Origin of the sequence: Microlunatus flavus (assembly GCF_900110855.1) — a bacterium.
Taxonomy (GTDB): domain Bacteria; phylum Actinomycetota; class Actinomycetes; order Propionibacteriales; family Propionibacteriaceae; genus Microlunatus; species Microlunatus flavus.
In genome coordinates this window covers 225,524-282,095 of sequence record NZ_FOFA01000007.1, presented here as the reverse complement: position 1 = coordinate 282,095, position 56,572 = coordinate 225,524, and the positions used below count along the sequence as shown (strand labels likewise).

The 56,572-nt window shown below is 73.6% G+C and carries 53 protein-coding genes and 1 pseudogene (2 of these 54 cut by a window edge); 32 read left to right on the top strand and 22 right to left on the bottom strand.

The genetic code is table 11. From position 1 onward, the window contains the following. On the bottom strand, positions 1-1,145 hold the 5' portion of the coding sequence (locus tag BMY04_RS16515; RefSeq protein ID WP_091183409.1) for a glycosyltransferase. Its footprint begins 175 nt before the window's first position; 1,145 of the gene's 1,320 nt are visible here — the first part of the coding sequence; the start codon lies at positions 1,143-1,145; the stop codon falls past the left edge of the window. A 216-nt stretch (positions 1,146-1,361) separates the two neighbouring features. On the opposite strand from BMY04_RS16515, the gene nadA reads away from it, so the two are divergent. Both nadA and BMY04_RS16505 read left to right on the top strand, forming a co-directional pair. Then, positions 1,362-2,546: a quinolinate synthase NadA gene (gene nadA, locus BMY04_RS16510; protein WP_198410210.1), complete on the top strand. Its 1,185-nt coding sequence runs from the start codon at positions 1,362-1,364 to the stop codon at positions 2,544-2,546. Positions 2,547-2,663: 117 nt separating this feature from the next. After that, the gene (locus BMY04_RS16505; protein WP_091183406.1) at positions 2,664-2,873 is read left to right on the top strand and encodes a hypothetical protein; all 210 of its coding nucleotides are present in this window, start codon (positions 2,664-2,666) and stop codon (positions 2,871-2,873) included. On the opposite strand, the gene pspAA is transcribed toward BMY04_RS16505, so the two are convergent. Together pspAA and BMY04_RS16495 are read right to left on the bottom strand one after the other, a co-directional pair. Next, positions 2,860-3,144, bottom strand: a complete 285-nt coding sequence (pspAA, locus tag BMY04_RS16500; RefSeq protein WP_091183401.1) for a PspA-associated protein PspAA — start codon at positions 3,142-3,144, stop codon at positions 2,860-2,862. The two genes, BMY04_RS16505 and pspAA, sit on opposite strands and share 14 nt — an antisense overlap. Then, entirely contained in the window at positions 3,141-4,022 is an 882-nt protein-coding gene (locus BMY04_RS16495; RefSeq protein ID WP_139209911.1) for a PspA/IM30 family protein, read from the bottom strand. The genes pspAA and BMY04_RS16495 overlap by 4 nt, the downstream gene beginning before the upstream one ends. A 250-nt stretch (positions 4,023-4,272) precedes the next feature. Between BMY04_RS16495 and BMY04_RS16490 the strand changes: the two genes are divergently transcribed. Together BMY04_RS16490 and BMY04_RS16485 are read left to right on the top strand one after the other, a co-directional pair. Further along, complete coding sequence (locus tag BMY04_RS16490; protein WP_170854183.1) at positions 4,273-4,830, top strand: DUF3043 domain-containing protein; 558 nt, start codon at positions 4,273-4,275, stop codon at positions 4,828-4,830. Between the two features lie 46 nt (positions 4,831-4,876). Beyond that, on the top strand, positions 4,877-5,098 hold the full coding sequence (locus tag BMY04_RS16485; RefSeq protein WP_091183394.1) for a hypothetical protein: 222 nt from the start codon (positions 4,877-4,879) through the stop codon (positions 5,096-5,098). 61 nt (positions 5,099-5,159) lie between these two features. Here the strand turns inward: BMY04_RS16485 and BMY04_RS16480 are convergent, their stop codons facing one another. Continuing rightward, positions 5,160-6,149 (bottom strand): NAD-dependent epimerase/dehydratase family protein, encoded by a 990-nt coding sequence (locus tag BMY04_RS16480; protein ID WP_091183389.1) that lies wholly within the window; start codon positions 6,147-6,149, stop codon positions 5,160-5,162. A gap of 126 nt (positions 6,150-6,275) precedes the next feature. Here BMY04_RS16480 and BMY04_RS16475 point away from each other — a divergent pair, with 126 nt between their 5' ends. Continuing rightward, positions 6,276-7,007: a TetR/AcrR family transcriptional regulator gene (locus BMY04_RS16475; protein WP_091183384.1), complete on the top strand. Its 732-nt coding sequence runs from the start codon at positions 6,276-6,278 to the stop codon at positions 7,005-7,007. A 10-nt stretch (positions 7,008-7,017) separates the two neighbouring features. Then, complete coding sequence (locus BMY04_RS16470) at positions 7,018-7,500, top strand: NUDIX hydrolase (RefSeq protein WP_091183381.1); 483 nt, start codon at positions 7,018-7,020, stop codon at positions 7,498-7,500. 27 nt (positions 7,501-7,527) lie between these two features. Here the strand turns inward: BMY04_RS16470 and BMY04_RS16465 are convergent, their stop codons facing one another. Beyond that, entirely contained in the window at positions 7,528-7,860 is a 333-nt protein-coding gene (locus tag BMY04_RS16465) for a hypothetical protein (protein ID WP_091183377.1), read from the bottom strand. A gap of 17 nt (positions 7,861-7,877) precedes the next feature. After that, positions 7,878-8,990, bottom strand: coding sequence for a glycine cleavage system aminomethyltransferase GcvT (gene gcvT / locus BMY04_RS16460; RefSeq protein ID WP_232506455.1), 1,113 nt, complete (start codon positions 8,988-8,990; stop codon positions 7,878-7,880). 145 nt (positions 8,991-9,135) lie between these two features. Here gcvT and BMY04_RS16455 point away from each other — a divergent pair, with 145 nt between their 5' ends. Beyond that, positions 9,136-10,692, top strand: a complete 1,557-nt coding sequence (locus BMY04_RS16455; RefSeq protein WP_091183374.1) for a leucyl aminopeptidase — start codon at positions 9,136-9,138, stop codon at positions 10,690-10,692. A gap of 431 nt (positions 10,693-11,123) precedes the next feature. Here the strand turns inward: BMY04_RS16455 and BMY04_RS16450 are convergent, their stop codons facing one another. Further along, positions 11,124-11,459, bottom strand: coding sequence for a hypothetical protein (locus BMY04_RS16450; protein WP_091183370.1), 336 nt, complete (start codon positions 11,457-11,459; stop codon positions 11,124-11,126). A gap of 180 nt (positions 11,460-11,639) precedes the next feature. Here BMY04_RS16450 and lpdA point away from each other — a divergent pair, with 180 nt between their 5' ends. The 4 genes from lpdA to BMY04_RS16430 all read left to right on the top strand — a co-directional run bounded on the left by lpdA (position 11,640) and on the right by BMY04_RS16430 (position 16,757). After that, complete coding sequence (gene lpdA, locus BMY04_RS16445) at positions 11,640-13,061, top strand: dihydrolipoyl dehydrogenase (protein ID WP_091183366.1); 1,422 nt, start codon at positions 11,640-11,642, stop codon at positions 13,059-13,061. 187 nt (positions 13,062-13,248) lie between these two features. Continuing rightward, on the top strand, positions 13,249-15,240 hold the full coding sequence (gene sucB, locus BMY04_RS16440; protein ID WP_091183362.1) for a 2-oxoglutarate dehydrogenase, E2 component, dihydrolipoamide succinyltransferase: 1,992 nt from the start codon (positions 13,249-13,251) through the stop codon (positions 15,238-15,240). Between the two features lie 37 nt (positions 15,241-15,277). After that, positions 15,278-16,192 carry a TIGR01777 family oxidoreductase gene (locus BMY04_RS16435; RefSeq protein ID WP_091183358.1) on the top strand — a complete coding sequence of 305 codons (915 nt, stop codon included), beginning with the start codon at positions 15,278-15,280 and terminating at the stop codon, positions 16,190-16,192. A gap of 4 nt (positions 16,193-16,196) precedes the next feature. Next, a complete protein-coding gene (locus BMY04_RS16430; RefSeq protein WP_091183354.1) occupies positions 16,197-16,757 on the top strand; it encodes a GNAT family N-acetyltransferase in 561 nt (186 codons plus the stop codon). 22 nt (positions 16,758-16,779) lie between these two features. Here BMY04_RS16430 and BMY04_RS16425 read toward each other — a convergent pair whose 3' ends face one another. Continuing rightward, positions 16,780-19,404, bottom strand: a complete 2,625-nt coding sequence (locus BMY04_RS16425) for a beta propeller repeat protein (protein ID WP_091183351.1) — start codon at positions 19,402-19,404, stop codon at positions 16,780-16,782. A gap of 196 nt (positions 19,405-19,600) precedes the next feature. Here BMY04_RS16425 and lipB point away from each other — a divergent pair, with 196 nt between their 5' ends. The 5 genes from lipB (at position 19,601) to BMY04_RS16400 (ending at position 24,691) form a co-directional block, all read left to right on the top strand. Next, positions 19,601-20,332: a lipoyl(octanoyl) transferase LipB gene (gene lipB / locus BMY04_RS16420; protein WP_091183345.1), complete on the top strand. Its 732-nt coding sequence runs from the start codon at positions 19,601-19,603 to the stop codon at positions 20,330-20,332. 450 nt (positions 20,333-20,782) lie between these two features. Next, a complete protein-coding gene (locus BMY04_RS16415; protein WP_091183341.1) occupies positions 20,783-21,826 on the top strand; it encodes an ABC transporter ATP-binding protein in 1,044 nt (347 codons plus the stop codon). Then, positions 21,823-22,803, top strand: coding sequence for an ABC transporter permease subunit (locus BMY04_RS16410; protein ID WP_091183337.1), 981 nt, complete (start codon positions 21,823-21,825; stop codon positions 22,801-22,803). The genes BMY04_RS16415 and BMY04_RS16410 overlap by 4 nt, the downstream gene beginning before the upstream one ends. Positions 22,804-22,937: 134 nt before the next feature. After that, on the top strand, positions 22,938-23,861 hold the full coding sequence (gene lipA / locus BMY04_RS16405; RefSeq protein WP_198410221.1) for a lipoyl synthase: 924 nt from the start codon (positions 22,938-22,940) through the stop codon (positions 23,859-23,861). Then, on the top strand, positions 23,861-24,691 hold the full coding sequence (locus tag BMY04_RS16400) for a DUF4191 domain-containing protein (protein WP_091183330.1): 831 nt from the start codon (positions 23,861-23,863) through the stop codon (positions 24,689-24,691). The genes lipA and BMY04_RS16400 overlap by 1 nt, the downstream gene beginning before the upstream one ends. A 270-nt stretch (positions 24,692-24,961) precedes the next feature. Here BMY04_RS16400 and BMY04_RS16395 read toward each other — a convergent pair whose 3' ends face one another. After that, on the bottom strand, positions 24,962-25,372 hold the full coding sequence (locus BMY04_RS16395; RefSeq protein ID WP_091183326.1) for a nitroreductase/quinone reductase family protein: 411 nt from the start codon (positions 25,370-25,372) through the stop codon (positions 24,962-24,964). Between the two features lie 77 nt (positions 25,373-25,449). Here BMY04_RS16395 and BMY04_RS16390 point away from each other — a divergent pair, with 77 nt between their 5' ends. Together BMY04_RS16390 and kynU are read left to right on the top strand one after the other, a co-directional pair. After that, positions 25,450-27,231 carry an ABC-F family ATP-binding cassette domain-containing protein gene (locus tag BMY04_RS16390; RefSeq protein WP_091183323.1) on the top strand — a complete coding sequence of 594 codons (1,782 nt, stop codon included), beginning with the start codon at positions 25,450-25,452 and terminating at the stop codon, positions 27,229-27,231. After that, positions 27,228-28,478: a kynureninase gene (gene kynU, locus BMY04_RS16385; RefSeq protein WP_091183321.1), complete on the top strand. Its 1,251-nt coding sequence runs from the start codon at positions 27,228-27,230 to the stop codon at positions 28,476-28,478. Before BMY04_RS16390 ends, kynU begins: the two co-directional genes overlap by 4 nt. Before the next feature lie 120 nt (positions 28,479-28,598). On the opposite strand, the gene BMY04_RS16380 is transcribed toward kynU, so the two are convergent. Together BMY04_RS16380 and BMY04_RS16375 are read right to left on the bottom strand one after the other, a co-directional pair. Beyond that, entirely contained in the window at positions 28,599-29,228 is a 630-nt protein-coding gene (locus tag BMY04_RS16380) for a YdeI/OmpD-associated family protein (RefSeq protein ID WP_091183318.1), read from the bottom strand. A gap of 67 nt (positions 29,229-29,295) precedes the next feature. Then, on the bottom strand, positions 29,296-29,754 hold the full coding sequence (locus BMY04_RS16375; RefSeq protein ID WP_232506454.1) for an RDD family protein: 459 nt from the start codon (positions 29,752-29,754) through the stop codon (positions 29,296-29,298). Between the two features lie 214 nt (positions 29,755-29,968). On the opposite strand from BMY04_RS16375, the gene glnA reads away from it, so the two are divergent. Beyond that, complete coding sequence (gene glnA, locus BMY04_RS16370; RefSeq protein WP_091183310.1) at positions 29,969-31,390, top strand: type I glutamate--ammonia ligase; 1,422 nt, start codon at positions 29,969-29,971, stop codon at positions 31,388-31,390. Positions 31,391-31,567: 177 nt separating this feature from the next. Here glnA and BMY04_RS16365 read toward each other — a convergent pair whose 3' ends face one another. Next, a complete protein-coding gene (locus BMY04_RS16365) occupies positions 31,568-31,855 on the bottom strand; it encodes a hypothetical protein (RefSeq protein ID WP_091183308.1) in 288 nt (95 codons plus the stop codon). Positions 31,856-32,100: 245 nt separating this feature from the next. On the opposite strand from BMY04_RS16365, the gene BMY04_RS16360 reads away from it, so the two are divergent. Next, a complete protein-coding gene (locus BMY04_RS16360; RefSeq protein ID WP_091183305.1) occupies positions 32,101-32,835 on the top strand; it encodes an HAD family hydrolase in 735 nt (244 codons plus the stop codon). Between the two features lie 248 nt (positions 32,836-33,083). On the opposite strand, the gene BMY04_RS16355 is transcribed toward BMY04_RS16360, so the two are convergent. The 4 genes from BMY04_RS16355 to BMY04_RS16340 all read right to left on the bottom strand — a co-directional run bounded on the left by BMY04_RS16355 (position 33,084) and on the right by BMY04_RS16340 (position 36,879). Beyond that, entirely contained in the window at positions 33,084-34,499 is a 1,416-nt protein-coding gene (locus tag BMY04_RS16355; RefSeq protein ID WP_091183303.1) for an ABC transporter substrate-binding protein, read from the bottom strand. After that, positions 34,496-35,392 (bottom strand): carbohydrate ABC transporter permease, encoded by an 897-nt coding sequence (locus BMY04_RS16350; RefSeq protein WP_091183300.1) that lies wholly within the window; start codon positions 35,390-35,392, stop codon positions 34,496-34,498. The genes BMY04_RS16355 and BMY04_RS16350 overlap by 4 nt, the downstream gene beginning before the upstream one ends. Beyond that, positions 35,392-36,354, bottom strand: a complete 963-nt coding sequence (locus BMY04_RS16345) for a carbohydrate ABC transporter permease (RefSeq protein ID WP_232506453.1) — start codon at positions 36,352-36,354, stop codon at positions 35,392-35,394. Before BMY04_RS16345 ends, BMY04_RS16350 begins: the two co-directional genes overlap by 1 nt. Before the next feature lie 168 nt (positions 36,355-36,522). After that, positions 36,523-36,879: a VOC family protein gene (locus BMY04_RS16340; protein ID WP_091183297.1), complete on the bottom strand. Its 357-nt coding sequence runs from the start codon at positions 36,877-36,879 to the stop codon at positions 36,523-36,525. A 125-nt stretch (positions 36,880-37,004) separates the two neighbouring features. Here BMY04_RS16340 and BMY04_RS16335 point away from each other — a divergent pair, with 125 nt between their 5' ends. Together BMY04_RS16335 and mshA are read left to right on the top strand one after the other, a co-directional pair. Beyond that, positions 37,005-37,892, top strand: coding sequence for an EamA family transporter (locus BMY04_RS16335; protein WP_091183293.1), 888 nt, complete (start codon positions 37,005-37,007; stop codon positions 37,890-37,892). A gap of 64 nt (positions 37,893-37,956) precedes the next feature. Continuing rightward, positions 37,957-39,243, top strand: coding sequence for a D-inositol-3-phosphate glycosyltransferase (gene mshA, locus BMY04_RS16330; RefSeq protein WP_232506452.1), 1,287 nt, complete (start codon positions 37,957-37,959; stop codon positions 39,241-39,243). A 6-nt stretch (positions 39,244-39,249) separates the two neighbouring features. Here mshA and BMY04_RS16325 read toward each other — a convergent pair whose 3' ends face one another. Beyond that, positions 39,250-42,237 carry a bifunctional [glutamine synthetase] adenylyltransferase/[glutamine synthetase]-adenylyl-L-tyrosine phosphorylase gene (locus BMY04_RS16325; protein ID WP_091183290.1) on the bottom strand — a complete coding sequence of 996 codons (2,988 nt, stop codon included), beginning with the start codon at positions 42,235-42,237 and terminating at the stop codon, positions 39,250-39,252. A gap of 80 nt (positions 42,238-42,317) precedes the next feature. Between BMY04_RS16325 and BMY04_RS16320 the strand changes: the two genes are divergently transcribed. Further along, positions 42,318-43,028, top strand: coding sequence for a maleylpyruvate isomerase family mycothiol-dependent enzyme (locus tag BMY04_RS16320; protein WP_091183286.1), 711 nt, complete (start codon positions 42,318-42,320; stop codon positions 43,026-43,028). Between the two features lie 273 nt (positions 43,029-43,301). On the opposite strand, the gene BMY04_RS16315 is transcribed toward BMY04_RS16320, so the two are convergent. After that, positions 43,302-44,639, bottom strand: coding sequence for a glutamine synthetase family protein (locus tag BMY04_RS16315; protein ID WP_091183282.1), 1,338 nt, complete (start codon positions 44,637-44,639; stop codon positions 43,302-43,304). Positions 44,640-44,778: 139 nt separating this feature from the next. Here BMY04_RS16315 and BMY04_RS16310 point away from each other — a divergent pair, with 139 nt between their 5' ends. Beyond that, on the top strand, positions 44,779-45,768 hold the full coding sequence (locus tag BMY04_RS16310) for an amidohydrolase family protein (RefSeq protein WP_170854182.1): 990 nt from the start codon (positions 44,779-44,781) through the stop codon (positions 45,766-45,768). 150 nt (positions 45,769-45,918) lie between these two features. Here BMY04_RS16310 and BMY04_RS16305 read toward each other — a convergent pair whose 3' ends face one another. Continuing rightward, positions 45,919-46,131 carry a DUF5302 domain-containing protein gene (locus tag BMY04_RS16305; protein WP_091183278.1) on the bottom strand — a complete coding sequence of 71 codons (213 nt, stop codon included), beginning with the start codon at positions 46,129-46,131 and terminating at the stop codon, positions 45,919-45,921. A gap of 104 nt (positions 46,132-46,235) precedes the next feature. On the opposite strand from BMY04_RS16305, the gene BMY04_RS16300 reads away from it, so the two are divergent. Together BMY04_RS16300 and BMY04_RS16295 are read left to right on the top strand one after the other, a co-directional pair. Next, positions 46,236-48,272: an NAD(+) synthase gene (locus BMY04_RS16300; protein ID WP_091183275.1), complete on the top strand. Its 2,037-nt coding sequence runs from the start codon at positions 46,236-46,238 to the stop codon at positions 48,270-48,272. 58 nt (positions 48,273-48,330) lie between these two features. Next, complete coding sequence (locus tag BMY04_RS16295; RefSeq protein ID WP_091183271.1) at positions 48,331-49,278, top strand: DUF2510 domain-containing protein; 948 nt, start codon at positions 48,331-48,333, stop codon at positions 49,276-49,278. 71 nt (positions 49,279-49,349) lie between these two features. Here BMY04_RS16295 and BMY04_RS16290 read toward each other — a convergent pair whose 3' ends face one another. Both BMY04_RS16290 and BMY04_RS23130 read right to left on the bottom strand, forming a co-directional pair. Continuing rightward, positions 49,350-50,216: a transglutaminase-like domain-containing protein gene (locus tag BMY04_RS16290; protein WP_198410208.1), complete on the bottom strand. Its 867-nt coding sequence runs from the start codon at positions 50,214-50,216 to the stop codon at positions 49,350-49,352. After that, a complete protein-coding gene (locus tag BMY04_RS23130) occupies positions 50,213-50,500 on the bottom strand; it encodes a hypothetical protein (RefSeq protein ID WP_091183267.1) in 288 nt (95 codons plus the stop codon). Before BMY04_RS23130 ends, BMY04_RS16290 begins: the two co-directional genes overlap by 4 nt. 144 nt (positions 50,501-50,644) lie before the next feature. On the opposite strand from BMY04_RS23130, the gene BMY04_RS16280 reads away from it, so the two are divergent. From BMY04_RS16280 to BMY04_RS16255, 6 genes are all read left to right on the top strand, one after another. After that, positions 50,645-51,031, top strand: coding sequence for an SRPBCC family protein (locus BMY04_RS16280; RefSeq protein ID WP_091183263.1), 387 nt, complete (start codon positions 50,645-50,647; stop codon positions 51,029-51,031). A 151-nt stretch (positions 51,032-51,182) separates the two neighbouring features. Then, the gene (locus BMY04_RS16275) at positions 51,183-52,253 is read left to right on the top strand and encodes a sulfate ABC transporter substrate-binding protein (RefSeq protein WP_091183258.1); all 1,071 of its coding nucleotides are present in this window, start codon (positions 51,183-51,185) and stop codon (positions 52,251-52,253) included. A 22-nt stretch (positions 52,254-52,275) separates the two neighbouring features. Beyond that, positions 52,276-53,166 carry a sulfate ABC transporter permease subunit CysT gene (gene cysT, locus BMY04_RS16270; RefSeq protein WP_091183254.1) on the top strand — a complete coding sequence of 297 codons (891 nt, stop codon included), beginning with the start codon at positions 52,276-52,278 and terminating at the stop codon, positions 53,164-53,166. After that, complete coding sequence (locus BMY04_RS16265) at positions 53,159-54,022, top strand: sulfate ABC transporter permease subunit (protein ID WP_091183251.1); 864 nt, start codon at positions 53,159-53,161, stop codon at positions 54,020-54,022. The genes cysT and BMY04_RS16265 overlap by 8 nt, the downstream gene beginning before the upstream one ends. 10 nt (positions 54,023-54,032) lie before the next feature. Then, positions 54,033-55,070 carry a sulfate/molybdate ABC transporter ATP-binding protein gene (locus BMY04_RS16260; RefSeq protein ID WP_091183248.1) on the top strand — a complete coding sequence of 346 codons (1,038 nt, stop codon included), beginning with the start codon at positions 54,033-54,035 and terminating at the stop codon, positions 55,068-55,070. Positions 55,071-55,122: 52 nt separating this feature from the next. Continuing rightward, the gene (locus tag BMY04_RS16255) at positions 55,123-56,118 is read left to right on the top strand and encodes a DUF2332 domain-containing protein (protein WP_232506451.1); all 996 of its coding nucleotides are present in this window, start codon (positions 55,123-55,125) and stop codon (positions 56,116-56,118) included. 222 nt (positions 56,119-56,340) lie between these two features. On the opposite strand, the pseudogene BMY04_RS16250 reads toward BMY04_RS16255, so the two are convergent. Next, a pseudogene (locus BMY04_RS16250) lies at positions 56,341-56,572 on the bottom strand (catalase) (its annotated part continues 1,220 nt past the right edge of the window); the annotation flags it as partial.

The following is a 56,572-nucleotide window of genomic DNA, read 5'->3' as shown; positions in this document are numbered from 1 at the left end:
CCGGCGCCCAGGTCGTCGACGTCGCCGGCCTCGAAGAGGTCGAGGGCGAAGCCCTCCCCCGCCAGCGACTCCGTGGTCGCGTGCCGGGAGGCCAGCACGGGGCGGCCGGCCGCGAGGTACTCCCAGACCTTGAGCGGGGAGAAGTAGGTGCCGGAGGAGACGCGGTGCCCCGCGAAGCCGACGTCGACGCTGTCGAGGAAGGCCGGCACCCCCTCGGGCGTGACGCGGCCGAGCAGCTCGACACGGTCGTGCAGGCCGAGCTCGTCGACCAGCTCCGTCAGCCGCGCGCCAGCCACGCCGCCGCCCGCGATCCGCACCCGGATCCGCCCCGTGGTGTCGCGGCGCACCGCGTGCAGCAGCAGGTCCAGCTCCTGCCACGCGTACAGCGCCCCGACGAACCCGACGACGAGGTCCGGGCCGGCGTCGCTCACCGGCGCGCACCGCTCGAAGCGCTCGGCGCTGACGCCGTTCGGCAGCACGTAGACCCGGTCGCGCGGGATCTTGTGGACGTTCACCACCATCTCGGCCAGGGGCTCGGACACGCAGACCAGGAGGTCGGCCCGGCTGAGCGCGGCCAGCTCGGCCCGGCGGGCGAGGTGCAGGCTGCTGGTCGCCCTGCGGTGCCGGCTGGCCTCGACGGACAGCAGCGCGTTCACCTCGAGCACCCACGGCACCTGCCGCTTGACCGCCTCGACGCCCAGGTCCTGGTAGAGCGAGTAGCGCTCGTAGACGAAGTCGAAGTCGGCGCGGTCGAGGATCCCGGCGACCTCGCGCCGCGTCCTCCAGCGCAGCGACTGCCGCGCGACGTCGGCGGCCAGCCGCGTGACGCGGCCGGACTGCATCCGCCGGTCGCTGCCGGGCCCGGCCACCAGCGGCGAGCTGCGGTCGCCGACGATCACGCTCCGGACCGCGACCTGCTCCTGGCGCAGGCCGTCGATCACGCCGACGATGTGGCTGCGCGGGCCGAGGCTCTCGGTGTCGGTGCGCGTGCCGACCCGTGCACCCCCGGAGAGGTAGAGGCTGCTGAGCCCGCCGCCGTCCCCGACCCCGGGCGCGGGCACGCCGACGGGGTCGTCGACGAGGACGGAGGGTGCTCGAAGGGTCGGCGCCGCCGGGATGGTGAGGGCCGTGCGGAGAACCGCCATGGTGCTGTCCCGCTCTCACCCCCGAGATCGGTGAGTTCGTGACCCCGAACGGTAGTCGACGTGAGAGACATTCAGGTTTCGTCTGCGTAAAAAAGCGCACAGGTGGGACGCGTCGGTCGTCGCAGGCCGCGTGAGCCCGGCGGGCGGCCCCGGCGGGGCGGCCTCCTGGTCTCCGCTCTGGGTTCTGCAGTTCGGCCCACAGGTAGAATTCAGGCCGTGACGACGACGCCCACCCCGACCCGTACGCCGCTGTCGCTCTTCGTGCTCGGGCAGGGTTCGGACCCGCGCTCCGAGCGTGGCGTCGAGTGCCCCGGAGACCTCCCGCCCGCCTCCGACCCGGCGCTCGTCGAGCGCGCCCGGCGCGCGAAGGCCGAGCTCGGTGACCGGGTCTTCGTGCTGGGGCACCACTACCAGCGCGACGAGGTCATCCAGTTCGCGGACGTGACCGGCGACTCCTTCAAGCTCGCCCGCGAGGCGGCGGCGCGCCCCGAGGCGGAGTTCATCGTCTTCTGCGGCGTGCACTTCATGGCCGAGTCGGCCGACATCCTCACCAGCGCGGCGCAGAAGGTCGTCCTGCCCGACCTCGCCGCCGGCTGCTCGATGGCCGACATGGCGCGCCTCGCGCAGGTCGAGGACTGCTGGGACGTGCTGGCCGACGCCGGCGTCGCCGACGTGACGGTCCCCGTGACGTACATGAACTCCTCGGCCGACATCAAGGCCTTCTGCGGCCGCGAGGGCGGCGTCGTCTGCACCTCGTCGAACGCCAAGAAGGTCCTCGAGTGGGCGTTCGCGCGGGGCGAGAAGGTGCTGTTCCTGCCCGACCAGCACCTCGGCCGCAACACCGCGGTGCTGCAGATGGGCATCGGCCTCGACGAGTGCGTGCTCTACGACCCGCACCAGGTCAACGGCGGCCTGACCGTCGAGCAGCTGCGCGCGGCGAAGATGATCCTGTGGAAGGGCCACTGCTCGGTCCACGGACGGTTCAGCCCGCAGGCCGTGACCGAGGTCCGCGAGCGCGTGCCCGGCGTCAAGGTGATCGTGCACCCCGAGTGCCAGCACGAGGTCGTCCTGATGGCCGACGAGGTCGGGTCGACGGAGTACATCATCAAGGCCGTCGAGGCTGCGCCCCCCGGCACCAGGTGGGCCGTCGGGACCGAGCTCAACCTGGTCCAGCGCCTCGCGAAGGCCCACCCCGAGCAGGAGGTCGCCTTCCTCGAGCAGCACGTCTGCTACTGCTCGACGATGAACCGCATCGACCTGCCGCACCTGGTCTGGGCGCTGGAGAACCTCGTCGCCGGCCACGTCGTCAACCAGGTCACGGTCGACGCCGACACCGAGCACCACGCCAAGCTCGCCCTCCAGCGCATGCTCGACCTCCCGGGCGAGACGACGAAGGACTGAGGTCCCGGCCCCCTGGTCCAGACGCCCCGGCTCGTCCCGCTGACCTCAGGTTTTTCACGTTCACGTGATCCGGTGCTTCACCCAGCAGATCTGCTGGGTGAAGCACCAGGAACGTGGGTGCACCGCGTCCCAGACCGCTCCGCGGCGACCTCTTCGAGGCCCTTCGACGAGCTCAGGGAGCGCTTCCCGCTCGTCCTCGCGCCCGAACACTTCGGCGCCAGTCTTCCGTACGACGCGCAGACGCCCCGCCCGGAACGTTCCGGACGGGGCGTCTGCCGCGTGCTGGTGACCGCGTACGCGGCCGGGGTGCGGCTCAGCCGGGGATGAGGCCCTCGGAGGAGTCGGCGAGCAGGGCCTCGACGTCGGCGAGGGTGGAGTCGACGTCCGGCAGGATCAGGTCGGAGTCGGCCAGCTGGTCGTCCGGCACCGCGGTCCCGGCCGTGCGCACCTCGTCCAGGAGCTCGGACAGGGCCAGCGTGAGCGCGGCCTGGTCCTGGGCCTTGACGGCCTTCTCCACCTGGTCGTCGAGGGTGTTCAGCCCGTCGACGGCGTCCTCCGGAACCTCCCACTGCCCCTCGCCGAGGATGCGGACGATCATCGGAGGTCCCCCGCGTTCGGCTGCGCCTGCTGCTGGTACGGGGCGCCCCCGCCCTGCATGTCGCGCTCGACGTCGTCCAGCGAGCGCGGCTGGGCCGGCGCCTGCTGCTGCGCCGGCTGGGAGGAGATGGCGGGCGTCTGGCCGCCGCCGATCGCCTGCGTGCCGCCGGAGGGGCCGGCGCCGAGCGACGCCTTCATGCGGCTCAGCTCGTCCTCCACCTCGGAGGTCGACGCGAGCTGCTCGAGCTCGAGGGTGATGTCGTCCTTGCTCGTGCCCGTCGGGTCGTCGAGCGCGCCGCTGGCGAGCAGCTCGTCGATCGCCCCGGCGCGGGCCTGCAGCTGCGCGGTCTTGTCCTCGGCGCGCTGGACGGCCAGGCCGACGTCGCCCATCTCCTCGCTGATGCCGGAGAACGCCTCGCCGATCCGGGTCTGCGCCTCGGCGGCGGAGTACGTCGCCTTGATCGTCTCCTTCTTGGTGCGGAAGGCGTCGACCTTGGCCTGCAGCCGCTGGCTGGCCCGGACGAGCTTCTCCTCCTCGCCCTGGAGCTGCGCGTGCTGCGCCTGCAGGTCGGTGAGCTGCTGCTGGATCCCGGAACGTCGCGTCAGCGCCTCGCGGGCCAGGTCCTCACGACCGACCTCGAGCGCCTTCTGCGCCTGCTGGGTGAGCTTGTCCGCCTGCGTGGAGAGCCCGTTGGCCTGCAGCTCGATGCGCTTGCGGCTGGTGGCGACGTCCGCCACGCCGCGGCGCACCTTTTGCAGGAGCTCGAGCTGGCGCTGGTAGGAGTAGTCCAGCGTCTGCCGCGGGTCCTCGTACTTGTCCAAGGTCTTGTCCGCCTTGGCACGGAAGATCAGGGACATGCGCTGAAAAAGGCCGGCCATGTGGTCTCGGTGGTCCTTCCTGGGCCGAGGAGCGGCGTGGGAGAGCCTCGTACGAGGTGGGTCACGCCCCGCTTGTCAGACCACCACCGTATCTCCGCCGTCGAAGCCCGTGCCGGGGTGGCAGGGTCGGATTTTCGGTTTCCAGGGTTCGGCCTGGGATGATTCAGGGGTCGAGACGCCGTGGTCCGGCGGTCGCGGCTCCTGCCCCGACCCTGGCGCAGGCACGAGGTTCGAGGAGCACGAGGCAGCAGTGGCACTCTTCCGACGCAGCACCACGGCCGAGCCGGAGCCCTCCCCGGCTCCCGAGGTGCGTGACCCCTCGGGGCGCAAGGCCGGGCCGACGCCGAGCCGCAAGGAGGCCGAGGCCGCCAGGCGCCAGCGGGTCACGCAGACCTACAGCAAGCGCGAGTCGCGCCAGCTGAACGCCCGCCAGAACCGCGCCGACCGCATGAGGGCGCTCGCTGCCCGGGACAACACCCCGGAGAAGGCGCTGATGCGCGACTACGTCGACCACCGCTTCAGCATCGGCGAGATCCTGCTGCCCGCGCTGGTGCTGATCCTGGCGACCAGCTTCCTGAACACGATCTTCCCGCGGGCCGCCGTCATCGGCACCGTGATCATGTACGTCTACGTCCTCGCCGTGCTCGTGGACCTCTACCTGATGTGGCGCGGGTTCAAGAAGGTGCTCGCCCAGCGCCTGCCGGGGACGAGCACCCGTGGCCTCGCCTTCTACGGCGCCAACCGGGCCATCCAGATCCGCCGCTTCCGGATCCCGTCGCCGCGCGTCAAGCGCGGCGACAAGTACTGACGCGTCCTACCGGGGACGCGACGACACCGACGGCGGGAGCGACGACGTGACCCACGAGTGGCACTGGCGGACGGAACGTTCCGGTGGCGGCCGCGGAGGCTCCGCCCAGCCGGTCGGCCCCGACAGCTTCCCCTCCCAGGGCGAGGCGGAGACCTGGCTGGGCGAGACCTACCCCGACCTCCTGGCCGGCGGCGTGCGCGCGGTGAGCCTCTACGAGGGCGACCGGCAGGTGTACGGGCCGATGAGCCTGGAGCCCGACCCGGGCTGACCCGGCCTGGTCGCGGGCCGACCCGGACGCCGGCACCGGCCGCGCGAGCGGAGGCCCGGCCTCAGCGGACCTCGGCCACGGCGGCGGGGAGGTTCCCCTCCCCCGTGCGGCGCAGGATGTCCTCCCACGGCGACGGAGCCAGGCCGAGCGCGGCTTGCGTACGCGCGGAGTCCATGACGTACGGCCGGCCGAAGATGTAGCCGAGCTGGCCGAGCTCGCGCATCATCGGGCTGACCAGTCCGATCGCGCGCACCACCGGCACGGGGATCCCGCGGACCGCGACGGGTGCGTGGCCGAGCGCGGCGAGCGCCCCGGTGAGCGCGGCGCGCTGCGTGCTCGGCGCCGGGCTGACCGCGTGCCAGACCTGGCCCCAGGTCGAGGCGTCGAAGGCGACGGCCACCAGCGTGCGGGCCATGTCGGTCACGTCGGTGAACGTGTGCGGCAGGTCGGGGTCGCCGATCATCCACGCGGTCCGCCCCTGCACGGCCGTGGGGATCTGGCGCGACACGTGCCCGTTCTGACCGACGCCCGCGCCGAGGTAGTCGGCGGCGCGCACCTCGACGGCGCGGATCCGGCCCGCCTCGTGGGCCGCGCGGGCCTCGGCCCACATCCGCGCCCGCAGCCGGCCCTTGTGGTCGGTGGCCCGGTCGGGCATCCCCTCGGTCATCGGGCCGTCCACGGGGCCGTACGGGTAGAGCGACGCCGCGGTCACGAGCGTGGCCCCGGTGCGCTCCGCGGTGGCGAGCAGGCTCGCCGCGAGCGGCGGCCAGACCTGCTCCCAGACCGTGTAGTCGCTCGGGTTGGCGCAGTTCAGGAGGGCGTCGGCGCCCGCGACGAGGCGGGTGAGGGCCTCCGGGTCCGCCGCGTCGGCGGCCACGCTGCGGACGCCCTCGACGCCCGACGCCCGGCCGGACCGGGTCACGACGCTGACGGTGTGCCCGGACTCGTGGAAGAGCCGGGCGGCCTCGCGGCCCACGGGGCCGGCCCCGACGACGACGGCCGTACGGCCTGTGGGGCGAGGGCTGGGGGTGGTGCCGGTGGTGTCCTGCATCTGCGTCTCCTGTTCTCGAAAGAGAGCACCGCTCTCGTACGAGAAGAGTTGCACACCAGCGACCACTTCACAAGAGCACCGCTCTCGACGTCGACGACCGCTCGCGGCTGGTGCAGGATGAGGGCCATGACCTCGCCCCCGGCCTCCGCCTCCACCTCGGCGCGCGCCCTCGCCCGGGACCACCTGACCCGCGCGATCCTGGCCAGCGCGCGGGCCCAGCTGGGCACGGTCGGGCCGGCCGCGCTCTCGGTCCGCGCGGTCGCGCGCGACGTCGGGATGGCCTCGTCGGCGGTGTACCGCTACTTCGCGAGCCGGGACGAGCTGCTGACGGCCCTCCTGGTCGAGTGCTTCGACGAGCACGGGGAGGCGGTGGAGACCGCGTCCGCCCGCGTCGACCCCGCCGACCTGGCAGGGCGTTGGTCCGCCGTCGCGCACGCCTTCCGGCGCTGGGCCGGCGAGCACCCGTGGGACTACGCGCTGCTCTACGGCTCCCCCGTCCCCGGCTACGTCGCGCCCCGGCAGACCGTGGCGCCGGCGACCCGGGTCACCCGGCTCCTGCTCACCCTGCTGGCCGACGCCGCCGCGGCCGGCGCCCCGGTGGCGGGCGCGGCCGACGAACCTGCCCCGTCCGCGGCCTTCCACGAGGCGGTCGTCGGCGTGCGCGAGCTGGCCGGCGACCTGCCCGACGACCTGCTCCGCGCCGGCCTGTGCTCGTGGGCCGGCCTCGTCGGCGCCGTCACGCTCGAGCTCTTCGGGCACCTGGAGCAGGCGGTGGGAGACCGCGAGGCCTGGTTCGACGCGGTGTCCGACCGGTTGTGCCCGGTCGCGGTGCCCAGGATGGGCGGGGCCACGGCCTAGGGTCGTCGCCGTGCCGGTGCCCGAGTTCATCGTCCAGCTGCGCGAGCACGTCGGTCACGACCGGCTCTTCCTCACCGGGGTGTGCGCGGTCGTCGTCCGCGACGACCGCGGCGGGCCGGAGATCCTCTACGGCCGCCGCTCCGACGACGGGCGCTGGGCCCTCCCGTCCGGCATCCTCGAGCCCGGCGAGCAGGCGGCCACGACCGTCGCCCGCGAGGTGTGGGAGGAGCTCCGGGTCACCGTCGAGCCCGAGCGGCTCGTCCTGCTGACCACCGACCCGGACGTGCGCTACCCCAACGGGGACGTCTGCCAGTACGTCAGCCTCACCTTCCGGTGCCGCTACGTCTCCGGCGAGGCCGAGGTCGGCGACGACGAGACGCTCGAGGTCGCCTGGCGGCCCGCGGACGACCCGCCCGAGGAGCTCGACGAACGGCAGCGGCGCCGCATCGCGGTGGCGCTGTCGGGCGCCGAGGCGTGCGTGTTCGACCTCTGAGCGCCCTGTGGCCCGACCTCGGCGCGCTCAGGAGGCGAGGCGCGTACGCCCGCGGCGCACGTCGGCGACCAGCAGCGACGTCCCGAAGCCGGCCACGAGCAGCCCGACCCCGGCCACGACCGGCCGGGCCGAGCGGCGGGTCGCCAGTCGCTGCTCGTAGGTCTGGCCCTCCGACCCGTCCGACTTCACGCACACCGACCCGGGGGTCATGACCTCGCCCCGGCAGCGGACCTCGTCGGCCCCGCCGAGACTCAGCCCGTACACCACGGCCACGAGCCCCACGAGCACGAGCACGAGGTGGGCCAGCCGCGTGCGCAGCCGGCTCCGCACGGCCGTCCCGCCCCCGTCGCGCGCGGGCACGCCTCGTCCGGGCACGCTCACCGCACGTGCGAAGCGACGAAGGGCGGCTTGACGACCCGGAACGGTTCGCGCCGCGTGCGGACGTCCACCGTCACCGTGTCGTCCTCGCCCACGGTGGGCGCCAGCAGGGCCAGCGCGATGCCGGTCCGCAGCGTCGGGGAGAAGGTTCCGGAGGTGACCGTCCCGACCTCGGCACCCTCGGCGTCGCGCACGACCATGCCCGGACGCGGGATTCCGCGGCCCTCGGCCCGGAGACCCCGCAGCAGCCGGCTCGGACCGGCCTTCTTCTCGGCGCGCAGCGCGTCGGCGCCGACGAAGTCCGGCTTCGACCACCCGACGGCCCAGCCCGAGCGCGCCTGCAGCGGCGAGATCTGCGGCGAGAGGTCCTGGCCGTGGAGCGGGTAGCCCATCTCGGTCCGCAGGGTGTCGCGCGCGCCGAGGCCGGCCGGGCGCAGGCCGTACGCCTCGCCCGCCGCCACCAGGGCGTCCCACACCGCCTCGGCGCCGGCGACCGGGACCACGAGCTCGTAGCCGCGCTCGCCGGTGTAGCCGGTGCGGCAGACGATCACGAGGGTGTCGCCCAGCCGGACGCGGGCGAAGGCCATGTAGTCGAGCTCGACGGGCACGCCGGCCGCGGCCAGCACCTCGTCGGCGCGGGGTCCCTGCAGGGCGAGCACGGCGTACGCGTCGTGCAGGTCGACGACCTCGACGCCCTCCGGGGCGCCCATGTGCAGGGCGGCGACCACCGCGGAGGCGTTCGCGGCGTTGGGAACGAGCAGCACCTCGTCGGAGCCGGTCACGTAGGCGATGAGGTCGTCGACCACGCCGCCGTCGGGGTTGCAGAGCAGCGTGTACTGCGCCTGGCCGGGACCGATGCGGTCGAGGTCGCCGGTGAGCACGCGGTTGACGTGCGCGAGGGCTCCCGCACCGACGACGCCGACCTTGCCGAGGTGGCTCACGTCGAAGAGCCCCACGGCCTCGCGCACGGCGGTGTGCTCGGCGACGACGCCGCCGCCGGCGTACTCGAGGGGCATCGACCAGCCGCCGAACGACGCGAACTTGGCGCCCGCGGCGAGGTGGCGCTCGTGCAGCGGGGACCTGCGCAACCCGGAGGTTCCCTCGACGCCCACCGCTCCTCCTCGCCGTCCCGGCGACGGGCCGCCCGGCCCGCCTGTCCGACCGCGAACCTACCGCGCCGGCGACGCCCCGCCGTCCGGGCGGCGGCCCCTGCGGCCGGGCCGGAGCGCGCCGACCCGCCGCACTAGCCTGGCGATCATGCCGACTCCTCCGCTGCCCTCGCTCGCCCTCGCCACCTCCCTCCCGCGCGGCTCCGTCGTGCTGGTCGTCGGTCTCGCGGAGGACGGCGTCCGGGGCGTGCCCGCAGCCGTCGACGCGGCGTACGCGAAGAGCTTCGGCACCGACGTGGCCACCCTCGCCGCCTCCGTCGGCGCCACGAGCAAGGCGGGCCAGACCCGCACGCTGCCGCCGGTCGGCGACGTCCGTCTCGTGGTGGTCGGCCTGGGCGACCAGGGCGAGGACGAGGCGGCCGCCGCGGTCGCCCTGCGCGAGGCCGCCGCCACGGGCGTGCGCTACGCCTCCGGCCTGGCCGACGGCGCGGACCAGAAGGGCGCCAAGGCCGCCGCCCGCGCCAGGGGCGCCCTCTCGGTCGTCGTCGCCCTGGGCACCTCGACGCCCGAGACGACCCTCGCCGTCGCCACCGGCGCGCTCGTGGGGACCTACGCGTACGCGGGCGTCGGCGCACGTTCCTCCACGCCGCCCGCGGTCGAGAAGGTGACCGTGCTGCACGAGGGGGCGGCCCGCACCGCCGCCGGCGAGGACGTGGCCGAGGTCGCGAACGTCGTCGCCGCCGCCGTGCTCACCGCGCGCGAGTGGGTGAACATCCCCGCCAACCTGCTCTACCCCGCCTCCTTCGCCGAGGAGGCTCAGGCGCTCGTCAAGGGCACCCGGATCAGCGTCGAGGTCCTCGACGAGGGCGAGCTCGAGGCCCAGGGCTACGGCGGGCTGATGGCCGTGGGCGGCGGTTCGGCGCGCCCGCCGCGCCTGGTGCGCCTGAGCTACCGGCCGCGCGGCGCCAAGACGCACCTCGCCCTGGTGGGCAAGGGCATCACGTTCGACACCGGCGGCCTCAACCTCAAGCCCGGCGACAGCATGTACACGATGAAGTGCGACATGGCCGGCGCCGCCGCCGTGCTCGCCGCCACGTGGGCGATCGCCAAGCTCGGGCTCAAGGTGCAGGTGACCGCGTACGGCGCGCTCGCCGAGAACATGCCGTCCGGGTCGGCCTACCGCCCCTCCGACGTCATCACCATCTACGGCGGCACCACGGTCGAGAACGGCAACTCCGACGCCGAGGGCCGGATCGTCATGGCCGACGCCCTCGCCCGCAGCAACGCCGACTCCCCCGACCTCGTCGTCGACGTGGCCACGCTGACCGGTGCGGCGGTCGTCGCCCTGGGCGACCGGACCGCGGGCGTGATGGCCACCGACGACGCGACCGCCCAGCGCGTGCTCGAGGCCTCGAAGGCGGCGGGCGAGCCGTTCTGGCAGCTGCCGATCCCGCCGGAGACGCGCGGCAAGCTCGACTCCTCGGTCGCCGACCTGCGCTCGACCGGCGGCAGCGACCGTTCCGGCGGCGCGCTCGTCGCGGCGGCGTTCCTGCGCGAGTTCGTCGACGCCCCCACGCCGTGGGCGCACCTCGACATCGCCGGCCCGGCCTTCCGCACGGGCTCGCCGGAGGGCTCGTTCAGCACGGGCGGCACGGGCGTGGGCGTCACCACGCTCGTGGCGCTGGCCCGCTCCATGGCGGGCTGATCCCCCAGCACGCACGACGGGGACGATCCGGCACCGCTGCGGTGCCGGATCGTCCCCGTTCCATGTGCATCCCCTGAGGGGAGAGCCGCGCCGACCCCCCTGGACCAGCGCGGCTCCCGCACAGGTGGCTGCCCCCCAGCAGGTCGTCGGGCTCGCCGACGACCGCCACCCGCACACCGGGTCGTACGCCCGGCCCCTCGCTCACGACGGGCCGGGCCCGACCACGTTCCGCCCGCACCGGCGGTGCCCCGGCACGCCACGAGGCCATCCCACCTCTGGCACGCCCCCGCCGGTGCGGGTGTCCGAGCGCGGCCTGTGGGCCGAGGACCGTCAGGGAGTCCCCCCGAGAGGGCGCCCGCACACAGGCGGTTCGGGGCGGCGGGAGCCGCGGATTGGTGCTGGATGCCCTCAGAGAGTGTGAGGCGCGTCACTCAGCGCAGGTCGGGGTGCTTCTTGTTGCGCGTGTTGTAGTCGCGCATCCGCTGCGGGTAGCCGACCACGGCCGCGTCGTACCCGGGGATCTGCAGGGACTCGGCGAAGGCGTGCGCCCACTGCGGGGACGGCACCACGCGGCGGGTCCACTCGCCGTCGTGCGCGACCAGCAGGAGGGTCGTCCGCGTCACCGACGTCTGCGGCTCGACGAAGGCCTCGACCCCGCGGCGGCTGCGCGCGAACGTCGTGAGGTGGGTCGTCGTCGCCTCGTCGGCCTTGGCCGACGGACCGCTCGCGCTGCGCACCTTGCCCCTGGTGCGGCTGAACCAACCCATGGCGCGAGTTTAATTGCCTCCGCTCCGCTCCGGCGCGGATCGTGCTCCAACCCGGCGCCTTCCTCCTCGTTCGCGAACGAAGAACGTGTTCGCTCTCTCGTCGTCCAGGCACCGGCGCACGACCCGGCGGTGGCGGTCGAGCACCGGCCAGGGTGCTGGTGGTCGCGCGATACTTCACCCGTGAGTGACGACGCGTACGACCTGGTGGTGCTCGGGGCCGGCAGCGGCGGCTACGCCTGCGCGCTGCGGGCCGCCCAGCTGGGGCTGTCGGTCGCGCTCGTCGAGCGGGACCGCCTGGGCGGGACCTGCCTGCACTACGGCTGCATCCCCACCAAGGCGATCCTGCATGCGGCCGAGGTGGCCGACGCCGCGCGCGAGGGCGCGCGGATCGGGGTGCACGCCACCGTCGACAAGATCGACCTGGCCGGCGTCCGGGCGTACGCCGAGGGCGTCGTGGGCCGGCTGCACAAGGGCCTGACCGGGCTCATCTCCTCCCGCGGCATCACGGTGGTCGAGGGTGAGGGGCGCCTGGTGACCGGCGACGGCACGGCCCCCGCGGTCGTCGTGGTCACGGCCGACGGCGAGCGCACCCTCACGGGCGGTGCGGTCGTGCTCGCCACAGGTTCGCAGAGCCGGACCATCCCGGGCGTCGTGCCCGACGGCGAGCGGCTGCTGACCAGCACCGACGCGCTCCGCCTCGAGACCCTCCCGACGTCGGCCGTCGTGCTCGGCGGCGGCGTGATCGGCGTCGAGTTCGCGTCGGCCTGGCGCTCCTTCGGCGTCGAGGTGACCGTCGTCGAGGCGCTCGACCGGCTCGTGCCGGGCGAGGACCCCGCGTCGTCCGCCGCGCTGCTGCGAGCGTTCCGCAAGCGCGGCATCACCGTCCGCACCGCCAGCCCGGTCAGCGCCGTGGAGACGCTGCCGACCGGGGTGCGGGTCAGCCTCGACGACGAGGCGGGGACCACGCTCGAGGCCGACGTGGTCCTGGTCGCCGTCGGCCGCGGCCCGCGCTCGGCCGGGATGGGCTACGAGGAGGCCGGCGTCGGTCTGGACCGCGGGTTCGTCGAGGTCGACGAGCGCCTCGAGACCGCGGTGCCGGGCGTGTTCGCCGTCGGCGACCTCGTGCTGGGCCTGCAGCTGGCGCACCGCGGCTTCGCTCACGGCATCTTCGTCGCCGAGGAGGTCGCGCACCGCACGGGCCGCCTGGACCGGGCACCGGTGCTCGTCCCCGACGAGCAGGTCCCGCGCGTCACCTACAGCGACCCCGAGGTGGCCTCGGTGGGGCTGAGCGAGGCCGTGGCCCGGGAACGTTTCGGCGAGGTCGAGACGCAGACGTACGACCTCGCCGGCAACGGTCGCGCGCAGATCCTGCAGACCTCGGGCTTCGTCAAGCTGGTGCGCCGCAAGGACGGCCCCGTCGTCGGCGTGCACCTGGTCGGCGCGCGCGTGGGCGAGCTGATGGGCGAGGCCCAGGCCATCACGTCCTGGGAGGCCTGGCCCGAGGAGGTCGCCGCGCTGCCGCACGCGCACCCGACCCTCGACGAGGCGCTCGGCGAGGCCCACCTCGCGCTGGCCGGCAAGCCGCTGCACGCGCACCGCTGAACCGCGGCGGCCGTCGGCTCGCCGGGGGCCGCACAGGAGCCGGGCACGGTCCGGGCCGGAGGTGCACGGAACGCGGGGAGGCGCGGCACTAGGCTGACCCCGTCCTCGCCCGGCCGAGCCGGGCGACCACCACGGTCGAGCACTCGGACCAGGCCCAGCGCAGCGCGAGAAGGAGCACCACACCACCATGCCGACCTCTGTCACCCTTCCGGCCCTGGGCGAGAGCGTCACCGAGGGGACCGTCTCGCGCTGGCTGAAGCAGGTCGGCGACACCGTCGCGGAGGACGAGCCGCTCCTGGAGGTGTCGACCGACAAGGTCGACACCGAGATCCCCTCCCCCACCGCCGGCGTGCTGCTCGAGATCAAGGCCGCCGAGGACGAGACCGTCGAGGTCGGCGCCGTGCTGGCCGTCATCGGCAGCGCCGACGAGGCGCCGTCGGGTGATGGTTCCGAGGGGTCCGCGCAGGGTGGTGCCTCCGAGGAGCCCGCCTCCGGCGGGAACGACGCGGACGCCGAGATCGAGGCCGAGGACCCGACGCCCGTGAGCGGCGGCACCCCCGACAGCGGCGCGGGCGCCAACGCGGCCCGCCCCGAGGAGGTCGTCGCCGAGGCGGCGCAGGAGACCGGCGCCGGTGACCAGACCGGCGGGTCGGGCGGGTCGGGCTCCGGGCCGGCCGAGGGCACCGAGGTGCACCTGCCCGCGCTGGGCGAGAGCGTCACCGAGGGCACCGTGACCCGCTGGCTCAAGCAGGTCGGCGACTCCGTCGCGGCCGACGAGCCGCTGCTCGAGGTGAGCACCGACAAGGTCGACACCGAGATCCCGTCCCCGGCCGAGGGCACGCTGCTCGAGATCCGGGTCGCCGAGGACGAGTCCGTCGAGGTGGGTGCGGTCCTCGCGATCATCGGCGACGCCTCCGCCGCACCCTCGGCCCCGGCCGCCCCGGCCGCTCCCGCGGAGCAGCCGGCTCAGCAGCAGGCGAGCCCGCAGCAGCCCGCGCAGGACCAGGGTCAGGGCGCCCCGGCCGTGGCACCCGGCCAGCAGGCCGCGCCGACGGCCACCAGCGCGCCCGAGCCGCCCTCGTACAGCGAGGCCGACCGCAGCCGCGTCGGCCAGCCGAGCACCCCGAGCCGCCAGGACGCGCAGCCGGAGCAGCACGGCGCCACCGGGGGCGGCTCGCCCGCGCCCGTGGCCGGCGACCACGAGGGCTACGTCACGCCGCTCGTGCGCAAGCTCGCCCGCGAGCACGGCGTCGACCTGGCCTCCGTGACCGGCACCGGGGTCGGCGGCCGCGTCCGCAAGCAGGACGTCCTCGCCGCCGCCGAGGAGGCCCGCAAGGCCGCCGAGGAGGTCGCCAAGCAGGCCGCCGCCCCGGCTCCCGCCGCCGCACCGGCCGCCAGCGCGGCCCCGTCCGCCCCCGCGGCTCGCCCGTCGGCGCCGGCCGCCGAGCCGAGCGCCCTGCGCGGCACCACGGAGAAGATGTCGCGGCTGCGGTCGACCATCGCGCGCCGCATGGTCGAGTCGCAGCAGATCGCGGCGAGCCTGACCGCGACCGTGGAGGTCGACCTGACCGCGATCTCGCAGATCCGGGCCCGGGCCAAGGACGACTTCAAGCGCCGCGAGGGAGCGAGCCTGTCGTACCTGCCCTTCATCACCAAGGCCACCGTCGAGGCGCTCAAGGTCTTCCCGAAGGTCAACGCCACCATCGACACCGAGGCCGGGACGATCACCTACCCCGCCGCCGAGCACATCGGCATCGCGGTCGACACCGAGAAGGGCCTGCTGGTCCCGGTGATCAAGGACGCCGGCGACCTGAACATCGCCGGTCTGGCCAAGAAGATCGCCGACCTCGCGTCGCGGACGCGGGCCAGCAAGGTCACGCCGGACGACCTGAGCGGCGGCACCTTCACCATCACCAACTACGGCTCGGCCGGGACGCTGATGGACACCCCGATCATCAACCAGCCGCAGGTCGCGATCCTCGGCACGGGCGCGCTCGTAAAGCGCCCGGTCGTGCTGAACGTCCCCGGGGTCGGGGACACCATCGCGGTGCGCGACATGATGTACCTGTCCATGACGTACGACCACCGTCTCGTCGACGGCGCCGACGCCGCACGGTTCCTGAGCATGGTCAAGGCCCGGCTCGAGGGCGGCGACTTCGGCTCCGAGTTCGGGGTCTAGGCCCGGTGCGGGCACCGGCCGGCAGACGGGTACGCGCGTGACGACCTGGCTGCTCGCCGGCGCGTCCGGGTTCCTGGGCACCGCCCTGCGGGTCCGGCTCGCGACCGAGGGCGACGAGGTCCTGCGCCTCGTGCGGCGCGAGCCGGCGGCGCTCGGCGAGCGGCGCTGGGACCCGTCCGCGGGCGAGCTCGACCCGGCGGTGCTCGACGGCGTCGACGCCGTCGTGGACCTGGGCGGGGTCAACGTCTTCACCGGCCCGTGGACGCAGAGCCGGCGCGAGGCGATCCTGTCCTCGCGCGTGCAGACGACGTCGACGGTCGCCCGGGCCCTCGCGGCCCGCGGGACCGACGCGCCGGTGCTGCTGCAGGCCGGGGGCGTCGCCTGGTACGGCGGCCGGCGCACCGAGCAGCCGCACGTCGAGGGCGACCCCGCGGCCCCCGACTTCCTGGCGCAGGTCTGCGTCCGGTGGGAGGCCGCGGCGCAGGAGGCGGTCGACGCCGGCGTCCGGGTGGTGTTCCTGCGGACCAGCCCCGTGCTCGACCGCAGCGGCGGCCCCTTCGTCCCGATGCGGCTCGCCTGGTCGCTCGGGCTCGGCACCGTGCTCGGCGACGGCACCCAGCGGATGCCCCTGATCAGCCTGGCCGACTACCTCGGCGTGGTGCGCTGGGCCGCCGCGACCCCGCACGCCCAGGGCGCGTACAACCTGACGGTCCCCGAGCCGTGCACGAACGCCGAGTTCACCGACGCGCTCGCCCGCGCGCTGCACCGGCCGCGCCTGCTCAAGGCCCCGGCCGCCGTGCTGCGGCGCGCGCTCGGCGAGCTGTCCGGCCAGCTGCTGGACGACATGTGGGTGCTGCCGAAGCGGCTGCTCGACGACGGCTACGTCTTCGAGGCCCGCGACGTCGAGCAGACGGTCGCCGCCGCCCTGCAGGGCGCCAACCCCGCCGTCTGAGGCCGTGGCCGAGCGACCGGCGGGCCTCCGCGTCGAGCTCCGGCTCGTCCGCCCCGACGACGCCGCCGCGCTCGCGGCGCTCCTGGTGCGCAACCGGGAGGCGCTCGCCCCCTGGGACCCGGTGCGGCCCGCGGCGTACTTCACCGAGGCGGGTCAGCGCCGGGGCATCACCGAGGCGCTGGGCCACCACGCCGCCGGCGCGTCGTTCCCGGGGCTCGTCCTCGTGGACGGGCGCGCGGCCGGACGCGTGAACCTCAACAACGTGGTCCACGGCGCCTTCCGCTCCACCGACCTCGGCTACTGGCTCGACGCCGCCGTCCACGGCCGTGGCGTCGCGACGACGGCGGTGCGGGCGGTCCTGCGCGTCGCGTTCGACGAGCTCGGCCTGCACCGCGTGCAGGCCGGCACCCTCGTGCACAACCACGCGTCGCGCCGCGTGCTGGCCAAGAACGGCTTCAGCGAGATCGGCCTCGCGCCGCGCTACCTCCAGATCGCCGGGCGCTGGCAGGACCACGTCCTGCACCAGCGGTTGGCCGACGACCCGGAGCCCCGCGGCGCGCGGTAGGAACGCCACGGGGCCGACCGGGTCAGCTCGCGGGCAGCTTCAGCCGCCACGTCCCCCGGCCGTGGGTGCCGGCGACGAGCTCGCCGCCCGAGGTGACCTGGAGGTCCCACACGGTGACCTCCGGCAGGCCCTTGTCGAGGGCGTACCAGCTGGTCGGGGTGGCGACGGACCGGCCGCCCGCGGTCGCCTTCGCCCCTGCGGCGGCGGCCGGAGCCGGCGTCGACGTCGACCGGTCGACACCGAACACGCCCACCTCGGTCCCCGCGACGAGCTGCGAGCCGGCGATCGCGACCGTGTAGACGGGGGCGTCGGGCAGGGTGCCGCTGACGTCGGTCCAGGAGCCACCGCCGTCGCGCGACTCGAAGACGTGCCCCTGGCCGGCGTCGGGGATCCACCGCCGGCTGTACGAGCCGACGCTGACGTAGACGTGCGCGGGGTTGGCCGGGTCGACCGCGATCGAGGTGAGGTAGCGGTTCGGGATCCCGTCGAGCGGCACGGTGTGCCACGAGCCGCCGACGTTCGTGGCCAGACCACGCTCGAACGGTGCGTCCTCCTCGGGGTTGCAGGGTCCGCACCAGGCGGCGTAGGTCGTCCCGCCGCTCACGCCGAGCGCCGTCACCTGGTGGCCCTCGCCCGTGTCGTAGACCTTCTTCCAGTCGCACCCCGCGCTGTCGCAGGTCGTCGCCCACGACTTGGTGTCGATCCAGACGTACTGCCCGCCGGCCACCCAGTGGTCGGGGTCGTGCACGTCCATCTCGATCGGGGCGATGAAGCGCGGGTTGGGGTCGCACGTCTTCGGCGGGTCCGTGGCCGTCAGGCAGGAGGGCGAGATCTCGGTCTGGGTCTGCCCGCCGTCGGTGGTCCTCCACATGTCGAGGTTCGTGTACTCCATCACCGCGCGGTCGCCGGCCCGCGGGTCGACGAGGGTGTCGCCCCCGTCTCCGGTGAAGGCCTGCTCGACCTGCTTCAGGTTGGTCCGTGCGTACGACTCGCCGTTGTCCTGCAGGCCGCCCCAGTACGCGGTCTCCTTGCCGACCGGACCCGCGGCGACGGAGAAGTTCTGCAGGGTGTGCAGGTCGGCGTTCAGGTTCGTCCAGCGACCGCGGCTGTGCTGCGACGTCGGGCGGCGCCAGACCCCGCCGTCGTTGCCCGCCCAGAACTGACCGCGGTAGATCATCCCCGCGTGCTGGTCGGGGTGAGTGGTCGGCGGGCAGTCGTAAGGGTCGCCGTCGGCCTGCTCGCAGCTGATGTCGTAGTTCCAGTACGGGCCGACCGTGGCCCAGCTGGCACCCCCGTCGGTGGACTCGAAGACCTCCTCCAGCTGCAGGTAGAGGTGGTCGGCGTCCTTCGGGTCGGCCACGATGTTCTGGTTGTACCAGGCCTGCACGCCCGGGTAGTAACCGCTGGTCAGATCGCCCAGCGCCGAGCCGGACGCCGCCAGCTTGTCCACGTCCGCGATCCGGCTCCACGGACCGGCCGGGTCGCCGCTGCGCGAGACGAAGACCCCCTGACCGCTCAGGTCGCCGGTGCTGGAGTCGGCGACCACGGCGTACAGGCGGCCCTGGGAGGACGACAGCGTGGTGCGAGCGACCGTCTTGGCGTCGATGTCGCCCGTCAGCCCGACGCGGGCGAAGCTGCCCGCACCACCGCTGCCCACGTAGAAGCCGTTGCGTCCCACGTCCGGCGGGTCGCTGAAGCCCATCCAGCCCACGACCGCCAGCACCTCGCGACCACGCGAGCCCGGCACCGCGATGACGTCGGTGACGTCGGAGGTGGGCGGGTAGAGCGCGGGACCGCCCGGCTGCAGCACCGCGGTCCACGCCGTGGTCCGCGACGCGGTGCGCGAGCGGCGGAACAGCCCGTGCGTGGTGGCGGCGTACACGTAGCTGCCGATCCAGGAGATCCGGTGGACGCCGGCTCCGTCGATCTCGTGCCCGCCCACCCGCCGCCAGGTCTTCGACCCACGCTTCTGCTGGTAGACCCCGACGCCGTACTGGCTCTCGGCGGAGTTGTTCGGCTCCCCGGTCCCCACCCACAGCGAGTCGTCCTTCGGCGAGGTCGCCAGCGCCCCCACGGCGAGGCGGGGCAGCCCCTTGTCATCGGTCGTCCAGGTCTTGCCCCGGTTGCCCGTGCGCCAGACCCCGCCGCTCGCCGACCCGGCCCAGACCGAGCCACCGCGGGCCGTGAAGGCCGTCATCCGGCCGGTGACGACACCCCACCCGACGCCGTAGTTCTGGCCGCGCCCGACCGGGTCGTTCAGGAAAGGCTTGTCGGTGACCTCGTCCCAACGCCTGCCTCGGGAGGGCAGCGCCGCGGCCGCGCGGTGCGCCTCCAGGAGCCCGGCGGCCGGAGCCACGGCGGCCGGTGCCGCGACGATGGACTGCTCGTACGCCGCCCGGGCACGCAAGGCGCCCGCTTCGTCCTCGTCCTCCTCCCCGCCCTGCTCACCTGCGTCGGCCTGCCGGTTCGCGTGGTGGTCGAGCGCGGCCGCGCGCTGCGGGACCGCCAGCTGCTTGTGCAGCATCGTCACCGCCTGACGCTTGTGCGGGTGCCCGGCCGCATCGGCCGGGGCGACGAACGCCGTGACGGTCAGCGTCGCCAGCGTGGCGACGAGGACGACCGGGACCGAGCGCAGACGAGAAGGCACGGGGCACCCCTTCTGGTCCCTGTGAAGCGGGTCGGCTGGCCCGGTGCACGCAGGACGGCGCATGCCAACCTCGTCCTCTGAGGGAGGGCTGTCAAGATGCTGAGAAGAACTAATCGAGGACGCAGCCGCCGCCCTCGGTCCGAGGCGTCCGCCGCTCGCGACGGGCGGTGCCGGCGCGCGTCCTAGACTCGCGGCCGTGAGCCTCGACGTGCGCTACCTCGGTCTCGGCGGGGACCCCGTGGACTACCGCGAGGCGTGGGACCTCCAGCACCGCCTGCACGCGGAGGTGGTCGCGGGCCAGGCACCCGACACCCTGCTCCTGCTCGAGCACGCGCCGGTCTACACCGCCGGCAAGCGGACCGAGCCGCACGAGCGGCCCCTCGACGGCACGCCCGTCATCGACGTCGACCGCGGCGGCAAGATCACCTGGCACGGACCGGGACAGCTCGTCGGCTACCCCCTCGTCCGGCTGCCCGAGGCGTTCGGCGTCGTCGACTACGTGCGCCGCCTCGAGCAGGCACTCATCGACGCCCTCGCCGAGGTCGGCCTGTCGACCGGCCGGGTCCCCGGGCGGTCCGGCGTCTGGCTCGCGGCCGACCCGTCGAACGGCCGTCCCGAGCGCAAGGTCGCCGCCATCGGCGTCCGCGTCGCCGGGGGCGTGACCATGCACGGGTTCGCGCTGAACGCCGACCCCGACATGCGGGCGTACGACCGGATCGTCCCCTGCGGGATCGCCGACGCCGGCGTCACGTCGATCACCGCCGAGCTCGGCTCCTCCCCCGCGCTCACCTCGCTGGCGTACGTCCTCGTGCCCCACCTCGAGCGCCTGCTCGCCTTCGAGCCGTACGAGCGCACGCCCGACGTCGCCGACCTCGCGCCAGCCGCGTCGTCCGGCGTGACGTACGGGCTGACGGCGTCCGTCCGCTGAGCCCTCGCGCGTTCCGCGCCCCCGTTCAGCCGACCGTGCATTTCACGTTGACGTGAGATACACGTGCTCAGCCAGCTCTGCAGGGCGGGCAGAGCACGAGGAACCTGAGCCAAGTGGCCTCGTCGGCGACACGCGAGGCTGTACGCGGCGACGCTCCCTGAGCCTGCCGAAGGGCCCGGAACGGGTCGACGTCGCCTGTGCCCGGTCGAGAACGCCAACCTCTTCGAGGCCCTTCGACAAGCTCAGGGAGCGTTCCGAGCCGTCGACGAGCTCAGGGAGCGTTCCGCCCTTCGACGAGCTGATGGAGCGTTCCGCGCGCGGCGTCGGCCTGGGACCAGGGTCTGACCCGCGGTGTCCCACGGAGGGACGACAGGTCGCGCGCGTCCCGCGAGGGTGGGACCCCCCGGCCGCTAGCGTGAGCGGCCCCGACCCCCGAGCAGAGGGTGACCCATGACGACGAGCGCTGCCCCGCGGCACGCCCGCGCCCCGGAGCTGGCCGTGTCCACGACCGGCCTGCGCAAGACCTACCGCACCCGCAAGGGCCGCCGCGTGGCCGTCGAGGGCCTCGACCTGCACGTCCCGCGCGGCGGGGTGCACGGCTTCCTCGGCCCGAACGGTTCCGGCAAGACCACCACCATCCGGATGCTGCTGGGCCTGGTCCGGCCCGACTCGGGGTCGATGACGCTCTTCGGCAAGCCCGTCCCCGCCCAGCTGCCCGCCGTCGTCGACCGGGTCGGCGCGATCGTCGAGCAGCCCAAGTTCTTCCCCGCCTTCACCGCGCGCCGCAACCTCGAGCTGCTGGCCGCCGGGATCGGTGCGCCGAAGCAGCGGGTCCCGGAGGTGCTCGCCGAGGTCGGCCTGGGCGAGCGCGGCGGGGACCGCTTCCGCTCGTACTCGCTCGGCATGAAGCAGCGGCTCGCGATCGCCGGCACCCTGCTCAAGGACCCGGAGCTGCTGATCTTCGACGAGCCGACGAACGGTCTCGACCCGGCCGGCATCCACGAGATCCGCCAGACGATGCGCGGCCTGGCCGACGCCGGACGCACCGTCCTCGTCTCCAGCCACATCCTCAACGAGGTCCAGCAGGTCGCCGACACCGTGACGATCATCGGTCGGGGCCGGCTGCTCGCCGAGGGTGACGTCGACGCGATCCTCGCCCGCGGCGGGACGGAGGCGGTCCGGGTCCGCGTCCCCGACCCGGCCGCGGCCGCGGAGGTCCTGGCGCGCGTGGGCTTCGCTCCGTCGCCGGGCGACCCCGGAACCGTGCTCGTCCGCTCGGGCGCCCCCGGGGTGCCGCTGGACTCCGCCCAGGTCAACCGCGCGCTCGCCGACCACGGCATCTACCTCGCCGAGCTCGTCTGGCAGCGCCCCGACCTGGAGGAGGTGTTCCTCAGCCTCACCGCCGAGGAGCACCTGGGGGCGGGCGCACCGAGAGCCGCTCCACCCGCACCGCTCGCGCCGACGGCCCCGCGCCGTAGCGGGGGCCGGTCGTGAACGACCTCGTCCGCCTCACCGCCGCCGAGCTGACCCGCCTCCGCTCCCGGCGCGTCAGCATCGTCGCCGCCGTCGTCGTGCTGGCCGCCGTCGCGCTGTTCCAGGTGCTCATCCACTCCGAGGTCGCCCCGACGGCCGCGGCGCAGGCCAGCGCGCGGCAGGCGTACGAGGCCGCGCAGCAGACCTGGCAGGCCCAGCACACGCAGTCGGTCGCCGAGTGCGTCCGGCAGGGCGGCGGCACCCAGGAGGAGTGCGAGTCCTACGACCCGGCCCCGACGGAGGCCGACTTCCAGGTCACACCGCCGCCCTTCGACCAGGTCGGCGTGGCCGGCGTCAGCACCGCGACGTACCTGTCGCTCTTCGCCGCGTTCCTCATCGGCGCGTCCTTCATCGGCGCCGAGTACGCCACCGGCTCGCTCGCCAACTGGCTCACGTTCGTCCCCCGGCGGCTCGAGGTGTTCGCCTCGAAGGGCGTCGCCGTGCTGCTGGCGTCCGCCCTGCTCGGGGCGGTCGCCGTGTTCGCCACGCTCGGACTCACCGCGGCGCAGGTGGCCGGGCACGGCGAGCCGCTCGTCCGGGCCGGGCACGTGGCGGCCGCCGGCGGCCGGGCCGTGGTCATGGTGGCGCTGGCCGGCGTCGCCGGCTACGTCATCGCCCTCCTGACCCGGCACACGGTCGCGGCGATCGCCGTGCCCCTCGGCTACGGACTGGTGCGGACGGTCGTCGCGGGCTTCACCTCCGACGTCGACGCTCCGCTCGCGTGGCTCCCGCCCTACCTGCCCGAGCTCAACCTGCAGGCGTTCCTCGAGCACGGCGTGACGTACACCCAGTACCGCAGCACGCTGGCGGACGGCAGCGACTACACCGAGATCGAGAAGCACGTCTCGTTCGGCCACAGCGGCCTCTACTGGCTCACGCTGGCGGTCGTGGCCGTCGTGGCCGGCGCGCTCGTCTTCCGCCGCCGCGACGTCACCTGAGGTCGAGGTCCGACCCGGGAACTTCCGCGGCCGCACGCCCGTGACAGGTGCGTACGGCGGCGGAAGTCCCGGCCTGGCGCCTGCGCGCCGGCGGGTATCGTGACGGGGTGACCGTGACGCCCGAGGGACGCAAGATGCTCCGGCTGGAGGTCCGCAACGCCGCGGTCCCGATCGAGAAGAAGCCGGCCTGGATCAAGACCACCGCGAAGATGGGCCCCGAGTACCGCGAGCTCCAGCAGCTCGTGAAGTCCGAGGGCCTGCACACCGTCTGCCAGGAGGCGGGCTGCCCCAACATCTTCGAGTGCTGGGAGGACCGCGAGGCGACCTTCCTCATCGGGGGCGACCAGTGCACCCGGCGCTGCGACTTCTGCCAGATCGACACCGGCAAGCCCGCCGACCTCGACACGGGCGAGCCGCTCCGCGTCGCCGAATCGGTGCAGAAGATGGGCCTGAACTACGCGACCATCACCGGCGTCTGCCGCGACGACCTGCCCGACGAGGGCGCCTGGCTCTACGCCGAGACGATCCGCAAGGTGAAGGAGCTCAACCCGGGCACCGGCGTCGAGATGCTGGCCCCGGACTTCTCCAGCAACACCGACTACCTGGACCAGCTGTTCGCCGCCGGCCCCGCGGTGTTCGCGCACAACGTCGAGACCGTGCCGCGGATCTTCAAGCGCATCCGTCCCGGCTTCCGCTACGAGCGGTCCCTCGGCGTGCTCCGCTACTCGCGCGCCGCCGGCATGGTGACCAAGTCCAACCTCATCCTCGGCATGGGCGAGACCCGCGAGGAGGTCTCCGAGGCGCTGCGCGACCTGCACGAGGCCGGCACCGAGATCATCACCATCACGCAGTACCTGCGGCCCTCGCCGCGCCACCACCCGGTCGACCGCTGGGTCAAGCCGGAGGAGTTCGTCGAGCTCGCGGCCGAGGCGAAGGAGATCGGCTTCGCCGGGGTCCTGAGCGGGCCGCTCGTGCGCTCGTCCTACCGCGCCGGCCGCCTCTACCGCGAGGCCCTCTCCTCGCGCGACAACCTGTCTCCCGAGGAGGCTGCCCGCTGATGGCGGACCGCAGGACGACGACCCGTACGGGGTCGACCGCTGTGACCCCGGCCAAGACCGCTCCGGCGCCCAGCGCCAAGGAGACCAAGGCCCTGGCCAAGCAGGCCAAGGTCGCGGAGAAGCAGCGCCGCAAGAGCTCGACCGACCCGGCCGACATGGGCCGTTTCAAGCAGATCGGGCAGGCCTACAAGGTCACCCGCGAGTTCGACCCGCAGCTGCCGTGGGTGCTGCTGACCGCGTTCCTGCTGCCGGTGGTCGTCGGTGTGGTCGTCGGCCTGCTGTGGGACCACCTGGTCTACCTGATCGTCATGGGCCTGCTGGTCGGCCTGCTGCTGGCGATGATGATGCTCGTGCGGCGCGCCAAGCGGGCGACGTACAAGCGCTACGCCGGCCAGACGGGTTCGGCCGAGGTCGCGCTGTCGATGCTGCCGAAGCAGTGGGTGTCGACGCCCGTCGTCGCCGCCAACCGTCAGCGCGACGTCGTGCACCGCACCATCGGTCCGGGCGGCCTGGTGCTGATCGGCGAGGGCGAGGCCGGCCGGGTCCGCCAGCTCCTGCAGGGCGAGGCCCGCAAGCACGAGCGCGTGGCGTACGGCATCGCCGTCACGACCCTGGTCATGGGCGACGCCCCCAACCAGGTCCCGCTCGACAAGCTGGCCGACCGGATCCGCAAGCTGCCGAAGGTCCTCCAGCCCAACCAGGTCACCGACCTCAAGCAGCGCCTCCGCGCCCTCGACGCCGTACGCCCCGTCGTCGGCATGCCCAAGGGCCCCATGCCCGGCGACCCGCGCCACGTCCGCGGCGCCCGCCAGGCGACGCGCGGGCGGTAGGGCGCGAGAACGGGAGAACGCTCCCTGAGCTCGTCGAAGGGCCTCGAAGAGGTCGGCGTTCCTCCACGTCGGGGAAGAACGCCAACCCGTTCCGGGCCCTTCGACAGGCTCAGGGAGCGTTCTCGTTCCGGGCCCTTCGACAGGCTCAGGGAGCGTTCTCGTTCCGAGCCCTTCGACAGGCTCAGGGAGCGTTCTCGTTCCGAGCCCTTCGACAGGCTCAGGGAGCGTTCTCGTTCCCGACCCGTCGACAGGCTCCGGGGGCGTCCTGCGTCAGCGGACCGGTGTGAGCTTCAGCACCGGGATCGTCCGCGTCGTCTTCTCCTCGTACGACCGGAACCCCTCCGACATCGCCTTGAAGCGTTCCCACGCGGCGTCACGCTCCGCGCCCTTGAGCTCGGTCACGTGCACCTGCTCGTCGCCGTCGGGCGTCTCGATGCGGACGTCGGGGTGGGCGAGCAGGTTGTAGAACCAGTCGGGGTTGTCCGGGGCGCCGCCCTTGGACGCGGCGATGAGGCGCGAACCGTCCTCGTCGCGGATGTTCGCCACCGGGCTGATGCGCTCGGTGCCGCTCCTGGCGCCGAGGTGGTGCACGAGCACCAGCCCGCGGCCGAACCCCATGGTCGTCACCGTGCCGCCGTTGGCACGGAACTCGTCGATGATCTGCTGGTTCCAGTCGCTCACGGCGCCATCATCGCGCCGTCCGCGCACGTTGTCAGCACCCCCGACCCACCTCGTGGACGTGGAAGACTGGGCCGGTCATGGTCAGCCTCGTCAACGCCGAACGTCTCACGATCACCTTCGGGACCCGTACGCTCCTCGACTCCGTCAGCCTGGGCCTGTCCCGCGGCGACGTCATCGGGGTGGTCGGGCGCAACGGTGACGGCAAGACCACCCTGCTCAAGATCCTGACCGGCGAGGCCGAGCCCGACTCGGGCCGCGTCACCCAGACCGGTCGGGTCTCGGTCGGCTACCTGCACCAGACCGACGACGTCCCCCCGGGCACCACGGTCCGCTCGATCATCGTGGACGGCGAGCCCGACCACGTCTGGGCGGCCGACGCCGGTACTCGCTCGGTCGTCGAGCACCTGCTGGCCGACGTCGACCTCGACACCGAGCTCACCACGCTCTCCGGTGGCGAGCGCCGCCGCGTCGCGCTCACCGAGCTGCTCCTGGGCGACCACGACCTGCTCGTCCTCGACGAGCCCACGAACCACCTGGACGTCGAGGCCGTCGCCTGGCTCGCCGACGCGCTGAACGCCCTCCAGCAGCGCTCCGTCGCGATGCTCGTGGTGAGCCACGACCGGTGGTTCCTCGACGCGATCTGCACCCGGATCTGGGAGGTGCACGACGCCCGCGTCGACGCGTACGACGGCGGCTACGCGGCGTACGTCCTCGCCCGCGCCGAGCGGGCCCGGCAGGCCAGCGCCAACGAGGCCCGCCGCCAGAACCTGCTGCGCAAGGAGCTCGCGTGGCTGCGGCGCGGCCCGCCCGCGCGCACGTCCAAGCCGCAGTTCCGCATCGACGCGGCCAACGCCCTCATCGCCGACGAGCCGCCAGCCCGGGACCGCTTCGAGCTGCAGCGCTTCGCGACGAGCCGGCTCGGCAAGGACGTCTTCGACCTCAAGCACGTCCACCTGGAGGTCGGGCACCCGCCGAAGGTGCTGCTGGAGGACCTCACCTGGTCCATCGGTCCGGGCGACCGGATCGGCCTCGTCGGCGTGAACGGCGCCGGCAAGACGTCGCTGCTGCGCCTGCTCACCGGCGAGGCCCAGCCCACCTCGGGCACGGTCAAGCAGGGCAAGACCCTGAACGTCGGCCACCTCGGGCAGACGCTGATGCAGCTCGGCGGCCTCACCGGCTCCGAGCGCGTGCTCGAGTCGGTGGAGGGCGTGCGGCGCCAGGTCCAGGTCGCGACCGGCAAGGAGGTGACGGCCAGCAGCCTGCTGGAGGGCTTCGGCTTCACCGGCAACAAGCTGACCACGCGGCTCGACGACCTCTCCGGCGGGGAGCGTCGCCGGCTGCAGCTGCTGCGCCTGCTGCTCGCCGAGCCGAACGTGCTGCTCCTCGACGAGCCGACGAACGACCTCGACATCGACACGCTGAACGTCGTCGAGGACTACCTCGACGGCTGGCCGGGCACGCTCGTCGTGGTCAGCCACGACCGCTACTTCCTCGAGCGGGTCTGCGACGTCACGTACGCGCTGATGGGCGACGGGACCTGCGTCCTGCTGCCGGGCGGCGTCGAGCAGTACCTCGAGGTGCGTCGTCAGCGGGCCGCCGCCGGCGACCTGCCGAGCGGACCCGCCTCGGGCGCACCGAGCGCCAGCGCCGACCTCCGCGCCGCCCGCAAGACGATGTCGCGCGTGGAGTCGCAGATCGGCAAGGTCGACCGCCGGATCGCCACGCTGCACGACCAGATGGCCAAGGCTGCGGCCGACTACGGCAAGCTCGCCGACCTGCAGCGCGAGCTCGACGCGGCCATGGCGGAGAAGGACGACCTCGAGCTCGCCTGGCTCGAGGCCGCCGAGCTCGTCGGGTGACCAGCCGCGAGGACTGCGACCGCCGCGACGCCCAGGACGCCCTGGCCGCGTTCCGCGACGAGTTCGTCCTGCCCGAGGGCGTGGTCTACCTCGACGGCAACTCGCTCGGCGCACGCCCGCGGGCGGCCGCCGCCCGCGCCGCGCAGGTCGTCGAGGAGGAGTGGGGCCAGGACCTCATCGGCAGCTGGAACACGGCGGGCTGGTGGGAGCTGCCCGGTCGCCTGGGAGACCGGCTCGCGCCGCTGATCGGGGGCGCACCGGGCACCACGCTCGTCACGGACACGACGACGGGCAACCTGTTCAAGGCGCTCGCGGCGGCCCTGTCCATCCAGGCCGAGCGGGCGCCGGGGCGCCGCGTGATCGTCAGCGAGCGCGACAACTTCCCCACCGACCTCTACGTCGCCGCCGGCCTGGCCGAGCTCCTCGGCCGCGGGCACGAGCTCCGGCTCCTCGACTCCCCGGACGCGCTCGACGCGGCCCTGGCCGACGGGCCGGCCGTCGTCACGCTCAGCCACGTGAACTACCGCACCGGCGCGTTGTGGGACCTGGCCGACGTCACCGCCCGGGTCCACGCCGCGGGTGCCCTGGTCGTCTGGGACCTCGCGCACTCCGTCGGCGCGCTGCCGATCGACCTGACCGGCGCCGACGCCGACCTCGCCGTCGGCTGCACGTACAAGTACCTCAACGGCGGGCCCGGCTCGCCGGCGTTCCTCTGGGTCCACCCGCGGCACGCGGGATCCGGCACCTCCGCCCTGCCCGGCTGGTGGGGCCACGCCCGCCCGTTCGCCATGGAGCCGACCTTCGAGCCCGCGACGGGCGTCGCCCGGTTCCTCGCCGGCACGCAGCCGGTCGTCTCGCTCGCCCTCGTCGAGTGCGGCCTCGAGATCGCCGCCCGTGCCGACCTCGCCGCGGTGCGGGCCAAGTCGCTGGCCCTGGGCGACCTCTTCCTCGACCTCGTCGAGCAGCGCTGCGGCGACCACCCGCTGAGGCTCGTCACGCCCCGCGAGCACGACCGCCGCGGCAGCCACCTCACGCTCGCGCACCCCGACGCGTACGCCGTCGTCCAGGCCCTCATCGCCCGCGGCGTCGTCGGCGACTACCGCGAGCCGGACTGCATGCGCTTCGGCCTGACGCCGCTCTACCTGCGGTTCGTCGACGTCTGGGACGCGGTGGACGTCCTGGCCGACGTGCTCGACTCCCGTGCGTACGCGGAGCCCCGGTTCCGCGAGCGTTCCACGGTCACCTGACGCTGCCCGACAACGCTCCCTGAGCTCGTCGAAGCGGTGCCCTGAGCCTGTCGAAGGGGGCCTCGAAGAGGTCAGCGTCCTCGGCCCCGACCCCGGCCCGTCCCGCGCCTTTCGACAGGCTCAGGGAGCGTCGGAGCCCTCCGACGAGCTCAGGGGCTCACGCTTGGTCGGCGGCGTCCACACGCCCGGACGCCGGTTCTCGGCGGCGAGGGCGACGGTCGTGGCGATGCGCTTCTCCCGCGTCGGCGGGCGCTTGGCGCCGTAGACCTGCTCCAGCGCGGCCCGCTTCACCGAGCGCGGAAAGGCGTCCCAGTGCTGCCGGGCGCCCGGCTCGGCGTCGAGGGCGGCGGCGAGGTCAGGCGGCTCGACCAGGTCCTCGACCAGGTCGAGCGCCGTCCAGGTGCCCGACGCCTTCGCCGCCTCGACCACCGCGCGACCCGCCGGCGCCATCCGCCCGGCGGCCTCCAGCTCGGCGACCCTGACCTTGTTCGGCCGCGACCACCCGCTGCGCGGTCGGCGCGGGGTCAGCAGCTGCTGCGACCGGAGCTCGTCGAGCGGTCGCGCCTGACCGTCGATCCAGCCGAAGCACAGCGCCTCGCGCACGAGGTCCTCGTACGCGACGTAGCGCTCCCCCGCGGCCTTCTTCCCGGTCACGAGCCAGATCCCCGGCGAGGAGGCGTGGTGCTCCTCGAGCCAGGCGCGCAGCTCGGCCGCCGAGCCCACCTCGACCTGCTCGTACGCGTCGCTCATCCGCTCTCCTGCCCGCGCCCCTCCTGCTCGCGCCCATCGTGGCGCACGCGGCGTGGCGACGAAAGGTTCAGCGGCGGTTGACGACCGCGGTGCCGGCGGCGAGGTCGTGCAGCCCGCGCCGGTCGGTGCCGATCACGACGGCGGGCAGCACGAGGCAGACCATGACGGCGCGGAGCGCGGAGCGGAGGAAGCCGACCGGCTGGTCGTCGAGCCGCACGACCGCGAGACGGCAGAGCAGCTGGCCCGCGCTCGCGCCGGCGAGAGCGACCATCACCGTCGTCTGCACGAAGAACGTGACCATGGTCATCCACGAGGTCCAGCCGTCGGCGGTCAGCACCCGGGTCCCGAAGAACAGCACGGCGATCACGGTGCAGATCACCCAGTCGAGCAGCAGCGCGACGATCCGCGCGCCCCACGTCGCCAGCGAGCCGCGACCCTCGCGGGGCAGCCCGATCCGCTCTCCGGGGTACGGCTCCGGCTGGGCCGCGCCACCCGTCCCGGCCACCGCATCGGTCCCTCGAGCCACCCCTCGACGGTACCCGCCGGCTCGTACGCGCTCCGTGTTACGCCAGCGGAACAAAGCAGAAACGCTGCGGCAACCCCACATCCCTAACTTCAGAACCCAGGGGCGCGTGAGGTTGGCGCCCGTGAGAGCCTGCCCATGATCGCTCGCGAGAGCCCCGCCGTGGGCCAGCCCGACCCGTGCACGCGCGCCCGCGCGTCGAGAACCCGGAGGACAGATGTTCCAAGGCGCCGACGACCTGTTGGCCTACATCAAGAACGAGGGCGTCGAGATCGTCGACATCCGGTTCTGCGACCTGCCCGGCCAGATGCAGCACTTCACGGTGCCGGCGGGTTCGTTCGACGAGGCCGTGTTCAGCGACGGCCTGGCCTTCGACGGCTCCTCCATCCGTGGCTTCCAGAAGATCCACGAGTCCGACATGGCGCTGCTGCCGGACCCGACGACGGCGTTCATCGACCCGTTCCGCAAGACCAAGACGCTCGCGCTGAACTTCTTCGTGCACGACCCGCTGACCAAGGAGCCGTACAGCCGCGACCCGCGCAACATCGCGCGCAAGGCGGAGAACTACCTGGCCTCCACCGGCATCGGTGACACCGCGTTCTTCGCGCCCGAGGCCGAGTTCTACGTCTTCGACGACGTGCGCTTCGAGACGAAGCAGAACACCGGCTACTACTCGATCGACTCCGTCGCCGGCGCCTGGAACACCGGGCGCATCGAGGAGGGCGGCAACCGCGGCTACAAGGTCAAGTACAAGGGCGGCTACTTCCCCGTCCCGCCGGTCGACCACTTCGCCGACCTGCGCGACGAGATGACGCTCAACCTCGAGAGCTCGGGCCTGACCGTGGAGCGCGCGCACCACGAGGTCGGCACCGCCGGCCAGGCGGAGATCAACTACCGCTTCAACACGATGCTCGCCGCGGGCGACGACGTGCAGAAGTTCAAGTACATCATCAAGAACACGGCGTGGGCCGCGGGCAAGACCGCGACCTTCATGCCCAAGCCGATCTTCGGCGACAACGGTTCGGGCATGCACGTGCACAGCTCGATCTGGAACGAGGGCACGCCGCTGTTCTACGACGAGGCCGGCTACGGCGGCCTGTCGGACCTGGCCCGCTGGTACATCGGCGGCGTCCTGGCCCACGCGCCCTCGATCCTCGCGTTCACCAACCCGAGCGTGAACTCGTTCCACCGGCTCGTGCCCGGCTTCGAGGCCCCGGTGAACCTGGTCTACAGCTCGCGCAACCGCTCGGCCGCCATGCGGATACCGATCACGGGCTCCAACCCGAAGGCCAAGCGCGTCGAGTTCCGCTGCCCCGACCCGTCGTCGAACCCGTACCTCGCGTTCGCGGCGATCCTCATGGCCGGCATCGACGGCATCCAGAACAAGACCGAGCCGCTGGCCCCGGTCGACAAGGACCTCTACGAGCTGCCGCCCGAGGAGCACGCGAACGTGCCCACGGTCCCCGACAGCCTGGGCGGCGTCCTCGACACCCTCGAGGCCGACCACGAGTTCCTGCTGGGCGGCGACGTCTTCACCCCCGACCTGATCGAGACCTGGGTCGAGCTGAAGCGCGCCGAGATCGACGCCATCCGCCTGCGCCCGACGCCGCACGAGTTCGAGCTCTACTACGACGTCTGATCGACACCCTGCTCGTAGGCCGAGGCCCGTCGCACCGTCCCGGTGCGGCGGGCCTCCGTCTGTCTCGGGGCGTCCTGCTGAAAATCGACCACTCGATGAGGGCCGGAGGTGTTGTCCACGCTCAGCCCGAGGGCGTCGTCCTCATCGAATGGTCGATCTTCAGCGAACCGCCACGGCTCAGGCCGCGGCGGCCGGGTCGTGGCAGGTGTCGCGGCTGCTGCCGTGCCGCGGGTGGCGGTGGCGGCGCCGGGAGTAGACGAGCGCGCCGCAGGTGCAGCTGACCCAGCCGCAGCGGTTGTCGCGGCAGTGCCGGCTGAGCGTGTCGGTGTTGGTGCAGTGCGGGCAGGCGACGCGGAGGCCCACGACTGCGCGGGGAGCCGGGGCGGGTTCCCACGCCTCGGGGACGACCACGATGGGCAGTCCGAGGCGGAGCCACCGTGCCCCGAGCGCGTTGATGCCGGTCATCGGAGGTCCGCCCGAGCGTGTGCCGGGGCAGGGACGAGCAGGTGCACGAAGTGGCTTCCTTCGACGGTGTCTGTGCACCGCCGCGCTGCCGTGCCGTTCGGATCCCCCTGTACCCCGCGGCTGCACCCCGCACACCGCGCGAGGCTGTGACGCGGAACGCTCCGCAGGGTTCTGCCCCGACAGCCCGGGGGGGCAGCGCCGCGGCGACGCCGAGCGGCGTCCGGGTCGACCCGTAGGCTCGCCCGGTGACCGAGCCCCTGCCCCCGCTGTCCGGGACCCGGGTCGTGCTGTGCGACGCCGACGGCAACCTCTTCCCCTCCGAGGAGCCGGCCTTCGAGGCCTCGGTGGAGGTGACGAACCGCTTCCTCGCCGACCACGGGGTGGCCCACCGGTACGGGTCGGAGGAGCTCCGCCTCGCGGCGACGGGTCGCAGCTACCGCACCATCCTCGCCGCGCTGGCCCGCGAGCACGGCGTCGCCGAGCCCACGCCCGCGGAGCTCGAGGAGCTGGTCCACGCCGAGCGGGAGGCGGTGACCGCGCACCTCCGCACCGCCCTGCACCCCGACCCGGCGGTCCTGGAACCGCTGACCCGGCTCGCCGAGCGGTACGGCGTCGCGGCCGTCAGCTCCAGCGCCGACGGCCGCATCGAGGCGTGCTTCGAGGTGACCGGGATGGCCCACTTCTTCCCGCCCGAGCGCCGCTTCAGCGCGGAGGACTCGCTGCCGGTGCCGACGAGCAAGCCCGACCCCGCGATCTACACGTACGCGCTCCACGCGCTCCACCTGCGCCCGGAGCAGGCGGTCGCGGTCGAGGACTCCCCGACGGGCGCCACCGCGGCGGTCGCGGCGGGCATCCCGACGGTCGGCAACCTGCAGTTCGTGCAGGCCGCCGAGCGCGACGAGCGCCGCGAGCAGCTCACCGCGGTCGGCGTCGTGGCCCTCGTCGGGAGCTGGGGCGAGCTGCTCGCGCTGCTCGGCTGAGCCCTCGGTGAGCTCTTCCCCAACCGACCACCCCTACGGGGGTGAAATGGCGAAAAGCTCGCCGGGCCCCGGGGAATAGCGCCGACCTCGGCTACGGTTGTGTCTCGTGCCGCCCGGTGCATGACCCCCGGGCTTCACCCATAGCCGCCACGAGCGGCCACTCGCCGAGAGGCGTCTGCCGGGCGGCACTTCTCTTCCGCGGCAGCGCGGGCCCCACGGGCCCGCGCTGTCGTGCTGATCCGGGCCCGTCAGTCCCCGCCGACCGACTCGTTGTAGCTCTCGACGGACTCCGCGACGTTCTCCTGGACCTTGCGCAGCGAGGTCGCGACGTCCTTGCCGATCAGCGCCCGCTCGAGGCCGTCCTCGAGGGCCTTGCGCATCTGCGGCATCGGGCCAGCCGCGCAGCCGGTGGTCGCGGGCGAGACCTTCGTGCGGTTCAGGGAGTCGATCGCCACGGTGAACAGCGGGTTCTTCGCCACGAACGCCTTGTCCTCCGGTTCGTCGAGCGCCGCCTGGTTCACCGGGAAGTAGCCGGTCTGGGTGTGCCAGAACGCCTGCGAGTCGGGCTGCGCCAGGAACTGCGCCAGCTCCCAGGACGCCTCCTTCTCGGCCTCGCTGTGCCCGGGCCCGGAGATCCACAGGCTCCCGCCGCCGACCGACGGCCCGTTGCCGGGCGCCTCCGACCCGCTCAGCACCGGGAACGGTGCGGCGCCGAGCTCGAACTTGCCCTGCGACGCCGCGGTGAAGCCCTTGACCTGGCCGGTGGACTCGAAGGTCATCGCGGTCTGCCCGGCCTTGAACGCGTCCTGCGCGTCCTTGCTGACCCGGCCGGTGTTCACGGCCAGCCCGTCGGCGACCATCTGCTGCCACCACCGGACGGCGGCCACGATCGTCGGCGAGGAGAAGTCGGCGGCGGTCACGCGCTGCCCCGTACGCCCGTTCTCGTGGTCGCAGAACTCCTCGCCCGCCGTCGCCGCCAGCTGCTCGAGGTACCAGCCGTAGATCGCCGCGCCGAAGCCGTACGCCACCGGCCCGCCGTCGACCTTGCTCAGCTTCTCGGCCGCGGCGCGGATCTCGTCCAGGTTCTGCGGGGGCTTGTCGGGGTCGAGCCCGGCCGCCTTGAACGCGGTCTTGTTGTAGTAGAGCAGCGGGACGGAGCTGTTCAGCGGCATCGACCACTGGGTGCCATCGACGGTGTAGGTGCCCGCGATGTTCTTCTGGATGACGCCGAGGTCGTAGCCGTCGCGCTTCGCGAACCCGGCGACCGGCACGACCTCGTGGGAGTCGACCATGAACTGCGTGCCGATGTCGTAGATCTGGATGATCGAGGGCGTCGTGCTCGACTGCACGGACGCCTTGTACTTCGTGATCGCCGTGTCGTAGTCGCCCTGGAAGACGGCGCTGACCTCGATCTTGCCCTTGTGCGCGTCGTTGAAGCGGCTGACGAGCGTGTTCAGCGCGACCCCGTTGCTGGCGTCCATCGAGTGCCAGAAGGTGACCTTCGTGACGCCGGTGGCGCGCTCCAGCGCGTCCTTGGCCGGCACGTCGAGGTTGCCCTCCGGCCGCCCGCCGCCGCAGGCCGCCACGAGCAGGAGCACGAGGACGCCCAGCAGCGCGAGGCCCCGGCGACCCGTCGACCGGACCGGGGAGCGGCGGGCGCTCATCGGCCCGACCCCGCCGTGAGGCCGCGCACGATGAACCGTTGCCCGAAGAGCACCAGCGCCAGCGTCGGGAGCAGGGCCAGCACCACGCCGGCCAGGACCATCCCCGGGTCGTTCGCGTCGACCGACTGCAGCTGGGCGATGCCGATCTGGATCGTCTGGTTCTCGGGCGCCTGGGTGGTCAGCAGCGGCCAGAAGTACATGTTCCAGGCCGACAGGAACGACCACACCCCCAGCGCCGCCAGCGTCGGGCGGGTCAGCGGCACGAGGATCCGCCACAGGAAGCCGAGGTTGCCGACCCCGTCCACGCGGGCCGCGTCGCGCAGCTCCATGGGGAAGGTCAGGAACGCCTGGCGCACGAGGAACACCCCGAAGCCGGCGGCGAGGTACGGCAGGGCGAGGGCGGCGATGGTGTTGATCAGCCCGAGCTGGGCCATGGCCAGGTAGTTCGGGATGATGATCGCCTCCCAGGGGATCATCATCGTGCTCAGCAGCAGGGCGAACCAGAAGCGCCGCCCCCGCAGCCGCAGGAACACCAGCGCGTACGCCGCGAGCACGCTGGTCAGGAGCTGGCCGAGGACGACGAGCACGGCGACGGCCAGCGAGTTCAGGTACTGCCGCAGCAGCGGGATCGTGTCGAGCGCGTTCGCGTAGTTCTCGGCGACGAAGCCGCCGACCGGCCAGAGCTTGGCGGGGAACGTGTTGATGTCGGCCGGGCTCATGAAGCTGCCGATCACGCCGTAGTAGACGGGGAAGAGCAGCACGACGAACAGCAGCGCGAGGAGCACGTAGGTGAGGACCGGCGTACGGCCCTCCCGCGCGCGACGGTGCCGGCGACCGGGGCTCGCGGGTGCGGCGGCGCGCAGCCCGGGGGCGGTGGGGGTGACGGTGGCCATCAGGCGTAGAAGACCTTCCGCTGGAGGAAGCCGAACTGGAAGGCCGTGATGGCCAGCACGACGACGAGCAGCACGATCGCCTGCGCAGACCCGGCGCCGAAGTTGGAGTTGTTGTTGGCGAAGGCGACGTCGTAGATCGAGTAGACGAGCGTCTGGGTCGAGCGGTCCGGGCCGCCGCGGGTGAGGATGTGGATCTGGCCGAAGCTCTGCAGCGCCTGCACCGTCCCCGTCACCGCGAGGAAGAACAGCTGCGGGCTGATCAGCGGCAGGACGACGCCGGTCTGCAGCCGAAGGCCGGAGGCGCCGTCGAGCCGGGCCGCCTCGAGCACGTCGTCGGGCACCGCGCCGAGCCCGGCCGACAGCACCAGCAGGTTGTAGCCGACCTGCATCCACACCGAGGTGATGGCGACCGAGAGCAGGGCGGTGGTCGGTTCGGTGAGCCAGCCGACGGGGCCGGCGCCGAGGTAGGACAGCAGGCCGTTCACCACGCCGGTCGCCGGGTTGAGCATCACGCCGAAGACGACGGCGGCGGTCGCGACCGAGAAGGCGAACGGCAGCGCGAAGGCGGTGCGGAAGAAGCGCACGCCGCGGATGCGGTTCGACAGCAGCAGCGCCAGCACGAGCCCGACGAGCATGCTCGGCACCACGGTGAGCACGACGAAGCCGAAGGTCACGAGCAGCGTCTTGCCGAAGCCGGGGTCGGTGAAGAGGTCGGCGTAGTGCTCGAACCCCACGAAGCCGCTCGGGCGCCCGAAGAGGTCGCTGCGCTGGAAGGACAGGTAGACCGAGCGCGCGAGCGGGAAGAAGAAGAACGCGGCGAAGACGACCAGCGCGGGCAGCAGGTAGACGAGGGCTCCCCAGCCCTCGCGGCTCCGCGCTCGGCGTCCTGCGTCGGGTCTCGTCGCGGCGGGGCCGTCGGGCCCGGGCACGACGTCCTCGGGCGTACGGAGCGCGGCGCTCACCGCCCACCACCCCTGGTGTCGATCTGCGTCACTGCAGTCACGGCGGCGACGCTACACCGGGCCGTCCGACGGGCACGGGAGCCGTAAGAACGGCCGGTCGCGGGCGTCGCGGGACCGCGGCACGGGACCAGACCGGGCGACGCTGCCCGGACCGGACCCGTCACCGTCTCAGTCCGCCGGCGGGGCGTACAGCTGCAGGTCGTTGCCCTCGGAGTCGCGGAACGGGGCGATCCGACCCCACGGGTGGTCGCTGATCCCGCCGAGGAACGTCACGCCCTCGGCCTCCAGCCGCTCGACCTCGGCCTCGAGGCCGCCCTCCGGGGTGAAGGTGATCACCGCACCGCCCTCGGCGTGGCCGGAGGTCTCCTCGCGGGCGTTGAGCCCGATGGTGAGGTTGCCGGCGTCGATCTCGCTCCAGTCCGGCGTCTCCTTCGTCACCTGCAGCTGCAGGGTGTCGGCGTAGAAGCTCTTCGCGCGGTCCATGTCGTCCACGGGCACCCACACGGTGGCGACTGACTTCGCCATGGTTCCTCCTCGTCCTCGATCGTTGTTCCTAGAGGGTTTGCCCAGCAGAGCGGGCCTCAGACACCGGGCCGGTGCGACGGGGCGCGACCGGGCGCGTGCGCGACCTGGTCCTCTAAGGTCTGCGGGTGCTGTTCGTCGTCCTCGCCGGGGTGTCGGGCCTGGTGTGGGGCGTCGGCGACTTCGCCGGCGGCAAGGCGACGCAGCGCTCGGGCGCGCTGCCGGTCGTGCTGGTCTCCAAGCTGGCGAGCCTGCCGCTGCTCGCGCTCTACCTGCTGCTGCTGCCCAGCGCGCTCGACGGCGCGAGCCTCGGCTGGGGCGCCCTCGCGGGGACCTTCGGCGCGTTCGGCGTCGTCGTCTTCTACGCCGCGCTGTCCGGCGGGGCCATGACGGTGGTCGCCCCGATCACCTCGGTGACCTCGGCCGCCATCCCGGTCGTCGTCGGGCTCGCCGGCGGCGAGCGGCCGAGCCCGGTCGCCCTCACCGGCGTGGTGTGCGCGCTCGTGGCGATCGCCCTGGTCAGCCTCGCGCCACCGCGGCCGGGCGCCGTCTCGGTCGTCACCGGGCGCCTGGTCGCCATGGCCGTCGCGGCCGGGGTCGGGTTCGCGCTCTTCTTCGTCTTCCTGGCCCGCGCCAACGAGGCCGCGCCGGGCGGCGACGCGGGGCTCTGGCCGATCGGGAGCGCGCAGCTGGCGGCGCTCGGGGTCTGCGCCGCGCTGGTCGCCGCGACGCGGGTCCTCGGCGGCCCCGTCCCCGGTGCCGGGGGCTGGCCGCGGGGACGGTCGCTGGCCTGGACCTGCGTGGCCGGCCCCTTCGACATGTCGGCGAACGCGCTGTTCCTCGTGGCCACGCGCTACGGCGACCTGAGCCTCGTCGCCCCGCTCGCGGCCCTCTACCCGGTGACGACGGTGCTCCTGGCGCTGGCCGTGGACGGCGAGCGGCTGCGCCCGCTCCAGGTCGTCGGGCTGGTGCTGGCGCTCGCGGCGCTGCTGCTGGTCAGCGGCCCGTTAGGCTGACCAGGTCAGGCGGCACGGGCCGCACGGGGCGGCCGTCGGGCCGGTGGGCAGACGGGAACGCGGCGTGGACGTGTCCGTCGACTACCCGCGCCGTGTCGCCATGGTCAGCCTGCACACCTCGCCGCTCGCGGTGCCGGGCGTCGGTGACGCCGGCGGCCTGAACGTCTACGTGTCCGAGGTCGCCCGCCGCCTCTCCGAGCGCGGCCTGCACGTCGACGTCTTCACCCGCGACGACGGCAGCGCCCCCTCCGAGGTCGTCGAGCTCGGCGACAACCTGCGGATCCTGCACGTGCCCGCCGGCCCCCGGGCACCGGTGGCCAAGGAGGACCTGCCCGACCTGGTGCCGGAGTTCTCCGACGCCCTGGAGTCGGTCGCGTCGGCGTACGACCTCGTGCACAGCCACTACTGGCTCTCCGGCATGGTCGGGCTGATGCTGCGCCGCAGCCACGGACTGCCGCTCGTCCACACCATGCACACGATGGCGAAGGTGAAGAACGGCAGCCGGCCGAAGGGGGGCGTCACCGAGCCCGACCTGCGCGCCCTCGGCGAGTCGCAGGTCGTCTCCGGCGCCGAGGTGCTGACCGCCAACACCGAGGACGAGGCCGCCGACCTCGTGCGCGCGTACGGGGCGCGGCCGGGGCAGATCGCCGTCGTCCCGCCCGGCGTGGACCTGCACACCTTCCACCCGTGCGACCAGCAGCAGTCGCGCGACCTGCTCGGGGTCGGGCAGGACGCGCAGGTGGTGCTGTTCGTCGGGCGGATCCAGCCGCTCAAGGCCCCCGACGTGCTGATCCGCGCCGTCGCCCGCCTCGTGGAGCGCGAACCTGCCCGCCGCGAGACCCTGCGGCTCATCGTCATCGGCAGCGCCAGCGGCCCGGACGCCGGCTGGTCGGACACGCTCGCTCCGCTGGCCGCCGAGCTGGGCGTGGGCGACGTCGTCGAGTTCCGTCCGCACGCCGAGCGCTCGGAGCTGTTCCGCTACTACTGCGCCTCCGACGTCGTCGGCGTCCCGTCCTACAGCGAGTCGTTCGGGCTGGTCGCGCTCGAGGCCCAGGCGTGCGGCCGGCCGGTCGTCGCCACCGACGTCGGCGGCCTGCGGCACGCGGTGCGCGACGGCCACACCGGCCGGCTCGTCGCCGGCCACGACGCCGACGACTGGGCCGACATGCTGGCCGAGGTCCTCGACCACCCCGCCGAACGGGCGCGCCTCGGCGCGAACGCGGCCGCGCACGCGTCCAGGTTCAGCTGGTCGACCACCGCCGCCGCGACCCTCGAGGCGTACGGCGACGCCCTGCGCGCGGCCCGGCGGCGCTCGTTCATCACGGGCGCCTGGTTCGAGCGCGGCCGCTGAGGCGGGCTACCCCTCGCCCCAGAAGACCCGGTTCACCACGGCGCGCGCCCGGCGGGTGACGCGGCGGTAGTCGGCCAGCAGGTGCGAGGACTCCCCCGGCCCGTAGCCGAGGAGCTCGGCGAGCGAGGCGAGGTCGCGGGTGTCGGAGGGGATCGAGTCCGACGCGCGGCCGCGCATGAGCATCACCGAGTTGCGGATCCGGCTCGCGAGGCGCCACGCCTCCTCCAGCTGGCCCGCGTCGGAGGCGTCGACGATGCCGGCGTCCCGGGCCGCCCGCAGCGCCACGATGGTCTGGGTCGAGCGCAGCTGGGGCAGCCGGTGCGCGTGCTGCAGCTGCAGCGTCTGCACCGTCCACTCCACGTCGGCCAGTCCGCCGGGCCCGAGCTTCGTGTGCCGCTCGGGGTCCGCGCCGCGCGGGAGGCGCTCGGCCTCGACCCGGGCCTTGAGCTTGCGGATCTCCACGAGCTGGGCGTGGGACAGGCCGTCCTCGGGCCACCGGCGCCGGTCGATCTCGGCCATCAGCCCGGCCCCGACCTCCTCGTCGCCGGCCAGGTCGTCGGCGCGCACCAGCGCCTGGAGCTCCCAGGTGGAGGACCAGCGCGAGTAGTAGTTCCGGTACGCCGCGAGCGAGCGGATCAGCGCACCGCCCTTGCCCTCGGGACGCAGGTCGGCGTCGACCGACAGCGCCGGGTCGGCGCCCGGCCGGCTGAGCAGCTTGCGGAGCTGGGTGATCACGGCCCCGCCCGCCTTCACCGGGTCGGCGACCGTTCCGCCGTCGGCGCCGCCGTCGCCCGGGATCGTGTCGGCCATGACGAACATCGCGTCCGCGTCGGAGGCGTACGACATCTCGCGCCCGCCCCAGCGCCCCATCGCGACGACGGCGATGCGCGGCACCGGCTGCGCCTCGGAGTCGGCGCGCAGCGTCTCCAGGGCGGCGTGGACCGTGGCCGACGTGACGTCGGTCAGCGCCTCGCCGACCTGGAGCACGTCGATCTCGCCGAGCAGGTCGGCCGCGGCGATCCGGAAGAGCTCGCGACGCCGGATGGCCCGGATCGCCTCGACGGCCGCGGCGCTGCTCGACTGCCGGCGCGCGGCGGCCAGCATCTCGCTGCGGACGTCGGCGAGCGGACGAGGGCGCAGCTGCTCCTCCCCGGCGAGCATCTGCACCGTCTGAGGTGCGCGGGCCAGCAGCGAGACGGCGTACCGGCTGCTGGCCAGGATGCGGGCGAGCCGCTCGGCCATGGCGCCCTCGTCGCGCAGCGCGCGGAGGTACCAGGGGGACGAGCCGAGGGCCTCCGACACCTGGCGGAAGGCGAAGAGCCCGGCGTCCGGGTTCGGGGCGTCGGCGAACCAGCCCAGCATGGCCGGCAGCAGCTGGCGCTGGATGCCGGACTGGCGGCTGACCCCCTGGCTCAGCGCCGCGATGTGGCGCAGCGCGGCGGCCGGGTCGTCGTAGCCGAGGGCCTGCAGCCGGTCCTCCGCCGCGCGGGTCGTCAGGCGCAGCTCGCCGGTGGGGATGCGGGCGACGGCCTCGAGCAGCGGTGAGTAGTAGAGCCGCTCGTGCAGCCGGCGCACCGCGGAGGCGACGTTCCGCCAGGTCGACAGCAGCTCGGTCACCGGGTCGGGGTAGCCCAGCGAGCGACCGATGCGCCGCAGGTCCTCCTCCGACTCGGGCAGCACGTGCGTCCGGCGCAGCCGGAACAGCTGGATCCGGTGCTCGAGGACGCGCAGGAAGCGGTACGCGAGCGCGAGGGTCTTGCCGTCCTCCCGGCCGACGTAGCCGCCGTCGACGAGCAGCTTGAGGGCCTCGAGCGTCGCCCGGACGCGCAGCGACTCGTCGACGCGGCCGTGGACGAGCTGGAGCATCTGGACCGCGAACTCGACGTCGCGCAGCCCGCCCTCTCCCAGCTTGAGCTCGCGGCCGGCGTCGCGCTTCGGGATGTGCGCCACGACCCGGCGCCGCATGGCCTGGGTGTCGTGGACGAACCCCTCGCGCTCGGCCGCGCGCCAGACGTACGGGGCGACGAGTTCGACGAACTCGCCCCCGAGCCCGAGGTCGCCCGCCGCCGGCCGGGCCTTGAGCATCGCCTGGAACTCCCAGGTCTTGGCCCACGTCGAGTAGTACTTCGCGTGGCTGGCGAGCGTGCGGACCAGCTGGCCGGCCTTGCCCTCCGGCCGCAGCGCCGCGTCGACCTCCCAGATCGTGCCGGCCGCGGTGTGGGCCGAGCAGATGCGCGTCATCTCCGCGGCCATGCGGGTGGCGAGGGTGACCGCGCGGTCGGCCGGGACGAGGGGCTCGCCGTCGGCGTCACGGGCCGGCTCGGCGACGAAGAGGACGTCGACGTCGCTGACGTAGTTCAGCTCCTGGGCGCCGGTCTTGCCGAGCGCGATCACGGCGAGCCGGGTGTGCGCGGCCTCCGGGCCGGCCTTGGCCCGCGCGATCGAGAGCGCGGCCTCGAGCGTCGCGTCGGCGAGGTCCGACAGCTCGTCGGCGACGCCGTCGACGGCCTCGATGGGTTCGGGTGCGCAGAGGTCACGGGCGGCGATCCGCAGCAGCGCGGCCCGGTACGCCAGCCGCAGCCCGTCGCCGACCAGGTCGGTGGCGACGGGGACGTCCGCGCCCGGGTCCACCCCCACCGAGCGGAGGAGCTCGGTGCGGAGATCGGCGGCCGACGTGCGGGTCAGGGGCCCGTCGAGGGCCTCGACGAGCTCGGGGTGCGAGACGAGGTGCTGGCCGAGCGCGACGCTGGCGCCGAGCACGGCGACGAGGTGGCCGGCGAGCCGGGGGCGGTCGGCGAGCCGGTCGAGCAGCCCCGGGTCGGCGTCGTCGAGGCGGTCGAGGGTGCTGAGCGTGAGGTCCGGGTCGGCCGCGCGGACGACCACGTCGAGCAGCGTGAGCTGGTGCTGCGACCACGACTCCACGCGACGGCTCGCGGTCGCCGCGTCGGTGAAGCCCCGCCGGGCGAGCGCCCCCTGCGCCGTCTCGATCCTCACGCCTCGGTCCTCACGCAGGCGATCGTACGGACCGCCGACGCGCCCGGAGCGGGTTCGCGGGAGCACGAGAGGATGGACGGGTGGTGCGCGCGCGACGGAGTCCCGGCGAGGCGCTGGTCGAGCAGGGCCGCGCGCTGCACGACTGGCTGGCCGACCTGACCCCCGAGGACGCGACCCGCCCCACCGTCCTCGAGGGCTGGGACGTGCACGCGCTGCTCGCCCACCTCGACCTCGGCCTGCAGCGGACGGCGGGCGGCCTGGGTCCCGAACCGGGCACCGCCGAGGGCAGCCGCCGTCGCGCGCTCGAGCACGCGGAGCGGTTCTCCTTCGCGGCCCTGCTCGAGCGGCTGGACGAGACGCTCGACCGCCTCGACGGCTCGCCGCTCCCGCCCGACGTGGTCGGTCCGCAAGCCGTCGAGCTCGTCGTCCACGCCGACGACCTGTCGCGCTCGCTGCCCGACCGCGCACCCGTCCCGCAGGTCCGCGGCGCGGTGGGTGTCGCCTGCCGCAGCCTGTGCGAGGTCCTGGCGACCCGCTACCCGGGACGCTCGGTGGAGGTGCGGGTCCCGCCGCACGCCGCGGTCCAGTGCTCGGTGCTCCGCGACGGCCAGCTCGACCCCGGCCCGACCCACACCCGCGGCACCCCACCGAACGTCGTCGAGACCGACGCCACGACGTTCCTGCGCATGGCCACCGGGCGTACGTCCTGGGCGAACGCCCTCGCCTCCGGCCGGGTCGCCGCGTCGGGCCTGCGCGCAGACCTGTCCGAGATGCTGCCGCTCGTCGGTTAGCGCAGAAGGAAGCGCCAGCGGCGGATTGGATCGCTTCAGTGCCCTCGAGGAGCTGACTGGCGCTTCCTTCTGCGCTAACCAGCGAGGGGCTGACGTCCGTCCGGCTCCCGTCCGGCCTCGCCCTGCCCGGCCCACCGAACCCCGGCGGCCTACGGCCCCCGGCCAGCCCCTTGTTCACGAACCGCTGACTCCCGACGGCCAGATCGGCCGGTTCGACGTCGGGAGTCAGCGGTTCGCGCTGGAGCGGCGACGGGTGGGGCGGCGCGCTCCCGTCTAGAGGACCGGGAGCAACCGCTCGAGCTCCTGCGGCGTGACCTGACGGCGGTACTCGGCGAACTCGGCCCGCTTGTTGCGCAGGAAGAAGTCGAAGACGTGGTCGCCCAGGGTCTCGGCGACCAGCTCGGAACCTTCCATCGCGCGGATGGCCTCGTCGAGGTTGCGCGGCAGCGGCTCGATGCCGAGCGCCTTGCGCTCGCGCTCGGTCAGCGACCAGACGTCGTCCTCGGCCCCGTCGGGGAGCTCGTACTCGCCCTGGATCCCGGCGAGGCCGGCGGCGAGGGTGAGGGCGAAGGCCAGGTACGGGTTGGCCGCGGAGTCGATCGAGCGCAGCTCGACGCGCGCCGACGAACCCTTGTTGGGCTTGTACATCGGCACCCGGACCAGCGCGGAGCGGTTGTTGCGGCCCCAGCAGATGTAGCTCGGGGCCTCGCCGCCGCCGGCCAGGCGCTTGTACGAGTTGACCCACTGGTTGGTGACCGCGGTGATCTCGGCCGCGTGGCGCAGCAGGCCGGCGATGAAGTGCCGCCCGACCTTGGAGAGGTGGTTCTCCGCGCCGGCGTCGTAGAAGGCGTTGTTGTCGCCCTCGAAGAGCGACATGTGCGTGTGCATCGCCGAGCCCGGCCAGTCGGTCGCGGGCTTGGGCATGAACGAGGCGTGGATGCCCTGGCTGAGCGCGACCTCCTTCACCACGACGCGGAACGTCATGATGTTGTCCGCGGTCGAGAGGGCGTCGGCGTAGCGCAGGTCGATCTCCTGCTGGCCCGGGCCGGCCTCGTGGTGGGAGAACTCGACCGAGATCCCCATCTGCTCGAGCATGGTGATCGCCTTGCGGCGGAAGTCGCTGCCGGTGCTCTGCGGCGTGTGGTCGAAGTAGCCCGAGTGGTCGACCGGCGTCGGGGTCACGCTCGCCAGCAGCGGGTCCTTGAACAGGTAGAACTCGACCTCGGGGTGGGTGTAGAAGGTGAAGCCGAGGTCGGCGGCCTTGCCCAACGCGCGCTTGAGCACGTAGCGCGGGTCGGCGTAGCTCGGCGAGCCGTCGGGCATCGAGATGTCGCAGAACATCCGCGCCGTCGCCGGGCTGCTGTCGCGCCAGGGCAGGATCTGAAACGTCGACGGGTCGGGGTGCGCGATCATGTCCGACTCGTAGACGCGCGCGAAGCCCTCGACGGCCGAGCCGTCGAAGCCCATGCCTTCGGCGAACGCCCCCTCGAGCTCGGCCGGCGCGATCGCGACCGACTTCAGGAAACCGAGCACGTCGGTGAACCACATCCGGACGAACCGGACGTCGCGCTCCTCGATGGCACGGAGCACGAACTCCGTCTGCTTGTCCACCCGCTCATCCTGCCCGGCCGGCCGTAACACCGGTGTTACGGCCCGCCGAACTCCTGGCGACCCACCCGGCCACGCCGAGCTCGACGAGGTGGGCGAGGCCGCGTACGGCGCCCGGGAGGCGGGAACGAGCATGGGTGGCGTGGCGCTGATCGCGATCGAGGAGCACTGGAGCTCACCCGAGCTCACCGCAGCCGTACGGGCCCTGCCGGCGGACCGCGGCGACCCGAGCCTCGTGCTCGACGAGATGGGCGACAACCTCGCGCTCCTCGACGACCTCGCGGACGCCCGCCTGCGGTTCATGGACGCGCAGGGCGTCGACCTCCAGGTCCTCTCCCTGGCTCCGCCGGGCACGCACCCGCTCGACCCCGCGCAGGCCGTCCCCCTCGCCCGGCGGGCCAACGACCTCGCCGTCGAGGCCGTACGCCGCCATCCGCGCCGGTTCCGGGCGCTGGCGACGCTGCCGATGGCCGACCCGGCGGCCGCTGCGGCCGAGCTGGAGCGCGCGGCCGGGCTGGGCATGGTCGGCGCGATGGTCTACGGCCGCTCGGGCGCGGTCCCGCTCGACGACCCGCGCAACGAGGACGTCTTCGCGACGGCCGCGTCGCTCGGGCTGCCGGTCTTCATCCATCCCCAGGTGCCACCGCTGGCGGTGCGGGAGGTCTCGTACAGCGGGTTCGACCCCCTGACCGACCTGGCGATGGCCACCTTCGGGTGGGGCTGGCACCTCGAGGCGGCACTGGCCGCGCTCCGCGTGGTCGTCCGCGGCACGTTCGACCGGCACCCGGACCTGCAGCTGGTGCTGGGGCACTGGGGCGAGCTGCTGCCGTTCTGGCTGGACCGCGCCGACAGCCTCGCGCGGGCGGCCGGGCTCGAGCGGCGCGTGTCGGACTACGTGCGCACCAACGTCCACCTCACGAGCTCGGGGATGCTCAACCCGGCGCTCCTGCGCCACGTCCTCGAGGTGACGACGCCCGACCGGCTGATCTTCTCGACCGACTACCCGTTCCAGCGCCCCGACGCCGACGCCATCGCGACGTTCCTCACGCACCTCGCGACCGACGCCGACCGCGAGGCGTTCACCGAGGGCAACGCGCGGCGGCTCTTCCGCATCGAGGGCGACCTCGGCTGACGCGGTCTTTCGAACCCGGCCCCGTACGCGTCTGCTCGATCTTCGCGAGTCTGCGTGCCTAGCAACGCGCGCAGACTGCAGAAGGGCGAGCAGACGCCTGTCGACAGGCTCAGGCGACGTGGCGCCGCCGGGCGGGGCCCTCGCGAACCGCTAGCCCGTCTTGCGACGGAACGTGCGCTTGCCGCTCAGCTGGCCGTGGGCGTGGCCGCCGCTCTTGCCGCCGCCGTCGAGGTGGTCCTCGCCGTGGCGACCCTGCTTGGCGGCGAGCGCCTCGCGGAACTTGCGCTTCGTCTCGTCGGCCGGGTCCTCCTGCGTGGTCGGCTGTTCGGTGGGCTCGGACGTGGCTGACTCGTCGGCGCTCATCCGGCCATTCTGGACCCCGCCCCGCGCGGGCCCAAGGGGGTTCCCCGGCGACCTGAGGTCGGACGTCCCCCAGCCGGGCGAGCGGGGGTTGAGACACTCCTCCTGTGTTCGCCTCGATCTACGACCAGGGCTTCGTACGCGTCGCGGCGTGCGTGCCCACCGTCACCCTCGCCGACCCGCGGGCCAACGCGGCTGCGGTCGCGGACCTGCTGCGCGCGTCGGCCGACGAGGGCGTGGGGGTCGCGGTCTTCCCCGAGCTCGCCCTGTCCGGCTACTCGATCGAGGACCTGCTGCTGCAGGAGACGGTGCTCGACGAGGTCGAGGTGGCCGTCGGCCTGCTGCTGGCCGCGTCGGCCGACCTGCCCACGGTCCTCGTCGTCGGGGCGCCGCTGCGCCACGGCAACCGGCTCCTGAACTGCGCCGTCGTCGTGCACCGCGGCCGGCTGCTCGGCGTCGCGCCGAAGTCCTACCTCCCGACCTACCGCGAGTTCTACGAGCGGCGTCACTTCGCGCCGGGCGACGACCGCCGCGGGGCCACCATCACCCTGGCCGGGCAGACCGTCCCGCTCGGTCCGGACCTGCTGTTCGAGGCCTCCGACGTGCCCGGCCTGACCTTCCACGTCGAGGTCTGCGAGGACATGTGGGTGCCGGTGCCGCCGAGCGCCGAGGCGGCCCTCGCCGGCGCGACGCTGCTGCTGAACCTCTCGGGCAGCCCCATCACGGTCGGCCGCGCCGAGGACCGCCGCCTGCTCGTGCGTTCGGCGTCGGACCGCTGCGTCGCCGCGTACGTCTACACCGCCGCCGGCCCGGGCGAGTCCAGCACGGACCTGTCCTGGGACGGCCAGACGATGGTCTACGAGCTGGGCCAGCTGCTGGCCGAGACCGACCGCTTCCCCGACGGCCCCCGGCGCGCGGTCGCCGACGTCGACCTGCTGCGGCTGCGCCAGGAACGGCAGCGGATGGGGACCTTCGACGACAACCGCCGGACGCACGCGGCACGCACCTCGACGTTCCGCACGGTGACCTTCGCGCTCGAGCCGCCCCGGGGCGACATCGGGCTGCGCCGGACCCTCGACCGCTTCCCGTTCGTGCCCGACGACCCCGAGCGGCTCGCGCTCGACTGCTACGAGGCGTACAACATCCAGGTCACCGCGCTGGCGCAGCGCCTGGTCGCGATCGGCAACCCGAAGATCGTCATCGGGGTGTCCGGCGGGCTCGACTCGACCCACGCGCTGATGGTGGCGGCGCGGGCGATGGACCGGCTCGGCCGCCCGCGCACGGACATCCTCACCTTCACGATGCCGGGCTTCGCCACGACGTCGGCGACCAAGGACAACGCGACCCACCTGTCGCTCGCCCTCGGGACGACCTTCGCCGAGCTCGACATCCGCCCGGCCGCGGAGAAGATGCTCCACGACATGGACCACCCGTTCGCCGACGGGCACCCGGTCTACGACGTCACCTTCGAGAACGTGCAGGCCGGCCTGCGCACCGACTACCTGTTCCGCCTGGCCAACCAGCGCGGCGGCATCGTGCTCGGCACCGGCGACCTGTCGGAGCTGGCGCTGGGCTGGTGCACGTACGGCGTCGGCGACCAGATGTCGCACTACGCGGTGAACGCGGGCATCCCCAAGACCCTGATCCAGCACCTGATCCGCTGGGCGATCACCAACGGCGAGTTCGACGACGAGACCAACCAGGTGCTGAGCACGATCCTCGCGCAGGAGATCAGCCCCGAGCTCGTGCCGGTCGCGGAGGGCGAGCGGCCGCAGAGCACGGAGGCCAAGATCGGCCCGTACGCGCTGCAGGACTTCACCCTGTTCCACGTGCTGCGCTACGGCTTCCCGCCGAGCCGGATCGCCTTCCTCGCGACCCACGCGTGGTCCGACCCGGACCTCGGGCCGTGGCCGCCCGGCTACGACGGGGTGCGCACGAGCTACGACCTGCCGACGATCCGGCACTGGCTGCAGGTGTTCTGCCACCGCTTCTTCGGCCTCAGCCAGTTCAAGCGCTCGGCGATCCCCAACGGCCCGAAGGTCGTGGCGGGCGGCGCGCTCTCCCCGCGCGGCGAGTGGCGCGCGCCCAGCGACGGCAACGCCAACGCCTGGCTCGCCGAGCTGGAGCGGAACGTCCCGGCCTGAGGCCGGTGGGGCGCGCGTCGGCCGGGGGTCGGACGGCGTGCGCCGCTAGCGTGAGCCCGTGCCCGAGCCCGGTTGGTATCCCGACCCCGGGGGCCGCTCCGGCCACTACCGCTTCTGGGACGGGCAGCACTGGGGCCTGAGCACCACCCCCGACCTGCCCGGGCAGCCGCCGTCGGACGGCGGACCGCCCTCGCCGCGCCGCTCCCGCGGCACGCGCTGGATCCTGGCCGCGACGGCGGCCGCGGTCGTCCTCGTCCTGGTCGCCGTCGGGGCCCTCGTCCTGCGCGAGCGCAGCCGGCCGACCGCCGCGCCGACCGCGCGGCCCTCCGCGAGCGCCCCGGCGGGCGGGACCACCCCGCCGGCGAGGGGCGGCCCCGTCCGGCCGAGCGCGAGCCCGAGCGCCGTCCCGAGCGGAGAGGCCGGCCCGACCGCGAGCCCGACGCCCGGCAGCAGCCCGAGCGCCGGCAGCGGGCCCTGCCTCTTCGGCAGCCCGTACAGCCGCCAGGACTACCCGCGCGACGGGCGGGTGCACGGCGGGAACCTGTCGTTCCCGCTCCCGCGGGGCTGGGTCTACCCGGGCCGCCAGACCGACTCCTTCACCTGGGCCTACGACGTCGGGGAGGCCGACGTCCAGGTGCAGCAGCAGTGGTACTCCGCGTACGCGGTCGGGGCCGTCTCGGTCGCGGACGGATTCGAGGACCCCGAGACCGCGGCCGAGCTGATGATGACCTGCACGCTCGCCTCGCCGCTCTACCGCCACGTGACGAGCCGGACCGACCTGACGAGCTCGGAGACGACGGTCGACGGCTACCGCGCCTGGACGCTGCGCTCCGAGGTCCGCGCCGACGACGACCGCACCACCTTCGAGGGCGACACGGTGCAGGTCACCGTCGTCGACCTCGACTCCCCGGAGGCCCTCGCGTTCTTCTGGGGCTGCGCCCCGATCGGGGACGCAGGCCTGACCGAGCAGCTCGACGAGGTCGCCGACCGGCTCCGCGTGGGCTGAGGCCGCCCCCGTCCCCCGAGCCCTTCGACAAGGTCAGGGGACGGCGACAGGCTCAGAGGCCGTCGACCGGCTCAGACGCCCGGCTGACCCACCAGGCCGGTGGGCACGGAGGTGACGGCTTCCTCGGCCACCACGGTCATCCGCTGCAGCCAGGGCGCGCCGTACGTCGTCGCCATCGCCACGTCGCCGGCGTCGCGTCCGCGCCCGATGAGGACGCGGCCCTTGCGGTGCTCGTTGTTGCGCGGGTCGAAGGTGAACCAGCGCCCGCCGAGGTAGACCTCCATCCACGCCGCGAAGTCCATCGGTCCCTGCTTGTGCTCGACCTCGATCTCGGGCAGGTAGCCGAACACGTAGCGGGCCGGGATGTTCAGCGCGCGGCAGAGCGAGACCGCCAGGTGGGTGAAGTCGCGGCACACCCCGTAACCGGCGGCGTGCACGTCCGCGGCGGTGCTGCGGGCGTTGCTGCTGCCGTACTGGAAGGTCAGGTGGCCGTTGACGTAGTCGCAGATCGCCTGCACCCGCGAGTAGCCCTTGGGCAGCTGGCCGAAGCGGTTCCACGCCTCGGCCCCGAGCACGTCGGGCAGGCAGTAGCGGCTCGGCAGGGTGAAGATCAGCACGTCGTCCGGCAGGTCCTCCGGCGCGAGCTCCTCGGCGCTCTCGTCGACCTCCTCGGTGGCGTCCGGGACCGTCACCAGCGCGGAGTAGGTGATGGTCGACTGGCCCGCGGGGATCGTGAGCCGGCGGCACACGTTGTCGTAGAGGTCGGCGTAGGTGCGCGTCGCCTGCTCCGGCTGCGAGGTCCAGGACTCGTCGTGCACCACGACGCCCTGGTCGCGGAACGGCTCGACCTGGAAGACGGCCGGCACGTCGTAGGCGGACGAGTGGACGAACTCGCAGCCGATCCGGACCTCGCGGGTGCCCGGGTCGCCCGGCCTCACGCGGAGGCGGAGGGGGTCGAGCCGGTCGCGGTGTCGGGCTTCGGCGCCTCGGCGACCGCGTCGGCGGCCGTGTTGATCACGCTGGCGACGGGGTCGGGCAACGTGGCCGCCCGCTCCTTGACCTCGGCGGCGACGCGCGCCGCGGCGTCCTGCGCCTGCTGGCTGTGCGCGAGGTCGTTCGCGCGGGCCTTGAGCTCCTCGTACTTCTCACGACCGGCGCGCGTCCCGAGGACGTAGCCGACACCGCCCGCGAGCGCGGCCACCAGCACTGTCTTCGCCTTCATCTCAAGCCTCGTTCCCTCGGTGTCGCACCGTCCGGCGCGTAGGCGGAAGCCTACGGTGAGGCCTCCGCGCAGGTCCGGGCAGCCCGGGGCCGTCACACGGTCGTCACGTGGGCCAGGGGCGCGGCCTGGCGGGAGGAGCGGGCCATGGCCGTGCGACGCGTGGAGGTGACCGGCCCCGCCCGGCCCGTGGTGGCCTGGGAGCGCTACGCCGACCTCGACGCCTGGTCGACCTGGGCTCCCCAGATCCGTGGCGTCGACGCCGACGGGACACGGCTCGCCGTCGGCCGGACCGGGGTCGTGCGCGCGCTCGGCGGCCTGCGCGTGCCGTTCGTCGTGACCGCCGTCGACGAGCCGACGATGCGCTGGAGCTGGGTGGCCCGGGTCGGTCCCGTCGTGCTGTCGCTGCACCACGAGGTCGCGCCGGCCGACGGCGGCACCCGGGCGGGCCTCGTGCTCGAGGGGCCCACGGCCGTCGTCGCCGCGTACGCGCCCCTCACCCGGATCGCGCTCGCCCGCCTGGTCGCCACCTGACGCCGATCTCGCCTGACGTCGCCCGCGCCGGCTCGCCAGTGCCGCGCCGTCTCACAGACCGGGAAGCCGTCTCACCGAACCCCAGCAGCCCGGCATTCTCTAGTCGACCAGTAGGCATAGTGCCTGCGCGCCGACAGAACAGGGCTCCGCCATGACCCGTCCGCTCCTCCGCCGTACGCGCGTCCGCGCGGTCGCCGCCGTGGCCACCGCCGCCGCGTCGTCCCTGCTGCTCGCCGGCTGCGTCGGCGGGTCGGCCAGCCCCTCGGGCGCCTCCTCCGACGGCTCGGCCTCGGGCGCCGCCGTGATCCACCTCGTCGGCTACTCGGTGCCCAAGGAGGCGAACGGTGCCGTCGAGAAGAAGTTCCAGGCGACGCCGGCCGGTCAGGGCGTCACCTTCCAGGAGGCGTACGGGCCGTCGGGCGACCAGAGCCGCGCCGTGGCGAACGGCCTGCAGGCCGACTACGTGAGCTTCTCCCTCGAGCCCGACGTCACCCGCCTGGTCAAGGCCGGGCTCGTCGACGCCGGCTGGAGCGCGGGTCCGACCAAGGGCATGGTCGCCGACTCGGTCGTCGTCATCGCGGTCCGCAAGGGCAACCCGAAGGGCATCAAGGGCTGGGACGACCTGGTCAAGCCCGGCGTGAAGATCATCACGCCGAACCCGGCCTCGTCGGGCTCCGCGCGCTGGAACACCCTGGCCGCGTACGAGCACACGATCGCCGAGGGCGGCTCGGAGGCCGAGGCGAAGGACTACCTGACCAAGTTCTTCTCGAACGTGGAGGCGCTGCCGGGCAGCGGCCGCGACGCGACGAACGCCTTCCTCAGCGGCGACGCCGACGCCCTCATCAGCTACGAGAACGAGGCGATCCTGGCGCGCCAGTCCGGCGAGGACTTCGACTACGTCGTCCCCGACCAGACCGTCCTCATCGAGAACCCGGCCGCCATCACCACCAAGGCGACCCCGAAGGCCAAGGACTACCTGGACTTCGTGCTGTCGGCCGACGGCCAGGCGGAGTTCGTGAAGAAAGGCTTCCGGCCCGTCGTCCAGGGCACGCCGACGACCGGCGTCGAGGGCGCCAACGACCCGGCGAACCCGTTCCCGACGCCGAAGAAGCTGACCACGATCGCCGACCTCGGCGGCTGGGACGCGGTGAACGCGAAGTTCTTCACCGACAAGACCGGCATCGTGTCGCAGGTGCAGCAGGCCACGGGCAAGAGCCAGTGACGAGGGGCCGGGAGCTGCGGCGGTGACCACCGCCGTCACGCCGTCGGCGAGCGACGCGCTCGCCGGCACGGCCGCGTCCGAGGACACCCCGACCCCCGGTCGGTCCCCGCGGGGCCGCAGGCGGCGCACCACCCTGACCCGCGCCTCGGCGATCGGGCTCGGCGTGGCGATGCTGTGGTTCAGCCTGCTCGTGCTGATCCCCCTGGTCGCCGTGGTCGTGCAGGCGTCGAGCGGCGGCTGGGCCGGCTACGCCGAGGCCCTAACCAGCCCGCAGACGCTGGCGGCGCTGGAGCTGACGGTCGGTCACGCCGTGCTCGTCACGCTCGTCGACGTCGTCATGGGCACGGCGATCGCCTGGGTGCTCGTGCGCGACTCGTTCGTGGGCAAGCGCGTGCTCGAGGTCGTCATCGACGTGCCCTTCGCGCTGCCGACGATCGTCGCCGGCCTGGTGCTGCTCAGCCTCTACGGGGCCGGCTCGCCGCTGGGCCTGCACTGGGCGAACACCTCGCACGCGGTGACGCTCGCCTTCCTCTTCGTCACCCTGCCCTTCGTGGTGCGCACCGTGCAGCCCGTGCTCATGGAGATCGAGCCCGAGGTCGAGGAGGCCGCGGCCTCGCTCGGGGCCAGCCGCTTCACCGTCTTCCGGCTGGTGATCCTGCCGAGCCTCGCGCCGGCCATCACCTCGGGCGCCGCGCTGGCCTTCGCCCGGGCGATCAGCGAGTACGGCTCGCTCGTCCTGCTCTCGGGCAACCTGCCCTACTCGACCGAGGTCGCGAGCGTCCGGATCCTGTCGTTCATCGAGGGCGACCAGCTCACGGCCGCGTCCGCGGTCGCCTCGGTGCTGCTGCTCGTGGCCCTCGTCGTCATCGTCGGGCTCGAGGTCGTCTCGCGGCGGGTGGCCCGGCATGGCTGACACGACCGCCACGACCCGCGGCGGGCGTACGCGCACCGTCCGCCAGCCGTCCCGGCTGCGCTGGCCCCTGCGGATCGCCGTGATCGTCTACCTCGGGCTGCTGGTCGTCTGGCCGGTGGCGATCGTCGCCTTCAAGACCTTCGAGCGCGGGCTCGGCCCGGTGCTCGAGGCCCTCGGCCAGCCCGAGGTCGTCTTCGCCTTCGAGCTCACCGTCGCCAACGCGTTCTGGGCCGTCGTGATCAACACGGTGTTCGGCGTCGGCATCTCGCTGCTGCTGGTCCGCTACGAGTTCCCCGGCCGCCGGGCGCTGTCGGCGCTGGTCGACCTCCCGCTGTCGGTCTCCCCCGTCGTCGTCGGCCTCGCCCTGCTGCTCGTGTACTCGGGCCGGACCGGCTGGTTCGGCCCCACGCTGGAGCGTCTCGGGCTGCAGGTGATCTACGCGCAGCCCGGGATGATCATGGCCACGGCGTTCGTCAGCCTGCCGCTGGTCATCCGCGAGGTCGTCCCGGTGCTGCACGAGATCGGCACCGACCAGGAGCAGGCGGCCAGCAGCCTGGGCGCGTCGGCCTGGCAGACGTTCGGCCGGATCACGCTGCCCGCGATCCGCTGGGCCCTCGTCTACGGCGTCGTCCTCAGCCTGGCCCGCTCGCTCGGCGAGTACGGCGCGGTCAAGGTCGTCTCCGGCGGCGTCGCGCTGCGCACCCAGACCGCGACGCTGCTGGTCGAGGAGCGCTACTCGCAGTTCGGCGCCGACGCCACGACGGCGGCGTACGCGGCCGCGTTCGTCCTCGCCCTCCTCGCCGTCGTCGCGCTGGTCGTCGTGTCCGTGCTGCGCCCCTCCGACCACGACCGCTGAAGGTGAACCCGTGAGCATCAGGATCAGCGACGTCAACAAGTCCTTCGGCGACTTCGCGGCGCTCAGCGACATCGACCTCGACCTGCCCAGCGGCCAGCTGACCGCGCTGCTCGGCCCGAGCGGCGGCGGCAAGTCGACGCTGCTGCGCATCATCGCCGGCCTCGAGGTCGGCGACACCGGCACGGTGGAGATCGAGGGCGTCGACGCGACCCGGCTGCCGGCGCGCAAGCGCAACGTCGGGTTCGTCTTCCAGCACTACGCCGCCTTCCGGCACATGAGCGTCGCCGACAACGTCGGCTTCGGGCTCAAGATCAGGAAGCGGCCCAAGGCCGAGATCAAGGCGCGTACGGCCGAGATGCTCGAGCTCGTGCACCTCTCGCAGTTCGCCGACCGGCTGCCCGCCCAGCTGTCGGGCGGGCAGCGCCAGCGCATGGCGCTCGCCCGCGCGCTCGCCATCGAGCCCACGGTGCTGCTGCTCGACGAGCCGTTCGGCGCCCTCGACGCCAAGGTCCGCAAGGAGCTGCGCGACTGGTTGCGCCGCCTGCACGACGAGGTCCACGTGACGACGGTGTTCGTCACCCACGACCAGGAGGAGGCGCTCGAGGTCGCCGATCGCATCGTGGTGATCAACCACGGCCGCGTCGAGCAGGAGGGCACGCCCGACGAGCTCTACGACGCCCCCGCGAGCGAGTTCGTCATGGGCTTCCTCGGGCCGGTCACCACGCTGCAGGGCCACCTCGTCCGCCCGCACGACCTCGAGCTGGAGAGCCACCCCTTCCCCGAGACCGTCGAGGGCCGGGTCGCCCGGCTCACCCGCGTCGGCTTCGAGGTCCGGGTCGAGGTCGACGTGGCCGGCGAGCGGGCGCCCGTGCTCGTCACGCTGACCCGCGCCGAGTCGGCCCACAAGGGGCTCACCGAGGGCAGCGCGGTGTGGGTCCGCCCCGTGCCCGGAGCCTCGCGGGTCGCGGTCACGGACCCGGCGCGGACGGCCGCCGAGCCGGACCTGTCGACCGGCTCAGGAGAGCCCCTGGTCGCCCCGCTCGCCTGATGCGCGCGAAGGACAGGACCGGCCGGGGCGCCCGGGTCGGTACGGTGCCGGCGTGAGCCTGCCGCCCGAGCTCGAGGCCGTCGCGCGCCACTACCGCGGCTTCGCGACCTCGACGCACGACCAGTCGGCCTGCTTCGAGGAGTGGTCGCGCGGAGTGTCCGACGACGTCGAGGTGCTCGCCTGGATCGCGACCCTGCCCCGCGGCAAGCAGCAGCCGAACCTCGTCCTCGCCGCCGCCCGCTGGCACGGCGTGCCGGCGCCCGGCCCGTACGCCGGTCTGCGCGCGGCGCTGCTCGGCGACGACGGCGCCATCCGCACGACGATCCTCACCCGCCGCACCCAGACCAACGAGGTCGGCCGCCTCGCGACCCTGCTCCCCGCCCTCGCCCGGATCGCCGCGGACGAGGGGCCGCTGGCCCTGCTGGAGGTCGGCACGAGCGCTGGTCTCTGCCTCTTCCCGGACCGCTACGCCTACGCCTGGCCGCCGCTCGGGACCCTCGACGGCCCGGGACCGATCCTGACCTGCGCGGCCGAGGGCCCGCTCCCCGTGCCCACCGGCGCGCTGCCCGTGGCCTGGCGGGGCGGCGTCGACCTCGACCCGGTCGACGTCCGCGACGACCGCGCCGTCGCCTGGCTCGAGACCTGCGTCTGGCCCGAGCAGGAGGAGCGACGTGCACGGCTCCGCGCCGCCGTCGCGATCGCCCGCGCCGACCCGCCGCGCATCGTGCGCGGCGACCTCTTCGACCTCCTCGACGACCAGGTCGCGGCGGCGGCCGAGCACGGCCCGGTCGTGGTCTTCCACAGCGCCGTGGCGATGTACCTCGACCGCCCCGGGCGGCAGCGGTTCGTCGAGCGGATGCTCGGCCTCGTCGACGCGGGCGCCTGCCACTGGGTCAGCAACGAGCAGCGCGACATCCTGCCCAGCGTCACGGCGACCGTCCCCGCCGCTGCGGCCGAGCCGGACGACTGGCTCTCCTTCGTGCTCGGCGTCGACGGCCGGGCGGTCGCGCTCACCCACCAGCACGGGGCCGGCGTCCGCTGGTTCTGAGGCTTCCGGCGCCCGGGCCCCCGAACGCGCGAGACCCCGTCCCCACGAGGGGACGGGGTCTCGACGTCGACCTCAGAGCCCGGGTCGACCCGCGGGCAGCGGCCCGTCGTTCAACGGCGTGGTCTTGTCGACCGCGACGTCCTTGTTCACCGGGGTGTCGGGGTCGTCACTGGCAGGAGCCGGTCCGTGGGCCTCGACCGACGGGTCGGCGGCGAGCTCGGCGATGTGGTCGCCGACCGCCTTGTCGATGCTGCGCCAGTAGTCGAAGACGCGCTCCTTCAGGTCGGGCCGCACCGTCCCCAGCGTGGAGGCGACGGTCTGCGCCAGGCGGTCGCGCTGGGCGGCGTCGAACACCTGGTTGACCATGGCGTTCGCCTGGCTGAAGTCGTCGTCGTCCTCGCGCAGCGTGTAGGCCTGCCGCACGAAGTCGCCGTCCGCCTCCCACCCGGTCCCC

Coding starts and splice junctions, on each gene's coding strand:
- pspAA (WP_091183401.1), bottom strand. CDS start 3,144: ATGATCGTCCGCATCCTCGGCGAGGGGCAGTGGGAGGTTCCGGAGGAC.
- BMY04_RS16495 (WP_139209911.1), bottom strand. CDS start 4,022: ATGGCCGGCCTTTTTCAGCGCATGTCCCTGATCTTCCGTGCCAAGGCG.
- BMY04_RS16480 (WP_091183389.1), bottom strand. CDS start 6,149: ATGCAGGACACCACCGGCACCACCCCCAGCCCTCGCCCCACAGGCCGT.
- BMY04_RS16475 (WP_091183384.1), top strand. CDS start 6,276: ATGACCTCGCCCCCGGCCTCCGCCTCCACCTCGGCGCGCGCCCTCGCC.
- BMY04_RS16455 (WP_091183374.1), top strand. CDS start 9,136: ATGCCGACTCCTCCGCTGCCCTCGCTCGCCCTCGCCACCTCCCTCCCG.
- BMY04_RS16450 (WP_091183370.1), bottom strand. CDS start 11,459: ATGGGTTGGTTCAGCCGCACCAGGGGCAAGGTGCGCAGCGCGAGCGGT.
- sucB (WP_091183362.1), top strand. CDS start 13,249: ATGCCGACCTCTGTCACCCTTCCGGCCCTGGGCGAGAGCGTCACCGAG.
- BMY04_RS16415 (WP_091183341.1), top strand. CDS start 20,783: ATGACGACGAGCGCTGCCCCGCGGCACGCCCGCGCCCCGGAGCTGGCC.
- lipA (WP_198410221.1), top strand. CDS start 22,938: ATGCTCCGGCTGGAGGTCCGCAACGCCGCGGTCCCGATCGAGAAGAAG.
- BMY04_RS16400 (WP_091183330.1), top strand. CDS start 23,861: ATGGCGGACCGCAGGACGACGACCCGTACGGGGTCGACCGCTGTGACC.
- BMY04_RS16390 (WP_091183323.1), top strand. CDS start 25,450: ATGGTCAGCCTCGTCAACGCCGAACGTCTCACGATCACCTTCGGGACC.
- BMY04_RS16380 (WP_091183318.1), bottom strand. CDS start 29,228: ATGAGCGACGCGTACGAGCAGGTCGAGGTGGGCTCGGCGGCCGAGCTG.
- glnA (WP_091183310.1), top strand. CDS start 29,969: ATGTTCCAAGGCGCCGACGACCTGTTGGCCTACATCAAGAACGAGGGC.
- BMY04_RS16365 (WP_091183308.1), bottom strand. CDS start 31,855: ATGACCGGCATCAACGCGCTCGGGGCACGGTGGCTCCGCCTCGGACTG.
- BMY04_RS16355 (WP_091183303.1), bottom strand. CDS start 34,499: ATGAGCGCCCGCCGCTCCCCGGTCCGGTCGACGGGTCGCCGGGGCCTC.
- BMY04_RS16350 (WP_091183300.1), bottom strand. CDS start 35,392: ATGGCCACCGTCACCCCCACCGCCCCCGGGCTGCGCGCCGCCGCACCC.
- BMY04_RS16340 (WP_091183297.1), bottom strand. CDS start 36,879: ATGGCGAAGTCAGTCGCCACCGTGTGGGTGCCCGTGGACGACATGGAC.
- BMY04_RS16305 (WP_091183278.1), bottom strand. CDS start 46,131: ATGAGCGCCGACGAGTCAGCCACGTCCGAGCCCACCGAACAGCCGACC.
- BMY04_RS23130 (WP_091183267.1), bottom strand. CDS start 50,500: ATGAAGGCGAAGACAGTGCTGGTGGCCGCGCTCGCGGGCGGTGTCGGC.
- BMY04_RS16280 (WP_091183263.1), top strand. CDS start 50,645: ATGGCCGTGCGACGCGTGGAGGTGACCGGCCCCGCCCGGCCCGTGGTG.
- BMY04_RS16275 (WP_091183258.1), top strand. CDS start 51,183: ATGACCCGTCCGCTCCTCCGCCGTACGCGCGTCCGCGCGGTCGCCGCC.
- BMY04_RS16265 (WP_091183251.1), top strand. CDS start 53,159: ATGGCTGACACGACCGCCACGACCCGCGGCGGGCGTACGCGCACCGTC.